Raw genomic sequence first — 48,798 nt, forward strand, 5'->3', positions numbered from 1 at the left:
ACCCATTTTCAGGTGGTCAACTACCTAATTTTCAGAGAAAAAGTAACTGAATTTTTCCCCGATCACTCCAATGGTCGGCACTTTTTGGGGGGAAAAAAGTCTAAAAACCTTATTCAACAAGGTTTTTAGATTTATTCAGCAGAACCTAAATAGGTAGGCCAATGATAATTATTAAGTTTTATCAATATTTTGGGCAGTAGTGAGCAAGGGAATCAGACAAGTTGGCGAGCCGATTAGGGAAATAGGGAGTAGAATAGAAAGGTTGTGAGTCTATAACTATCGTTAAAATACTATGGCTTGTCCCAAGAAGAAAACCTCAAATGCCAAGCGCGACCAACGGAGAGCGCATTGGAGAAAGCAAGCGGCTCGGGAAGCGCAAAAAGCCTTATCTTTGGGTAAATCTGTCCTTTCTGGTCGTTCTAACAGCTTTGTCTATCCCACTAAAGAGGAAGAAGAAGGGGGAGACAAGGAATAACTTGATGGTGGGGAGTGAGGTAGAGAAAACCTTTTCGCTCCCTAATATTTTAAGATTTGTTTAGGGTTTTCGTTGTGAGTCTCAACTAATGTTAGGCAAATTCTTTAAAAAACCAGAATCTCCCGATCAAGACCGAGTTCCTCCGGGCCAATATCTCGCTAGTGGTTTTCCTGTGCTTACCTACGGAGATACTCCCCAAATCAAGACCGAGGAATGGTTATTCAAGGTTTGGGGAAAGGTGGCCACGACTAAAATTTTTAACTGGTCGGATTTTATGGCCCTACCGCAGTCGGAATTTACTAAGGATTTTCACTGTGTCACCCGTTGGTCAAAATTAGATGTGACTTGGACGGGAATTAAGGTATCGGATTTTATGGCCTTAATTGACCTGTTGCCGGAAGCTACCCACGTCATGCAACACTGTTATGGTGGTTATACCACTAACCTCACCCTAGAGGAATTCCTGCACGAGGATAATTTTTTCGCTTTTCAACTGTTTGGTCAACCTTTAACCCCCGACCACGGTGGTCCGCTGCGCTTAGTTGTCCCCCATCTCTACGCTTGGAAAAGTTCTAAATGGATTAATGGCTTAGAATTTCTCGATCGAGAGCAATTGGGTTTCTGGGAACTTAATGGCTACCATCGACGAGGTGATCCCTGGTTAGAGGAACGTTATGGCGGTTTTTGACGAGCTTTGTCTTAAAATCGGGTAATATCAGCAAACAGAAGTTACCCCCCCACAAAAGATCATTCGGGTTTCCTTTTCTTGTACCCATGTAATTGAAGTTTTCTTAAGGTTTATGGGGATAGAAAGAGTCCCTTATAAAAATTCCCCCGAAGACTGGTTGTAGTCATTGATCACTGATAACTGAAATAACCGACTAATGAAAAAGATGATATTGACTTTACTAGCTTTGCTTTTAGTTGCTAACATGAATAGCCAAGGGGTTTTAGCAGTGACGATCGATTTTCAATGGTTGGGAAATCAGGGTTATATAGCTAAAGGTTCTTTTAGTTATGATGAAAAAACGGCCCCGACTATCTTTTCAGAAAAAGGTTCGGGAAAGATGCAAGTTTTAGAAGATTTTCAGGTATCTTTTTATGATAAGAGTGGTCAGGAGATCGCTAGATACGATAATGTCAGAGAGGGAATTTCCTCAGCTAATTATTTTCAGTTTAATTTTAATACAAAAACCGGTCAAGTTTTTGGCTCGATCGATCTAGGGGGTGAAGGGATGGGGGAAATCTATCTTCAAGGGGTGGTTAAGGATAATTTGGCACTCTTGCGGGTGGAGTCGGTAGATATGGTCATGGATGAGGATGATTCACCGGAAATTATTGTTCAATCTTGGCATTGATTAGGATACATAATTGATACTTTTGGTAAAATTTACTAACTATAAAACCAATCATGTAAGAAACTATCAGTATAGACCTCGTTTCCACACAGAAACCAGAAGAGCCAATAAATTTCCGCAGTAACAAATATTGTCTAATGATCTGACCAGCTTATTGAAAAGTAATTTAATATCTTATAATTGTATCTAGGGATTTTTTAGAAGATGAAGCAATGGGAATTTTAAAAAAAATTTCAATTTCATCTGGTCGTAAATAGCGACAGCTTTGTGGAACTCTAAAATTTACAATTTGTGATCTTAACTCTTCAAGCTTTATAGGTGCCGAGAAGGTTATAATTTCCTTCAATACCAAGCAATGTCCTGATGAAATACCGTCATAATAGTTCATAAATTCCTCATAAGATATACATCCTTCTTTCCCTTTTAATTTCCATAAATTTTCTACTGTATCATTAATGATCTCATCAATAATAAATTTTCCTACTAAGGCTTTTTGTGGAGATGAAGAATATATAAAAACTTGATCTCCCTTTTTGATAGATGAGTACATTGATCGGCGAAATTCTGCCGTTTTTTCTCCTTTTAATATTTTCTCAACGTATTTGGGTTTAATCGACATTAGAATAGTTTTATGTAACATAGAATGTTCTCTTAATTTAAAATTTGCATACCCTTATTATACAATGTTTCAAATTCTGATCTAGAAATTTTATAAGGAGAGGGAAATGTGACTTTGTTATTGAGTATTTGCTGAATACTCTGTAGAGGGATTGGTGATTTAAGCAATTCTGTATAGCTAAAACGAATGGCCATGATTGTATTATCAGTATTATTTTTGGCAATTTTTAAAATTTGCTCAAAATCGTAGACTCCTAACCGCCTAAATTGACGATATAATTCTTTGGGGGTTCCAATAATAATTTCATCGATTTTGGAACAAGCTCTTAAACTTTGAGTACCTATATACTTTGGATCATCACTAATATACCAGAGAACACGACTAGGAGCAGATAATCCACCAGAGTTACGAACAGAACGATAGTAAACGGCTTCACAATTAAACGCTAAATCTTTTCTTGCTCCAAATATTGTTTGATTAGCTAATTCCGAATCAAATAAGTCTACCGCCCATTTAGCTTGAATTGGAATAATAAAACTAGGAATCTCTGCATCAACGATTTTACAAGGATGAAACAATCGTTCAATATAAGTTGCCGTATTCCTATCATTTATAGAACTATCTTGTAAAATCTCTATAGGTTTGGATAAAATATTTGTATTAAAAATTGATTCTGAGTTTAACCCATTTAACTTTTTAGTTAATTGTAGAGTTGTTCCTGAAAAAACTAAGTGATGTTTTATCCATTCTTCCCCATCTTGAACAAATAGAGTATCTTGAATAGATTGAATAATATCTTTGTCAAGGTACTGATCAGTAATTCTTGTTGATAATCTTTCTTTGTTGGATGCTTCTAAAATAAATATTGAGAGCAAATGTAATATAATTGCTTTTCTCATTTTACCAATATTATTATTGACACGAAGCAAAGGAATTGTTAATTGATTTTTTTCTGACCAATCATACACAAATAGTGCTATATAATTATAATTACTACTTAATTGTTTGTTATTAGCATGATCTAAGACAACAAAACAATTAAACTCATTTGGACTGGCCAGAAATCCTTGTAAATAATTTTTAAACTCATTTTTTTTCTCCCTTTGTCCTGACATTAGAAATTGTTCCAATAACTGCTTTTGTTCTCCTTCTTTTATCAGTCGTTTTTCTATAGTAGTTCCTGCGAGGCGTACAGGTTGATATTCAGATGTTCTCAATAAGTTATCTAGTTTTATAATTAAGTCTGTAGGACATAAAATTTGAATTGAAAACTTATCATAAAGTATAGATTCTAGCTCAAGTAACTTTGTATCTCGTGTAACGAAAATCTCTGACTCAGAAGCAATAGCTCTTGCCAATTGTCTTAAATCAGATTTATCCTGATCTGTTTGTGGTGTAGAACAGATTTTAAGAAGTTCTAAATGCACTGGGTCAAATTCTGAATGAGAGCAAGAAACTTTGCAAAATTTACTGGCGTATTCTTGAGCTTTACGTCTACAATTATCATCTTTCTTGCGATTGATTTCATTATTAATTTCTTCAGTTAAAAATATTTCAATTTCTTCCTGTAGCCAATCTGAAAGCAAATAATTAGATTCTTGACATTCGCTATCATAATAGGGATCTGTCATGAAGTCAAAGAAAATATTGGCATCAATAACAACTTGAATCTTAGACTTGTTTTTTTCCTCGATTAGCTCTTTGATTAATGGAGGGATTGTATGCTCTAAATCCCAAGTTGTCAATAAATGTCCTTCTGCACTTTTTCCGGGTTTTTCCGATTTGGCAATAAATCCAAAACTTGACCACATTGAACTCAAGTTATAATCCATGCGACAATCAAAAACAATTCCATAAAGTTGCTGTTTTTGGGTTTTGTCAATCAGGTGTTCAACTAATTGTCTGGCAACACCTTTTCTTCTAAAATTTTCATCAGTACATAAATGTATTATATGTGCTTTGTTAGTCTTTTGCTTAATTCTATACATTAAATATCCAACACATTTTTGGTCTAGACTAATGGCCGCTAAGATATGTCCTTTATCTGCATGATCTATAAATCCACCTTCAGGCATAAAACCCAAAGTCTTAGAGTTTTTACGACCCAACTCTTGTATTTTTTTTAAATATGTTGATCCATTTTCAATTGCAATAATTTCAACTTTCATAAAGAAATATAAAATTAAAATGTTGATTATTTATGAGTTGACTAAATTACTATATAAACATAGTAATTTAGCCTAATTTTTCTGCTAATTCTAACCAGCGATCGGTTAAAGTATCAATTTTTTGACTCAATTGAGCTAATTCTTCGGTCAGCGCGGTTATTTTGGTAAAATCTTCTAGGGGTTCTCCATAAAGTACCTGTTCAATTTCGGCTTTTTTTGCTTCTAAAATTGGTATTTGTTTTTCGATGTCTTCGTATTCTTTTTTCTCTTTAAAAGAGATTTTCTTATTGACGGGTGACGGAGAAGCTTTAACAGTTTTTGGGGTGACTTTTTTTTCTTTTGGTTCCTCCTCCTCTTTTTTCTGATCGAGATAAAGGGAATAATTACCCGGATATTGACGGATATTACCCCCGGTTTCAAAGGAAAAAATAGTATCAACTACTCGATCGAGAAAATAGCGATCATGGGAAACAACAATCACACAACCGTTAAAGTCCTCTAAATATTCTTCTAAAATTGCTAAAGTCTGCACATCGAGATCATTGGTGGGTTCATCTAGGATTAAAACATTAGGCGCACTCATCAAAACTCGTAGTAAAAATAAGCGTCTTCTTTCCCCTCCAGAAAGTTTATAAATTGGTGCATACTGTTGATCGGGAGGAAAGAGAAATTTTTCTAACATCTGGGAAGCGGTAATCACGCTGCCGTCTAGGATTTTGACTAATTCGGCCACACTTTTCAGATATTCGATTACTCTTTGATTTTCGTTGATATTGAGATCATCGGATTGTTGATCGAAGTAACCAATATGAATAGTGGAACCGATGTCAACTGTGCCTGAATCGGGGAGAATTTTCCCGGTAATAATATCCATGAGAGTAGATTTTCCTACCCCATTACTGCCAATAATACCGATGCGATCTTCGGGGGTAAAAATATAGGTAAAATCTTTAATTAAAGTGCGATCTCCGTAAGCTTTCGAGATTTTTTCTACTTCAATAACTTTTTTGCCGATGCGTCTTCCTGCGGTGGCAATATCGACTTTTCCCTCCACCTGTTTAAATTCCTTATTACCCATTGCTTGAATGCGATCGATCCGCGCTTTTTGTTTGGTACTGCGTGCTTTTGGTCCCCGGGATAACCATTCTAATTCCCGTCGCAAAACTCCCGCGTGTTTGCGTTGACTACTGGCGATCGATTCTTCCGCTAAGGCTTTTTTTTCTAGATAATAGGCATAATTACCGGCATAAGTAGATAAATCTCCCCGATCGATTTCAATGATGCGATTAGTCACTCGATCGAGAAAATAGCGATCGTGAGTAATTAATAATAATCCTCCCCGAAAACGGGACAAATAACTCTGTAACCACTCCACGGAAAGCGCGTCTAAATGGTTTGTGGGTTCATCCATCAATAAACAGTCAGGATCGGCTAAAAGTGCGGTAGCGATGGCGATTCTTTTGCGATATCCCCCCGATAAATCTCCCACGCGAGCATTAAAATTATCGATACCCAGTTTACTTAAAATAACTTTAGCATTGGTTTCTAAATCCCAGGCGGCAAGTTTATCAATTTGTTGCGAAACCCTTGACAAACGTTCCATAATAGTATCCAGATTTTCTGGCTCATGGACAAGGCGATCGGACAATTCCTCGTATTCCTTGATTAAAGTCATGCTTTCGCCACTATCGGCGAAAACCTGCTCTAAAACCGTTTTATCATTGTCTAGATCGGGTTGCTGGGGTAAATAGACGATTTTCATCCCCGAATTGATTTGAATTTCGCCACCATCGATCGCTTCTAAACCGGCGATCATTTTCAATAGGGTCGATTTTCCCGATCCATTCGTACCGATCAGGCCGACTTTATCGCGATCATCGAGGCTAAAACTGGCATCTTTGAGAATTTCCTTGATACCGAAGTCTTTTTTGAGCGATCGAACCGTCAGCAGTGTCATGATTTCTGGGAATAATCCTTCTTTTCTAGTGTAGTGTCTGGACTAATGCAAAGGATAGATTAAGCAGGTTCTGCTGAAAAAGTTTTTCCCGAGGAAAAAAAACCTGTCCCTAATGCCGACGATAACCAGAAAAGGGACAGATTGGCTCAATTGCATGAGATTATTTTCAAGGGCCAGACGGCATCAGGAATTACATCATACCCATGCCGCCCATGCCACCCATGCCACCCATGCCGCCCATGCCGCCCATGCCGCCCATATCGGGGGCTGCGGCTTCTTTAACGGGTTTTTCGACCACGAGGGCTTCGGTCGTTAGGACCATACCGGCGATGGAAGCGGCGTTTTGAACGGCTGACCGTACCACTTTAGCCGGATCGATAATTCCGGCGGCGATTAAGTCTTCGTACTTGCCGGTGAGGACATTGTAACCGACGCTAAAAGCGGTTTCGCGCACACCTTCCACGATCACATCCCCTTCCACACCGGCGTTATTAGCTAACTGACGCAGGGGTGCTTCTAGGGCTTTGGCGACGATATCGGCGGCGACTTTTTCCTCATCGTTAGTCAAAGAAGCTTTGAAAGCCTTCACCTTAGAAGCCAGATGAATCAAGGTTGTACCACCGCCCGGGACGATACCTTCTTCCACGGCGGCTTTGGTGGCATTGAGGGCATCTTCGATGCGGAGTTTGCGATCCTTGAGTTCGGTTTCTGTGGCTGCCCCGACCTTAATGACGGCCACACCGCCGGCTAATTTAGCGATGCGTTCCTGTAATTTTTCCTTATCGAATTCAGAATCGGTTTCTTCTAACTGTTTTTTCAGTTGGGCGAGACGTTTCTGCACATCGGCCTTATTGCGGCTGTCTCCGGAGGCGACAATAATTGTATTGTCTTTCTCTAGGGTGATTTTTGCCGCTTGCCCTAGCAGATCGAGGCTAACGGTGTCAAGACTTAAGCCCACTTCTTCGGAAATCAGACGACCGCCGGTGAGGATGGCGATATCTTGTAAAACCGCCTTGCGACGTTCCCCAAAACTGGGGGCCTTGATGGCGACGACATTTAAGACTCCCCGGGCCTTGTTGACCACTAGAGTGGCTAAGGCTTCGCCGTCCACATCTTCGGCGATAATTAATAGGGGACGACCTTGACGGGCAACGGCTTCGAGGACGGGGACTAATTCAGCGATCGCACTGATTTTTTTATCGGTAATCAGGATCAGAGGGTTGTCGTACTCGACGATCTGTCTTTCTTGATCGGTGATGAAATAGGGAGAGATATAACCGCGATCGATCTGCATCCCTTCCACTACTTCTAATTCCGTGGTTAGGGATTTCGATTCTTCCACGGTGATTACGCCATCGGTGGTGACTTTTTCCATGGCGGTGGCGATCATTTGTCCCACTTCTTCATCGTTGCCGGAAGAAACGGTGGCCACTTGAGCGATCGCATCTCCCGCGATCGGTTTAGCGACGGCGGCGATTTCTTCCACCAGATAGGCGATGGTTTTGTCCAGTCCGCGTCTTAAAGCGACGGGATTGGCCCCGGCGGTAACGTTTTTCAGACCTTCTTTAATTAAAGCCTGGGCGATGATGGTGGCGGTAGTGGTGCCATCTCCCGCTAAATCTTTGGTTTTTGCCGCTACTTCCTGAATTAATCTCGCCCCGGTGTTTTCGAGGGGATCGGACAATTCGATTTCTTTGGCCACGGTGATGCCGTCATTAACGATCTGGGGGGCGCCGTATTTCTTTTCTAACAAGACATTGCGTCCTTTCGGACCGAGGGTGATTTTTACCGCATCGGCCAAGGCGTTGACACCTCTTTCTAGGGCGCGACGGGATTCATCTTTAAAGGCAATGATTTTGGACATGGTATCGCTGTTGTGATAGGACTCCTTATAGTTAATTTAGCACTCTTAGGGCTTGAGTGCTAATCCAGGCGATCGACTCCCCTCCGATCCCTGAACCGAAAAGCGCGATCGTTTTCGTTGCCCTAGCTGGAGAGATGAGTTAGTCCCGATCTATTTTTGTCCTTAAAAATGGGGTCTGGGAAAGTGAGCGATGTTAACTTGCATAATTTAAGATGAAGATGCCGACAGCCTAACCAGATCGATGATAACCAAGCTAACCCTGAGAAATTTCAAGAGTATCAAGGAACAAACCTACGAGTTTGCTCTCTTCGATCTCTTAGTTGGACGGAATAACAGTGGTAAAAGCACCATTTTACAGGCTTTAGCGATCTGGCAGTTCTGTATTGAGGAGTTCCGGCGGGCGGTGAAACGGAGCGGAACGACCGGCAAACAAGTTGTCCTTCCCAACTTTACAGCCCTTCCCGTTCCAGAATTTAATCTTTTGTGGCGAGAGAAGACCGAGCGCCACTATCCAAAAGTAGATGGTTCCAAAAAGCAAGAGTTTATTCTCATTGAAATTGATGTTACTTGGATAGCGGAATCTTCCGGGCCAGAACCATGCTCTTTGGGGGTTAAACTACGATATGGTTCTCCTCAAACTATCTACGCAATTCCTTCGGAAGGATGGGAACATTTCCGTGAATTAGAAGGAGAGTCAAATCACTCCCCTTCTCTTTTACCTATTATTGCTTACGTTCCGCCCTTTTCGGGATTAGAACCCAATGAAGAATGGCGTGATGACGGACCGCTGCGAAAACAAGTGGGAAAAGCGCAGCCCGGAAGTATATTAAGAAATTTACTGCTGCGAGTTTGGCAAGAAAATCGAAAGGATTGGAGTGAAATTCAAAAGGTTGTCAAAAACTGGTTTAACGTTGATTTAAAAGACCCTCAATACGAACGAGGAGTGGACACCCAAATAATCTGCGAATATAAACAGGGGGGCAAATCCTATGACATTATATCTGCTGGCAGCGGTTTCCATCAAACTTTAACCTTGTTGGCATTTTTTTATGGTTATAAACCTACTACTATCTTACTGGATGAACCCGATGCTCATCTTCATGTTAACTTGCAAAGAGAGATTCTAGATTATTTTAAGAATCAAAAGGCGATCGAGAGAAATACTCAATTTCTTATTGCCACCCACGCAGAAGAGTTTATTAGAGGGGTTGACGTTCGGCAAATTATCTCATTACTTGATAGAATTCCTAAAAGAGTGGAAGCTACACCAGCGATTTTAACAGCGATGGCCGATGTTTCTAACTTAGAGATAACACAGCTTTCGGAATTTAATTATCCCGTTATTTTGTATGTTGAAGGAGAAACAGATGAGCGTCTTTTACGAGGTTTTGCCACTTCTTTAGGAAGGCAGGATAAATTGAATCAGGTTTGTTGTCGGGTTATGGGAGGCGGCAATAAGAAGAAAATGAAAGAAGATTCTGATCGTCATTTTAACGGGATTAAACAAATAATTCCATCGGCGAAAAGGTTGGTCTTGTTTGATTATGATGATGACGATCAGGCCTTCCACCCAGAAGCAAATGATCCGAAGCAATCATTATATGAATGGCGACGAAAAAATATTGAGAATTATTTATTAGTTCCCGATGCTTGGATTAGAGCAGCTCAACAAACCGGCGGTTTTAACGACCAAGATATTTTTTTCTCTCCAGTTCAAAAAATAATTAGGGAGTTTTTTGATAACGAAAATCTTACCCTGCCTCGAAATCAATCTTGGAGAGATGTCAAGGCAAATATTTTTCAAGTTGTGGATGGGAAAAAGCTATTGTTTGAAAATAAGGACTCTCTTTTTCAAAGGCTTAAATCTCATCAACCTGTTTTAGAATCTGTTCCATCTTTAGAATTGACCCGCGAAATCGTCGCCACTAACATGAAATCTGATGAAATTCATGAAGATGTTCATCAATTCTTCGCTAAGTTGGATCAACTTCTGAGTTAAGCAAAATTGTTATTTTTGACCTGTAATTGGAATGGCCAAGGCTTGAACTTGAATTTTTTTCAACTCGGAAACTAATCGAATTGCCTGCTGTTCGTAGAGGGGAGCGCCCAGGGTTGCCGGCAAATTTTCCATGAGATCGCTGGCGGTTTTCAGGGGACAATTAGAAAAACGACTGATCACGGTGGGCGCTTCCGCGGCAATATTGCGGTTAAAGGCTTTTTCCACCCGCACGCGCCAAGTTTTGGGAGTGCGACGACCCTGTTCCACCCGTCGCAGTCCGTTGATGGTGGCCAGCACCACAATGCGATCGCCGATGCGTAAATTGAGATAATCTTCGGGCATTAATTTCGGGGTTTCCCGTTCTCGTTGGTGTAGGATCGGCACGACTCGATAACCGTAGGCAATATCCCCGATCGAGCTACCATTGAGAGTATCTTCAGCTTCGATCTCGTATTCCGTCACCAGAATCGTTTTTTGCGCCCAACGGAACAGATAGATGATATTTTCTCCGAAAGCGGCCCCCGTAAAGGCTTCTGCCGCTACGGTGTTGGTTCCTAAAATGTGAGAGCGGGGCAGAATTTGACTTAATTGTTGACTAAGGTTGTCGTCGGTGGTGCGGATGACTAAGTAGCTTTGGGGATTGAGTTTGCGGGTGGTTAGGGCTACTTCTAAATTGAGGATTTCGTCATCGGTAACAATCGCTATACTTTTAGCCCTATCTAAATTGACATTTTTTAAAGATTCTTCGATATTTCCCGTCATCAGGGGCATTTTTGGCAGGATAGTCGCATCAAAATCCCTATTTAAGCTGACCCCGACGATCGCCTGTTGCATTTCTAGTAATAAATTAGCCACTTCTTTGCCGACTCGACCTAAGCCCACAATAACGATATGATTCTGTTGGGGAACTGGGGGACGGTTAGGGATAAATTGAAATCTTGATGATAATAAAGTTTCTGTCAAAATGGCGTAGAGAACCCCGATAAAAGCGGTTCCAGCTAAGGTTAAAAAGAGACTAAATAGCTGCATCCACCAGGGAACCGCATTTAAATCTTCGGGGTTAGAGGCACCGAAAACATCACCGTAACCACCTAATAAAAGAATCGCTGTTCCTGAAAGAGAGGAAATAAAGGAAGCTCTCGGGGCGTAGAGATGGAAAAGAAAAGTCCCGATAATTACTAGGAGGATAATGATAAATACTGACAGGAAAGCCACCCGGTGAATTTGCTGCTGAAAACTCAATTGCCAGAATTGTTGTATTTCTTTGAGCAATTTTTGCCAAAAATCCCGCAACTTCTGGCGAGAATTTGACGGTTTCTGGCGGACAGCATCGATGTTTTGGTAGGTAGTTTCGATGGTGGTAATGGTATCACCTGCCCCGATAGTGGTGGTGGGGGACCATTGATAAAATCCGGCCCTTAAAGGTTCATCGGGGGCTGTGTGTGCTAACAGACGACGGGTGGGGGTATTTAAATCACCTAAAAAGCGATCGAGTAAACCATCTTCGGGGCTAATTTGTCTCTGGATAATCCGCAATTTCTGACCGTCGAGATGCAAAAAACCGAGGGTTTCTGTGCCTAATGTGGCTAAAGCAAAGGCATTGGCGGGTAGTTGGGTGGGTTCATAGGCGATAAAATTGCCTAAACGTTCCTTGAGTAGCTGATTGAGATTATCTTTAGAAGAACGCACCACTAAGCGAGTAAGGGGATTTAATTGCCGAATAATTAGGGCAGTGGTGGCATTAATTCGCTCATCACTGGTGACAATTAAAGCGGCCCGACAGCGATCGATTCCCGCTCTTGCTAAAATGTTTTTTTGACGACAATCACCGATAATTATTTCCTCTAATAAATCGGGAAAATCATTAATTTCCCAACTGGGAGGCTGTATTAGTTCGATACCGACGACGCTAACCCCAAACTCTTTTAAAGACTTGACGCAGTGTTGTCCGAGACTACCCAATCCACAAACTAAAAAGCGATCGGCTAACTTGACATTCCCAGGGACAAAGCTGAGAGATTCTTGGTTCATAGATTCTGCTTGTCTTAAAAAATAGAATGCTTTTTCAGACTTCTGATCCCCCCTGCCCCCCTTGATAAGGGGGGTGCCGATTTCCCCTTAATCTAGCCTTAATTTTTTCTTAATAAGAAGGGTGTCTGACAATTTTTAACACCCACCTAATTATAACATACCAGCATTTTTATTGCGTACTCGTTGATACATTTCTTCCATATTTAATTGGAAAGCAACGAAGTAATAAACTCCAGCAATATATTTACAGGGATTTTGTCAATCGGGACAGGAATAATTAGTTCAGCTTTTTTCTGAGGGAAAAACCTAAATAGTGATTTCAGCTTTCATCGACCTGACTTTTAAACTAACTTCGGGATGAGCTTGTTTTAATCTCGCTTGATAAACCTGAACATTGGTTCCAGCTTTTGGTACTCTAGAAGCGACAATATAGCATTCTTTTTTAGATTTTTTATGTCTTTCTTGTAAGTAAGAATGATTTAGAGTTGACAATAATTGATCATAAGCTTGTTCAATATTTTTACCCTTGAGTTCAATATAAAGAGCCAAGCTACAGGGATCATCAATTTCTAAAAGCCAGTCGCATCTTTTCCCCTCGATGATTAAACAATTATCTATTTTTATCTTAGTAACTAATTTCTGACTATTATTGTTGACGATGAATTCTTTCCCATTTTCTTTAACTTTGACTATTTTATTATTATTGCATTCAGAACAGTGACTAATATCCATTATTGTTGAGCCTTTCTTTCTAAAATTTCTTCAAACTCTTGACTAAGTTCATCGGAGACAGCATCGAGGTTATTGATACCAATCAAGTTCACCTCTGTATCTAAGATACTTTGAGTTTGTCCGTTGCTAATTGTGTAGGCTGACACATCTTGAAATTGAATAGTATTTTTATAACCTAAAGATTTTTGTGCTTTGACAGGCTCAACGTTAGCTGCCATGATTTTATTATTCAAAGCTGTGAGAATGTAGGGACTATGGGTAGTGAGAAAGAAACGACAATTTTTATTAGCATAAAGCAAGGTAAATAGTTCTACCATATCTCTTTGAGCGGAGGGAAAAAGATGGGTTTCAGGTTCCTCAATAAAAAATTGGTTGGATTCGGAATCAGGAAAAAACGAGAAAACTAAGAGAATTAATAACATTGGTAAAGCTTCTTGCTGTCCGCTTGAAGCATCAATTAAGTTAATCTTTCTCCCATCGGCATGAAAAAGCCAATCTTGATCTTTCACGCGCGCATAGCTGCCTGATAGAATCTTTTCGCTAATTAATTTAATTTGATTATAAAGTTTTTTATCATCTTTTTTATCTTGGAATAAACTTTCTGATTCATTAATTATTCTGTATAGGCGTTGAGCATTTTCATAATTAGAGCCAAAGTTGATAATCAGAGGATCAAGATCAAAATTATTGGCCAAAAAGGCAAAAATATTATTGGTAAAGTATTTAACAAACAGAGTGCGACTAGCTGGTACAAATAAAATCTTTGTAGAAAAATTTTTTTCATTGCCTTGAAAAAAATCAGCAATATTTTTGACCACACAATCATTCATATCTGAATAAATATCTTGAGTGACTATATTGTTATTGCTTTTGGCAATTTTACTCACTTGTCTAATTGTTGTATTGTAAAACTTTTTAAAATCATCTGAATAGGTAAATTGTAGTTTAAAATAGCCAGATTTGTCCTTATATCTTTCAATCAAAAAGTTCATGTCATCCAAACGATAAACTATTTTAAATACTTGTTCTTTCCATGCGTATTTAGGAAATAATTCCTCAAATCGCTTCTGTAGGTGCCTTTTGAGTCCTTGCTGATCTTGAAGATTAGTGACTAATAATTTAACTTGATAAAACAAAAATGTCTGAAATAAAAAAACTAATTTAGCAATAATACTTTTACCAGTGGACTGTTCACCGATGATAACATTAATTTTTTTTATCTCTATTTCCGCATACTTAATAATCAGAAAATTTTCAATAATTAAGGATTCCATTGTATCTCTCTTATGTCCAGTCTCATAACAATACTAACAGGTTAGGGGTAGATTTTCAATTACTGTCAGTTGTTGACCTGTTTATTCTAATCTACCCTCCTATGGATAGATACCTAAGTCAAAAAGTCAGCAATTTAGCTACAGCGTTTCTGATCCAGATAAAGTGTAACCTAATTTGACATCGGGACTGACTGCTGACTCCCCAAAAGGAAAACTTATATTTTTTTAAAGTATCCCTGCATTTTTATTGCGTACCCGTTGATACATTTCTTCCATTACCTCGATAAAGGAGGTATCCTTATCCCAAAATGCAGGATAATCACCAGCTTTTTTAATGACAATTGCGGGAATAGTTGCGGATTTAACTAACTGAGGATTTTCTGGTAAACGGTGATGAGAGTGCCAAAATTCTTTGAGATCAATTGTTTCTGATGCCGGTATGGTTTCGGGTTTAGTGTGATAGGAAGTCCCGGGGTTAAGAGGAATTTTTTCCTCTTGGATGGAGGAGGAAAGCAACTTACCGAGAGGAGTTTTTGCTAACTCTTGCAGTAATTTTTGACGAGAGATACCCCGTAATTCAAATAAGAGGAAAGGATCCTGATCTAATTGGGAGGCAACGAGGTAATAAACTCCGGCAATATGTTTACAGGGATTTTCCCAATCGGGACAGGAACAATTGGTGATAAAATCCTTTTGATTGTGGGGTAATAAGTGGAGATTCAGATCGCTAAATGCTTCATCAATATTATCGGGAACTTCTTTGAGCAGCAGTTTAGAGATCATACTCGCTCTTGAACCAAGATTATATAAAGCTTGTGACCACTCTGCTTTAGTAATTGGTTTAATCTCGATACTCACCTTATACAAAGGTTCTTTGTAAACCCCAAAGTAGGGATTAATGGAACCTCGCACCTGAGCAGTAATTAAATTACCGTCAATTTTGTAATTCTTGACTTTATCATTTTTAGCGTAGGAACGTCCTCGACTCAAGCGTGCTGAGTCGGTAAATTCTTCTAATGCTTCTATAAAGCGTTGTCCCCACCAAGTTTTACTGAATTTATTCATAGGTTTGCCTCGATTAAATAATAGTCTGTTTATTCAATGCGATTAACTGACGAAAACTTTCGTTATCTAATTCCGTTAACCAGGATTCATCATTACTAACAATAGCATTTGCTACCTTTTTCTTTTCCTCGATCATTTCATCAATTCTTTCCTCTAAGGTTCCCAAAGTGACAAATTTATGCACGAAAACATTTTTTTGTTGACCAATTCTAAAAGCGCGATCGGTTGCTTGATTTTCCACCGCAGGATTCCACCAACGATCAAAATGAAAAACATGATTTGCTTTGGTTAAAGTAATCCCCACTCCCCCAGCTTTTAGGGATAAAATAAATACGGAAGGTTCTGTTTCGGGATGTTGAAATTCTTCGATCATTTGTTCTCGTTTTGGTTGAGAAGTCCCCCCGTGAAGATAATAGGTATTATAGCGAAAAGTTTGTTTGAGGTACTTTTGTAAGGAGTCACCGATTTCAGTAAATTGAGTGAAAATTAGCAGACTATCTCCCTCTAAAATTACTTCTTCTAGCATTTCTCCCAAACGCTCTAACTTATGCGATCGCTCAGGAGTAAAAGCACTGTTATCCTGTAAAAATTGACGCGGGTGATTACAAATTTGTTTCAAGCGCATCAGGGTAGATAAAATTAATCCTTTGCGTTTTATTCCCTCCGCTTCTTCTAATTGTTTTTCCACTTCTTTGATGACAACTTCGTAGAGAGAAGCTTGTTCTTTAGTTAAATTACAATACTGTTTGTGTTCCACTTTATCCGGTAAATCTTTAATTATCTGCTTATCGGTTTTTACCCGACGCAGAATAAAAGGTTCCACTAATTTTTTGAGAACCGTGGACTGGAGACGATCATTTTGTTTTTGGATTGGCACTTCAAAAGCTTTACGAAATTGAGTTTCTTTACCTAAATAACCGGGGTTAAGGAAGTTAAAAATTGACCATAAATCAAGCAGTCTATTTTCTACTGGAGTTCCCGTTAATGCGAGACGATGTTGTGCAGATAAACTCAAGATTGCTTTAGTTTGTGCCGATTTAGGATTTTTGATATTTTGTGCTTCATCAATTACCAAACGTTGCCAAGATTGCGAGTTAAATAATTTCAAATCCTTGCGAACTAAGGTAAAAGAAGTAATGACGATATCCTTGTGACTAGCTACTGTCTGAAATTCGCTCTCATCTTGATAGCGCTTACTACCATGGTGAATTAAAACCTGAAGATGGGGGGCAAATTTTTCAATTTCTTTTGCCCAATTTCCCACCACAGAAGTGGGTGCAACTAGCAGAGTTGGCAAAACCTTATTATCTCCCTCTCTTTCCCCAATCAATCTAGCAATTACCTGTAGGGTTTTTCCTAATCCCATATCGTCAGCAAGACAACCATTTAAACCCAATTGTTCCAGGTATTGAATCCAGGCAACTCCGCGCTTTTGGTACTCCCGCAGCGTTCCTTGTAATTGGGGAGGATTTTCGATCGGTTCTAATTGACTAGGATTTTGTAATTTCTCTAGCATAGAACTTAAAAAATCATCGGTTTCAACAATAATTTCCTCTGGGTATTCGGCAGCTTTTTTCATTAATTCAATCAGATTCATCTCAGGATTTTCCTGCTGATATTTCTGCCAAAAATCCAGCATTTGCTGCATTTTATTTTGTTCTAATTCTACCCATTGACCTCGAAATTTAACTAAGGGTGTTTTGGTGTTAATTAATTGTTGCCATTCCTCTTGGGTAATAGTTTCTTCACCGATGGCTAATTCATATTGGTATTCAATGATGTTTTCGAGGCTAAAAATCCCTTTACTAACGGGGGTAGATTTCCCAGATTTAGAAGTAGTTTTTAGCCGAACTTTGGCCCGTTGACGACCTTGGGGAGTCCACCAAGCGGGAATAATTACCTTATATCCCGCATCTTCTAAAATCCAAGCAGTTTCTTTTAAGAAAGTAAAAGCTTCTGTAAGGTTGAGATAAAATCCCGTCGGTTTATCCGTTTCTAATCCTTGCCAAATGGGGGGATAAATACGGGCAGCATAACCCAAACTTAGTAAAATATTTTTATCTAAATCTTGACCAAAATGCGCTTGTATGCTTGTTATAATTTCGGGGACTGCATACCAATATTCGTCTAATTCTAATCGCAGGGAGGGGTCTTGTTTAGAGATAAGGATAAAGGTAATTTGCCACTGTTCAATATTATCTTCTGGTGCTTCCGTTAGTTTAAAACCAAGGCTAAAACTAGATATATTTTGGTCTCCTAGTAATTGCTGTCTCCAAGTTTGCCACTGTTGATATTTTTCTAAGGCAGCGGCAGTTTGCAGAAATCCAGCAGCTTTAGTCACAGAGAGGCAGTCACCTATAATTGTCTCGCCAATTTTTTTGTCAAAACTGGCAGGAATTGCCGTATTAGTGACAATTTCATTGAGGAGACATTCGGAGAAGTGCCGCAGTAGGGTTTTGGGATCGTATAATTGTGGTGAAGCATGGGGATTTTCAGCACCAGCAAGACAAATGCGGGGAAGATATTCGAGATAGCGATCGAGATTGGGTTCGTAGGTTGCTGATATAATTTCCCAAAGAGGATAGATGGCAAAGTTAGCGTTTTTCTTGTTCTTTGTGGCTAATTCTCGATATTTAAAAGCAGGAATATAGTTATCTTTGAGAATTATTTCTTTAAAAGTTTGACTGTAGTGATACCAAAAAAGTATATCTGCACCTAACTGAATCTCTGAGGAGTTGTAAAGACAGATAAAGTGCAGATCATTGAGCAGTTTAAGTACAGGATTAAGGGGATAACAATCAATGTGCCAAGATTGCCATTGGCTATTTTCTGGGGGTTCTTTTTCTAGATAACGCAGTAATTCTAAGGAGGGTAAAGGTTGATTGTCGTGACTAGGTAAAAGAAAGTAGCGGGGGGCAAATTGCCGACTAAGAGGATTATAATTCGATTGAACTATTCCTAACTCTCCGGTGAGAAAGCTAGTTAATTCTTCTTTGCTTAACTGAAAAGGATGATAATTATCAGCAGTGGTGCGACTCTTTTTCGGGGTGCTAGTTTCTCCCCAAAGATAAAAGCTACCCTTCTGAATAAATTCATCCGTTGATTGAGGAATCCAAGTACCGTGAAGAATTTTCATCGTTTTTAATCAGTACAAAAGAACTTAAATGAGGGCAATACTTAGCCTCTAGAAAAATTGTAGCGATTATGGGAGAGTTCTCCACACTTTTTTGTCCCTTTGCGAACCCAGAAGTCCTCTGGACAAGAGAAAAAGGTTAATAGAGCTTCTAGGATAAAAAACCATTGAGAAGACGTGATCAATGGGTTTTTTGAGCTTAAAGCTTATCCCTATATGGGTTTAAAGCTATTTTTGTTCTAGGTTTTGTTGAGGTTCCACTAAGAGGGATGTCTAATTATATCAATTCTCCAAAATCCGGCTACAAGAGTTTGATCTCCCTACCTTCGTCTCCCTTAAAAAGGGGAACTTAAATTCGATAATTCGATCTGTAGTTTTTATGGGTGAGAATTGGTATTAATTAACTTTTACCCAAATACTGCGGAAATATTTTTCGGAATTATTTTTATCGGGAATCTTTTTACAGGGAGTATTACCAACTCGCTCGATTGTACCATCATCGCTTAAAATCTGAAAGCGATCTTGGAAATGGGGATAAAACAACAAAGCTTCTGGACGAAACCCGTCAGGGAATTGCAGTGATTCTATCTTTTCTGGTGCATCTTCTTTTTTTCCTGACCAAGTATAGAAAACAAATTGATCGCCTCCATGAAATTTTCCGGCAATAATTAAATATACTTCTAAAGCTGGCCAAAATTCAATGCTACGAATTCCTAATCCTCCCAAATCTAGCAGGATAGGATCACCAAATTCAGCTTTAGCTGTGGTTGAATTAGTAACTAAACTCTTGGGATTTTTTAGGGGTAATAAAAGAGCTTTACTGTTGGGGACAGGATTACGAAAACCGATTAAGATATTTCCGTCTGGAGTTGCCGTTAAACCTTCAATATTTAATCCTCCTTCAGCTTTGGGAGCTTTGGTTTCTGCTGTTTTGAAATCAAATATTTTAGCCAATTGAGAGTCTTCGATAATATCGCGCAAGACTAACTGAGTATAAGACTCACCCTCTTGAACTATACTAGAGCCGTCATCGGTAATTTTACTAGCAAAAAATTGATGACGAGGGAGTTCTCGTTCAGCATCTTTATTGCGTCCATGGGAAGTAATCCAATAGATTATGTCATTTAGTACAGTTACCCCCTCCAAGTCGATTTCTTTATTTTCAGGATTGTTTTTCAGCCAACTATTAATGTCAATTGTTTCCAGTGCTTTTCCCGACTCTTGAGAGGAATAAATCCAGAGAAAATTACCTAATTTTGGATCGGCCTCATCATTACCAACAACAAATTTATTTTCTCCTAAAGCAGTGGCGGCAGAAGCATCACAAATTCCTTGATGTTTGATTTCTTGGATAATAGAAAATTTGAGAGATTGCATGATTGTATTCTCCTTGTTAACTGGAAAAGTGAGGACTAAGAAAATTATAGGCGATAGAGGAGAAAAAGACAAGAAATGACTAGAAATAATCTGAGAAAGGACTGGTTTGAGGATTGATTGAAAATCTTTAAGGTGACAAACATAGTTATTTATTTCTGAGTATTAGGTAATATGGGTTTACCAGTATTACGCACATTGATAAACTTCCCTAAAATATCAAACCAAAAAGGTGCGCCCATCGCCACGGCTACTCCTGTCATTAGCCAGCCAAAGATAGCTTGTAACAAGCCATTTTGTTCTTTTATTTGTTCACCATTAAACCATCCTTTTTCATTCCAACCAATTGGCAAAGGTTGATTAATTTTTTCTAAATCCTTGACACTAACTTGTAATTTTTCTTTACATTTAGCTACTTTGGTGGGATCAGCTTGAGCATCTTTAAAACAAGGTTCATTATTTTTAATAACTTCTGTCGCTACCTGATTAATTCCCTGTCTTAAATTGGGATTTTTGGATAGTTGCTCAATGACATAAAAGCTGTCAATATTGAGCAAGGCAGCCGCTAAAAAACCAAAAGCAAAAGATACCCCCTTGGCATTTCTTTTATATACTCCCGATGTTCGCTCCATAATTTGAGTAAAAGTGTTGGCTATTTCATCAATAAAATTCTCCAGAGTTGGATTGTCATGTTTGAGTTTGGTACTATAACCTATTTCTATCAATCTGTCAATCGCTAATTTGTCTATTTTAGAGAAATCGGAAATACTAGCTAATTTCTTAAAGATTCCTGTTTTTTCTTCAACAAGATTTTTTCCTAAAAAATCCGCTTTTAATAATTTTTCATTATCTGAAAGTTGACTATTAACTAGACTAATTAGGGACGCTGCCAAAACCTTTGGTTCAACATAGGAAGGACCAGCTGACTTCCCCAAATTAGTGTATTGATTTAAACTTGATAATAACGATCCATTATTGTACAAAGATTTGACCGTCTCTTTCCCCAAGAATATTTCTAGGGCTTGTTTTAAATTTTTAGCCCGAAATTCTAGCAAGGCGGCTAATTGTTCCTGTAATTCGGAGATAATAAGGCTGGAAGTTAAGTAGATAAAAATTAGAGCAACAATAATTTCGAGAAGGGTTCCTAGGTTCATTTTTAAGACCTCACTATTGATTTTACAAGTTTTTGTTTTTAGTTATGACCAAAGCAAATTAAGCCAATTCTTCAGTTAAAATACGTCGAACTATTTCAGTAACAGCGGCGGCTAAATTGGTATCTCTCCCATCAAAATCAGCAGAAACTGGACTCGGACAACGTAAAGATAAGGCGAAAGTTCTTAATTTTGCAGGAGTAAAACGTCGATCAACAAATTTAACAAATACGGTATAAGTCATTGACCCAGAAGTGGCAGATACGTTTCCCCAACCTACTTTTGAAATAATCACTGGTTCACTGATAATATTCATAACTCCCAAGGTTTCAAAAGCTACATCTACATATCGTGCTGTATCATGACCCATTGCCCGAACTATGCTTTCTAAACTTTTCCATTGGGCTGAGGGAAGTTTGGCATTATTGGGTAAATGTAAATGCCAACCTAGCATGGAAATTAGGCGTACCAGATCATATGCTGACAGGGAATTTGTTGAAGTAGCTGCACCAACAGACCCAGAAGATAAGACAATATTTCCAGTCGTTGTGTCTTTAATTCTTGCAGGAGAAATTAAGGGGTCTTCTCGATAGGAACCAGTAAAATTTAGATTACTACTTCCTGTTTGTGTTTCAATCCATTTACTTAAAACTTCTCTTTTACTAAAGCTTTTAAATAAAGCACCAATACGATTGGAAGATAGTCCCTGATAACTCACCATATCTCTTACTAAATCATTAAATCGGTTTTCAGGGGACTCAATCACACAATCATCAATATCTGTATTAATTGAGTTTTGATTAATTTGACAAACTGTATTCAAAACGCCAATAAATTTAGTGGTACTCCACCATAAAGCAACAGGTGTTAGGGCATCTTTTCCTAACCATCGGGCTTTAATCGTGCTACTACTATCTTTAAAACTTCCGATACAAAGACAAGCATGAGAGATATTACTAGGAAGAAAACTTAAACCTGTACTGTCAATATTAGGCTGTTTTCCTTGATTGGGATAGTCATTAAAATTAACGGTTCTACCATCAGAAAGAGTGAAACTATCACCATAAGAAATTAGGGAGGTTCCGTCGGGTTTTTGGGTTAAAAAATTTGGATAATTAACGATAAATGGTTTGAAAGGAGATTGCTCAATACTTCGAGATACAAAAGCAGAAGGAGGGGTGTTTTTATTAATAATGGGTGATCTGGTTTGAATTTGTTGAAGACGGGTAAGAATTGAATTTTGAGTAGCTGTTTGAAGAACAGATTCAACTTGCTTTATCGTTAATAACTTTTGGGCAATCTCTTGATTGATAGCTAGGGTATCGGAGGGAATGGGAAGACTCCCAATTTTTTTACAGAAATCAATTAATCCAGTCCAAGAAAAACTACTTGATTCTCCCAAATCTCCATCAATCCAACCGCCGCCAGGGTAAAATCCTAGGTTAGCGAGTTTAGTTTGAATTTCTATTACTAACCCTTTGTCCGTTTTTAGTTTGGAACGGTTTAGGGTTTTGTTATCGTTGATAATGTCTTGTAATGTAGCCATAATTTTGTCCTTGAAAGTTAGAGAAATTAGGAAGGGATGGGAAAAGCATTAGAGCAGATTTTTAATAACAACAAATCTTAGATAAATTCCTGCAATAGTTAGTAGTAATTATCTCAAATATTTGTTTATAATTAACTCCTAAGAACGAATTTCAGTTAAAATGTCATTAAGTTGTTTTGACCACTGGTCTAGGTTAAAATTCTGGGGGTCATCATGTCCACCCTGTACGATTTGATCAAGAACAACATGAAAAGCAGGAATTAACCATTTTCCGCGCCGTACACTGGCCGCAACATAAACAACTGCTAGGCGATCTAATTGGGCTTTGGTAAACCCGGGATCGGGCGATTTAGCATCATTTTTTGTCGGTGGAGAACACTGTATTTGACCAGCATTTGGTTGACATTTTCTAGGTTGAACTAATTCAACTGCTAAGAATAAACCCTTACATTTATTCACCCCACAAAATTGATCCGATTCTCGTTTTGTAGAACGCCAAGGAATATTAAAATCCTTACGAGTGACGGAATCTCCCACTCGATTAATAATGATATGGGCGGGAGAATTGTCGCCACTACCATATTGATTGAAGTTGTTAAACCTCCAACTAGCTTCATTAATATTATTGGGAAAGGGATCATTTACAAAATTAGGGGTACTGGTATCATGAATAATAAAATAACGAGCCAATTCTGCGCTGGGATTATTATTATTGGTTCGTGAGACAGGGTTATCTAATGAACCGCCAATGTCTGCTTCGTTAATTCCTTGAGCTTGTAGATATCGTCTTAATTGCTCTTTACTGATATCGATGGTGGGTCTAGTTAAGAGTTGATCGAACGGAGCAGGTAAACTGGTTAAAGTTGGTCCTACATTCCCAAAAATCTTGGGTTGACGCAATAAACATTTAGCCTGATCGATAGAAGAAATCTGAGAAGTCGGTACTATTTGACAAACGGTTTGAGCTTGGATTTTTGCTTGAAAAAATAAGATTATTACTAAAGTAAATCCAAAGATCATGAATCGCTGAAAAATCTTGAATAACACAGCTTTACCACTCCTTGAAATCTTGAAATAAATAGAAAGACAAATTTCTTCTAACTAGATAACTGGACATGACTGACTAAAATTGATTCTTGAGGGCTGCAAACTGAATTGATGATCAGAACCCCAAGAAAGCCAAGGAAATCAAGCTAGATAAAATTGTTGATAGCCGACGCTAACAGGTGTGGTGGTTCCTTGCAAAACAAAGACTGCATCGTTAAAGAATTTAATAAAGCGATCGCAATGTGCGGAAGTACCAATGGGAAATTGACGCATTCGCCAACGATTATTGGAATTTTTGTTTTCAAATAGAGAACCAGCATTATAAGCACAGGCAACTTTGGGCGGATCTAACAAAGTTTTCAAGCGTTGATCGGCAATAAATGACGTTCCTGCTTTAATAGAAATACTGGCATTTTTTAAGTCATCTCGATCGATGGTTGAATTATGTAATGTACCTCTGGCCGTAGAAATTAATGTTTGCATTAAGCCAACACTGATCAAATGAGGGGTGATAGAATCAGATACATAACCCGGTTCTTTGCGGATAGCGTCTGCTTTTCCGTTCGATTCTGTGGCAATGGTGGCAATAATAATTACTGCTGGCACATTAAAATGTTTTGACCATTGATTAATTTCATCAGAAAAATTATTCCAAATTTTAGTAGCAGTCGCCGGTTGACCACTGGTTCGCTCAATGCCGCTACCTTCAATTTCCACTCCATCTTCTGCCAATCGCCAGCGTACACTATTAGGAAAAGCCCGATGAAAATCTTTTAGGGGATTATTGTCATTGTCATCGGCAAGCTCGGGAATTTCTAAAACTTGTCCCACGGAAATTTGATTAGGATTGGCAATATCATTGGCTTCTTGAATTACCACAAATTTTGAAGCATCACCATAAAATTTTAAAGCAATTCCTCTGAGGGTATCTCCCGATTTAATCGTGTAGGTTTGCATAAAATCATCTCCTGATGTTATCGATCTTTACTCAATTGTTACTGTCCGAGTTGTGCCATCCCAAGTTACAGAAAGATTTAGTGCTTGTGCCAAATCTACTATTTTCACAAAGCCGAATTGTTCAATTTTCTTGATGATTTCTTGTTGGCTAGTTCCATCGGTAATATCCATCGGTTTATTGCTGTGTTCAATCAGCAAAAATCCTAAGGATTTTGCTTCTTCTCCATCAGCAAATTTTAATTCCATCACTTCTTGATCATTGGCAGTAATAATTTGCCAATTAAAAGTATCTAGCAAAGGACGAATCTTGACGATACTTTTTTCATTAAATATCTGCGCTTCTCGGAAGGGTTTTCCTTGAACAACTGCTGTGATACTAGCCGGAGTTTCCACTAAACCAGAAACGCCCGTTAATTTGGTTTTGACTAGGGTTCTAAATTGATCTCCCACCTGTCTTTTACTTAAAGATGTATCCCAGGGTAAAACCATTGGATCCCATTTTCCGCGTTGGGGTTTATTAGGAAACTCACGTTCTACTTCTCCATGACCTAAAACGGTTTTAGCTGTTACTTCAATATCGTAAAAATCACATAGTTCTGCTACTACCTGCGCCATGGTTTTCCATTGGGTTTGTGTCATCGGAAAACTTCCTTCTTTAAATGGTTTTTCCACCGCACCACTCATACAACAGACGCTAACTCCGATTGAACCCGTACCAAACAGTGCCGTATGAGCCGCATAAACATTATCTGCGGTAGAAACATTATCTTTAATTGAGTGAGTTCCTCGCACTAACTTACCATCATCTTCGATTAAAATATGATAATGAGATTTATCGTTGCTAGATGCTTTATGTCCCCCTGCTGTCCAGTGAATAATGATTCTTTTCATCGAACAGTTAGGCATCCATGCTGTCGGTACAATTCCCATAGTTTTTACCTCTCAATTATTGAATTATCTGGTTATTTAATCAATTAAACTAAGCTCTCACGGGAGGGCGAATAGCAAAGTGAATGTGGTTATCATGACCAGGAGCAAAATTGCATAGTTTTTGTCCCAAAAAAGTTTCATCTTTCAGGGTCGCATCATTAAAAAACACTTGACTAACCAGTTTTTGTCGTCGCATGGCTTTAATCAGAGCGCGTGCTGCGGTTCGGTCAAAATTGTCACTTTCCCAAGTCATTCCGCCATGTTGTCCATCCGTGCGCGGAAGCCTTACATCACACATTAAACCCGTTTCATGGCCTGCGTGTTGGGGGGTGTCTCCTCCTGTGGGTTTACTAACATCATTAATAGAAAAAGCGGCACTACTAGGATTAGAAACTCGGAATGTATTATGATAGTCAGCAGCAATTTCTAAGATGGCATCTGCTAACCAACTTGTTCCAAAATCATGATCATCATTGGTTTGATTTTTCTCATGATTAATTAAGCTAATAGAAGGATTACTATCGGGCATGGTTTGCCAACGAGGTGCATTGGCCGCTTCTAACCATTTCTGAGTGGTATTGTCCACATCTATTCGTCCATCTCCACCTAGAGTTTCTCTCCCTGCAATAATCGATTGAAATAATTTAATAGCAAGAATGAAACCTGTATTCAAGGCTGCACTATTAGGATCACCGACAAAAGTATAGCCGAGGGAATGTAATCGCTGTTTAACCGCAATCTTATCGGCTGTTCGGTTGATTCCTCCTAATCCGACACTTCCCGTTAAATTCAGGGTAACTGCACCTGTTGCCTTCGGTGGAGAAGCCTTGATTTTGATTTCTACACTTTGATTATCAATGGCTATTTTAACAATGCGATCGCCTGCTTGTAAGAAGACAAATTCGGCTTTCCATTCTCCTCCTTCTTCTATTTTAATATCATCTAGGGGGAATTGATTATCAATTAAAACGGTGAGTTTTTTGCCTTTGTCGGCAGCGGCGGCGGTTCCTTCAATCCGAAAACTTTGTCCCACTTCCACTTCCTTGGGAAAACTGGTTACTTGTAAGGTATCAGGGAGTGGTGGAATAACAATTCCGTTGGCTTTTGCTAGTAAAGTCCTCGCTTCGGGAACAAGTTTTAACACTTTGCTTACATAACTTATATCTGCAGCAAAGCCTTTACTTTGAATAAAACCGATAAAGTTTTCAGGAGTTTGAGTATTTTCTTCTAATCCTTTATAGGGTTCACGGGTTAAAAATTTCCAATAACCTCGCAGAAAATTGTCAATATCCGTGAATAAACAAAAGTCCATCGCTTCCGATTCAGAAGGTACTTTAATCGATTTAGGAGTAGCAAAGGGAGTCATTTCGTTGCGCCATTTTAAACCGGCGAAGTTTTTCTGTTCCTCGGCTAGTTTACTGGTGGCTCTGGCGGACTCTAATAGCCATTGAGCGAGAGAAACTTCTTTTAAATGACTAAAATGATCGGGAGGAATTGCAGTTAAGTTAACTTGCCGATTATTGGTAGCGTCAACTTCTCGAAAAATTATGGACAAATCAGCTTGAGCATATCGTTGAACTAAGTCATCTAGTAAAGCCATTGCTTTCTCCTGTGAGCGGTAGAGAATTAATTATTTCCCTGATATATTTCCCTTTATTTTGAGAAATATATCGAGAAATTTCTGTCTATTGCACGAACTTGGCAAATTCCTCAAAAATGAAATGTTCATCTCGATTAGCCTGACTTTTATCAGGCCATTTCACCCAAAAATGTCTTTCTTCCAAGCGCACATCGAACACGGCATAATCTCCCGGTTCAATCTCAACTAAAGTACTTGCCTCTAATTCAGAGGATTGTTCTGTGGAGGGTTTAAGAACAGTTTTTTGAGTAATTCTTAGGGTAGCTGGCTCTGGTGTGGAGTTGTCATCAGCATCCCCAATTAAACCAACTTTAATCGCTTCTGCCATCTTTTCTGCATCAAAAAGATCCATGTCTGCTTGGGAATCCACAAAGCAACATTCAATTAAAATTGCTGGCATTGAAGTATTTACCAACACAGAAAAACGGGTATTTTTTACTCCTCTATTTTTAAATCCTAGCTTGACAATTTCCGTCAAAACTGATTTAGCGATCGCTTGAGAAGTTTGACTAATACCATAAACCTCCGATCCCATTGCCTTGGTGGTGAGTTGAAAGGCATTAAAGTGAATAGAAACAAAAATATCAACGTTATTACTATTGGCTTTATTGGCTCTTTTTCGCAAAGAATCATTAAGACTAACGGCACTGGTCGGGGTGCAGTTAATTACTGAATGACCCGCTGCGGCTAATTTAGCAATTAGCCGAGTACCCACCTCTTTAATGACAACATCTTCCTGTCTAACTCCCGATGCGCCAATGTCATGAGGTGGGCAATTATGACCCATATCAATCCCAAATTTCATCTGTATACCTCCAGTTTCTTTAATGTTTATTTATTGATCAATTTCTCTGAATATACTCTACCTCAATTGAACTAATAAAAATCATATTTTTACAAAAATTTACTATTGTTTTATAGCAATTTTTACTAGAAAGTTTGGCAGCAATAATGCTATTCTAAATTAAGCTTTAGAATAGCAATACAATCAATTATTTTTCTTAACCATTAACTTGACTCCTTGTAGCTTTTAGCGTATCAGAGACTAAAGCGGGCAAGCCATGAAATAGCTTAGTTCCTGTGGCAATACCCAAGGCTGAAAAAACTGCATTTCAAGGATCATTCATCCAACTTTTTAGTTTTTGAAAGAGAAGATTGAGTCATGAATTTAGCTCCTTTTATGGATAATTTTGAATCTCAAAGAATAAATTAAACAAATTGATCGGTAGCAAGAATTTGAGCCAATTTCTTCTCCCTGTCAGCCACGGTTTCTGTGGTGGGAATATGGTCTAATAAACTGCTATAGAAAAAATAGGCAAAACCAGCAAAATCTCGCTCACGAGTCTCCTGAGTTTGTGCTTGAATTAATTGGAAATTTACTCGTCTATCACTGGGTTTTAAACCTGTGAGAATACCGATGACGGTGGGAATATGTTCTCGCGCTGCTTTTACCTCTGATTTATCGATTTCTCTCTCAAAACTCTGGACATCTCCACGATAAGTTTGCAATGCCAGTTCTTCAATTAATCCTTCCTTTTCCCATGCTTCCCAATCAGCTAAAGCATGATCAACAGAAAATCCTAAAGGATTGGGAGAAATGGAGAGAATACAATCGTCTTTTTCCTCTTTAATGGTTTTAAAAATCAATCGCACTAACTGAGTTAACTTCTCCTTACGCCAATCTTTAAATTTCGCTAATTGGGGATTACTTAAGGGACTAACTGAACCAGTTTCCTCTTGAAAAAGTTTGATAGTAAAGGATTCAAACCCCATGCTAAAATCAAAATTTTTAGTACCATTAGGCAAGAATTTTGCGTGATGAATAGCGAAGTGATCATCTAATTGAATACCATCAATTTCATAGTTTTTAACTACTTCACGAATAAGACTAACCCAAAAATCTTTAACTTCAGGATGAGCGGGATTTAAGCGGCAATTTCCATCACCATCAACGGTATTTTTCTGTTGATGAGTAAGCATAAACCAATCTGGTTTTTGGGCAAATAAGGGAGCAGCTGGGGGAACCATTAAACCATATTCAAACCAGGCAATAATCCGAAAGTTATACTTTTCTGTCTGATTAATCTCAATGATTTCTGCTAGTAGATCTCTACCGACTAACTCTTTTTCAAGGTTGACTTTTTTGAGTTTTTCCTTATCGGCAGTGAAAACATTATCAGCAATTTGTGATTGAAAAAACACATAGCCTTTGTTCCAAACTACTAGATAAAGAGTATTAAATCCTAAATTTTTAAGTTTTTCCAACCCAGCTTTTAGGTTATCTTTAGACTTGAGAATATCACTGTCAACATTGGTGAGCCAAACGCCCCGTATTTCTTCTACTTGTACATGATCATCAAAGAAAAATCCCGCTTTCCCCACTGAACCTTGTTCTGCGGCTAACTTGACAGAATAATGATTATTTTGGCGAAAATAAGATTTAATTGGCAGTTTAGTTCCCGCTTTGATTAAGGATTTTTGCCCACTATTGAGGGTTTCAGAAAAAGCTGTGGAAGACTTGAAAAACGTATCCTGAAGAATATGAATGTGCAGCATATTTTTTACTCTCTCTCAGACAAAGGATAAATGAACCTCAAATCCGCAGCATCGACGGGTTCGGAAGACAGACAAGCGCACTTAGTTCTGATTAATTCTCAGAATTTGCTCACGGCGAAATATAGTCAATAACCAAACCCAACTATTGCTCGAAAGTTACCACTACTCAACTGTTTACCTAGCTTGAAAGCAACACTTAAACAGGCAAACCAAGAGCCGATGGTTCCTCCTATTGACGTAATGTCAAGGACAAAGGGTTTGGGAGCAAAGATCGGTTAGTTAGGGAAATCATTTGGGAACAATTTAACTCGCTCTACTATGATAACCATAGATAAACAAAAAAAATACTTAAATGTAACAAAAAAACACATAAGTCGGGAGGTGTAGTTAAATATTAGACTTATCGAGGTTGAATTGAGCTACTAAACCCACAACCAGCATAGGTAATCAACTGGACTAACCTATATTACAAATCATTAAGCCGATTGACAGCCTTTCCGATCAAGACGAAGTGTAACCTAATGGCTCTTCTCGACTTTGTGTGATAATTTTTGCTTATGGAATCGTGAAATACTTATCGGGTAACACTTTTAGGACTATTTTGTCGAAGAGACTATCAGTATAGACCTCGTTTCCACACAGAAACCAGAAGAGCCACCTAATTTGCTATCGACGACCGACTCCCCAAAAGCAAAACTTTGTACCTCACCATTAAGATAACTGTTATCAAAACGCGGATATCACTGCCAATAGAGTTCGGTTTTACCGTTATGGGATGGGCATTAACGGGGGTAATATTCTAGGTAAGGAATTTGTATCTAGTCAGTGATGAAGACGATGTTAAAGGGGTCTTTACCGAAATTAAGCGATATTTTCCCGCCGACTGACCATCAGGACCGGGAAACTTTCACCCCCAATGCTTTTTATCCTAATTTATCGGAATGGCTCAAGCGCTCGCAACTGAAAGCGGAAAGTGAATGGTTCGCAGCGATCGCATCTTTAGAAAATATCTTATTACAAAACCCAAATAATGCCGCCAGTCGGGGTTTAATTCTCTCCGGTCCGACGGCTTTAGTCAGAGAAAGCAAGGCTTTAACGGGTTTTAAATTCGGTGTTTTTACCGTTAAAGCTTTAAAACATTTACAATGGCTGGGTTTGCAATTGCCTTCTCAGGAAAAATCCGCCGCCGATATTTCCCCGACAGAGATTCATGAATTGCCTCTCTTGCCAACGGATCCGATTGCTAATGAAAGATTTTGTCTGGTTTTTAGCGAAAGTTTCGCTCTTTTGCTGGTTTTAGGCGAGGATCAGTGGGGTTTGTCCTCTTTTCAATTTTCCTTTGATCCCGTCCTCACTCAGCAAGCTTGGCAGCAGTTGCGGCAACGATTAGTTAATCTGCGTTATCCGCAAATCGAGACTTTAGAGGCAATTATCGAGGCTAATGGCAGTCCCTCGCCGGATTATCGTCTAGTTAGCCAATTTAGTCGCCAATTACTGCAAAATTTACCCAACCAGCCTAATTTAGACCTGAAAAAAACGAAATCGCCTATCAATGCCGAAATCACTCCGCCAAAGGAAGATAATTCTAATTTAGAATCGGGTTGTGATTTGGAATTATTGCGCGCTTTAACCCACGAAATTCGCACCCCTTTAACCACCATTCGCACCATTACCAGATTATTGTTAAAACGGGCCAAAGTAACGGAAGATGTAGAAAAATATTTAGAAACAATCGATTTAGAATGTAGTGAACAAATTCAGCGCATGGAATTAATTTTCCGAGCCGCAGAATTGGGTATTAATCCTCTGGGAGATAAACCAATTCAATTAATTCCAATTGCTCTAGAAAAAGTCTTTCAAGATAGTATTCCTCGGTGGCAAAAACAGGCTAAACGGCGCAATGTCAATTTAGAAGTTAATGTACCGAAAAAATTGCCTTCGGTAATTAGCGACCCGAATTTATTGGATCAAATGTTAAATGGAGTCGTGGAAAAATGTACTCGCAGTATGGCTAGTGGTGGACTGTTGCAAGTACATATATCAACGGCAGGAAATCAATTAAAAATGCAGTTTCAAACTCAAATAAAATCACCTAATCTTACCCTCAAAGCTTTGGGAAAAGTCCTAATGTTTCAACCAGAAACCGGTAGTTTAAGTCTGAATATGAAGGTGACTAAAAACCTTTTTCAAGCTTTGGGAGGTAAATTGATTGTGCGTGAAAAACCCGAAGAAGGTGAGATTTTAACTATTTTCTTGCCCCTCGGACGCATTAAATAAGTTGGGATTATTCTCAATTTTTCATCTTGTAAAATAGGCAAAATTGCCAAGAGGATGCTATACTAGGGCAACAAATATTATTGATAGTTGCCATGGAAAAAACTGTTTTAATTTTAGGTGGCACCGGTCGCATTGGTCAAAGTGTCGCCCTAGATATTATTAATCATACTTCAGCTAAAGTTATTATCACAGGACGCAAGGAAAAAGCGATTAAATTACTGCCAAGAATGCAGTTTTTGGCTTTGGATTTAGAAGAAATAGACAAGCTTAGACAGGCAATTAAAAAGAGTGATTTAGTTATTCATTGTGCCGGTCCCTTTCATTATCGCGATGGCAGGGTAGTAAAAATTTGCATCGAAGAAAAAGTCAATTATATTGATGTTAGTGATCATCGTTCTTTTTATCAAAAGTTAATTCCCTATCGAGAATTAGCGATAAAAGCGGGAATAACTGCCGTGGTTAATACGGGAATTTTTCCTGGTATTTCTAATAGTATAGTGCGGGAGGGAGTGGAACACTTAGATAGGGTAGAAACGATCCGTTTAAATTATGCCGTAGCCGGTTCAGGAGGTGCGGGATTAACTGTGATGCGGACAACTTTTCTCGGTTTAAAAAAGCCTTTTTTAGCTTGGATTGAGGGAAAATGGCAAGAGATTAAACCCTATACTGCCAGGGAAGTAATTGACTTTCCCGCTCCTTTGGGTAAAACTGGTGTTTATTGGTTTGATATGCCAGAAACCTATACTTTTGCCGAATCTTTTCCAGTGCAAAATGTGATTACAAAATTTGGTTCTATTCCCGATTTTTATAATCATTTAACTTGGATTACTGCCCATATTTTTCCCGATGCTTGGGTAGAAAGTTATCGGGGAATTGAGTTTTTTTCCCAAGTTAGTTATCGCATGACAGAAGTAACCGATAAATTTTCGGGAATTGGGGTGGCAATGTTGGCAAAAGTGGCCGGATGGCAAGGGCAGCAAAAAGCAGTTTATCAAGCAACTATGGTTCACGAGAATACTGCTCAAGCAGCCGGCTGGGGAACTGGCAGCGTGGCAGAATTAATCTTAGCGGCAAAACTCCAAAAAGCTGGGATTTATCCCGTGGAACAGGTGTTATCCACAGAACTATTCCATGCTACGATGAAAAAAAGAGGTATTAAACTCGATCGCTCCTGTACAATTGTGGCTTAGAAGATGAAAAAAATCTGGCGTTACCTAGGACTGTTTAGTTTAGTTTTGTTACTGACTTTATCCCCTATCTTCATGATAGCAGCCCAGAATAATCCTGCTAAACAGGGACAGGAAACACCCCTGGAAACTTTGGGAGAAGTTTTTCCCGTCATGCTTGATAATCAAGAACTTTTTACGATTCGGCAGGGAATAGGTTCTTTTTCAGCGCAAGAAAGAGCGAAATCGATTACAGACAGAATTGAAAAAATTGCCGATGACGATGCTCTTTCTCCTGAAGATTTAACTATAAAAATTGATCCTGAAGACAAAAACCCTTCGATTATTTTGGGAGATACGGTTATTGCTACTATTACTTCTAAAGATGCCAAATTACAGGCGGTCAGTCAAGAAGTATTGGCCGAACGAGCTTTAGCAAAGATTAAAGCGGCCATTGTCCGTTATCGTCAAGAACGTCAACCGGATAACCTCTTAAAAGATGCAGTTTTGACGGTAAGTGCTACCTTGGCCACGGTCTTAATTTTCTGGGTAATAATTTTTATATCTTCGCGGGTTTTTCCCCAGATTCAGAGGTTAATCACCTCCCTAGTTCCTGGGGTCGTATTCCAAAATTTTGAGATTATTAGTTCCCAGACAATAGGAATTTTTTCCCTAAGAGTTTTGCAATTTATCCGCACTCTAATTATTTTAACTATTCTCTATTTTTATTTAACTTTTGTCCTTCGTCTTTTTCCCTGGACTAGAAAATTTGGTGATGGTTTTCTGCAATACTTTTTTAGTGCTTTAGAAGTTGTTTCCCAAGAGATAGCAAAATATTTACCCAGTATTTTTATCATACTGCTAATTATTTTTATAACTCACTATCTGTTGAGAGCAATTAAACCATTTTTCACTGGATTGGAAAGAGAAAATTTAGTAATTAATGGTTTCTATCCCGATTGGGCAAAACCAACCTATAATTTACTGTCACTGCTGATAATTGCCTTAGCTATAGTCATCGCTTTTCCCTATCTACCCGGATTTAATTCTCCTGCTTTTCAGGGGGTGTCGGTATTTTTAGGGGTACTATTTTCCTTGGGTTCCACCTCTGCTATTGCTAACGTGGTGGGGGGAATTATCCTCATCTATACCCGCTCTTTTCAACTAGGAGATAAAATTTCTATTGGTGATGTTATTGGAGATGTGATTGAAAAAGGATTATTAGTCACCCGTATTCGCACACCAGCTAATAGAATTATCACGATTCCTAATTCATCGCTGTTAAACACTAATGTGATTAACTTTAGTGTCTCTCAAAGGGAATTCAAACAGCCTTTAATTTTGCAAACCACAGTCACTCTCGGTTATGATTTACCTTGGCGTAAGGTTCACGCAACCCTGAAAGAAGCAGCCTTAGCCACCCAATTTATTGTCTCAGAACCTGCTCCTTTTGTCTTGCAAACCAGTCTCGATGATTTTTATGTCAGCTATCAGCTAAATGCCTACACCGATCATCCTAACAAAATGGTGTATATTTATTCTGAATTACACCAAAATATTCAGGATAAATGTAACGAAGTCGGTATCGAAATTATGTCTCCTCACTACAAGGCTCTCCGGGATGGCAATCACAGCACTATTCCTGAAAATTATCTGCCGGAAGATTATCAAAGTCCTGCTTTTGGTATTCAGTCAAATCCTCAGAAGTAATAATTTTACTAATAGCTTTAATCGCATTTGTCAAGCCCTTTTGAGTTATTGTTGATAATTCTTCACCAAATTCACAATTAATAGCAGGAATAAATATTCCCCAGGCCCTGGGAGTTTGTTGATAAATTGCTTGAGTTAATGCTAATAAAGAAGCGGGACTTTCTGCATGACCTAAATTATTCCATTCGGTAACTGCCGCTAATTTTTCTATCCAGATACCGGTTTGATTAGATAATACTGCATCAACAAAAATAACTAGGGAAGCATCAGCTATATCCGCCGCTAACTCAGGAGTCAATTGATGGGTAGCGATGACTTGCACATTAGGCAAATTCTCCTGGGCGATAATTTCGGCTATTCTCACTCCCACTCCGTCATCATTTCTTAAAGTATTACCGTAACCGATGAGCAGTATTTTAAAATTATTCATGGTTAAATAGAGGGAACAGGAGTTGGAAACTTAAGTAGCTGGTTATAATTAAATTAAAAATAGATTTTAGGTTTGATCCCCCCTGCCCCCCTTGATAAGGGGGGTGCCGATAGGCGGGGGGATCTGAAAGTTTTTAATACCTACCTACTTAAGTATAGGATATCTGGGATGCTCTCGATACAGAGCTTAACCTAATCGATTTATCTACTTCGATGCTCCGCTACTTCCCTAAACCTTTTAAACAGGATTTAGTATTAGAAGTATGTTGTCTTGGCATTTTGTGTGTTAATTTAGCATAAAGAGTAAGGAAGGGCCATGAAGACTATCTCTTTTCTCTCACCCAGAAATCATCTCTAGGCGAACCAGAAAATGCTGATATTCAATTAAGTCTAGAATTTAGTCTAGCTATGGGGAGAATTGCCTATTTAAGCGACTTTTTTCCCTAAAATGACTACATCAGCCAGAAAATCGTCTAGAGCGGCAATTTGGGGTAAATAACCCCATCGTTGAAAGCCGAATTTTTCAAAGAGACGAATACTGGCCTGATTGTGGGCAAAAATAATACAGATAAGATTAGATATACCCAATTTCGGACAGCAATTCAGGGCATATTCTACTAATAATTTACCGATTCCACGACCTTGATAATCGGGGGAAATATATAAACTAACCTCTGCCGTTTTTTGGTAAGCGACACGACCATAAAACATCTGTAAACTTAGCCAACCCACCACCCGACCTTCGATCGCTATTACCCAAATGGGATACTGTTCAGGATCGTGCTTTTTAAACCATTCTCGCCGACTTTCGAGGGAAATAGGCTTTAAATCTGCGGTTGCCTTGCGAGTGGGAACAGCAGCATTATAAATCTCGATAATTGTTGGTAAATCTGTTTCTTTAGCCTCGCGAATAATCATAGAATATCAAGTAAGATGAAGTATAACCTAATTTTGCCTTGTCTCCTAACTTCTGAACTCTCCTATATCTCTCAATCTTACCTTAAAATTGAGTTTGATAGCGGACGGTAAACTCATTCAAATTGTAATCGTAGGAGAAGCGGATAAAAGACTGGGAATTAACTCGATAGACGGTTTCCAAATTGGGAAGAATATTAAAATCGGTTGCTCCAATCGCATTACTAACCGCATTCTCCACATCATACACGACTCCTTGAGCTAAGAGGGGAATCGCCAACTGAACCACTCCAAACTGAATTAATTGTTCTGTGTTTTTCCCCTGTAAACCATTAAAAACCGACAGCAATTGTTCCCCCAACAGTCGAACGATTTCCCCTTGGCTGCGGGGGGGAGTGCTAGTTAATTTAACTAGGGGAGTATTAAGCAATCCCTCATCTTCACCTCTAGCAAAAGCCACTGCTTGTAAACAATTAGCAGCTTTTTGTAATTCTGCATTTGTATAGTTTTCCTCTAGGGGAAAAGGGGGACTATTGGGACGAATTTGGCACACTTCATTAATATTACGGCCTAAATTTGGTAGCAAGCGGTTTAATTCCCCTTCAACGCTGAGGGTGACATCGATCCTTTGAATGCGATTCAGACTATCATCGGGAATTTCATTACTAGGAAAATCCCCCCCCGGACGGGAGATGGCAAAATCGCGAGATTGAGAAAATTCGCTGAGAATTGTTCGCAGTTGAATATCAACAAAGGGATTAAAAAGTCCCAACCCGCGACTAGAATCAAAAACAATAACATTTTGATTGCGTCGGTTAAGAAGAAAACGAGTATCGATGTAGCTAACCCGTCCCCGATCGAGATTAATCACTCCATTGGTTTGTAATTTCTCCAGTGAAGTGAGCGAACCGTTCAAGGTTAAAGCACCACTAAAATCAAATTGATACAAAGGTTCTTGTTCGATGGATAATCCCGCTAAAGACACTTGGAAATTATTTAAAACTGGAGTAATATTGGTCGTCTGAGGAATGTTGAGAGGCTGCAGCCAGCGACTTACTGATTTATCCGTTTCTTGATTAATTTCTGGGGTGCGAGGAAGAAAAACTTTACCCCTAGAAAGACGCACATTCCCTCCGATAATTGGTTGCTGAATTGTTCCAGTTACCAGGGCATTCCCAGCAATTAATCCCCGATAAAGACCATTAATTGCTATATCTCCCTCTTGAATATTAACTGTTAAGGGATTAGGATTATTTTTGATGGCTTGAAAGAAAGGTAAAACTCCCACCACAGAAATTTGTCTATCAGCGATCGAGCCTTGTAATTCCTCTACTGTTAAGCTTTCAGGGGTTAGACCAATGCGGCCATTTACGGTTAAAATCTCTGGAAAAGCAACACTGCGGATAGCAGCATTATCGAGAGTAACTATACCATTTGCTTCTAAATCTTTGATTTTTAAACCCTCTTTTATATCTAATCTTCCCGTCGCTGAAAGAACTACCTCTCCCTCACCGTTAACCCATTCAATGGTGTTTTGACTGATAGCTTCAATTAATTTAATTGCATCGGTTCCCAATTTTGCTTGGATTTTTAATTGATCATTACCCGGTAAGGGAGGATAGGGAATGCTGGCATAGAGTTGGATTGATTCCGAGGAGGTTGTCCGCAAATCAAAACGATACTGATTATAGGTAAATAAACCAATTATATCTTGATTAATATTTTGGGCATTAATTGCACCATCAATAAAGGCAAAGTTACCCTGAATACGAGGATTTAATAAGGTTCCTGTAATTTGTCCTTGAGTTTTTAGACTACCGGATACATCCAAGGGAAACTGCACAAAATTTCTCAAGAGATCGAGAGAAAGATTTTCCACGGCAAAAGTTCCCTCTACTTTTTTTAGGGAAAAATCACCCGCTAAAAATACGGAAGAATCTCGTGATTTTAATCTAATCGGTTCTATCCTGAGCAACTGACGATTTAAGTTAAGATTAATTGTTACTTCATCAATCGGAATTAATTGGGTATCGGTGGTGACAATTCCCAGAGGGTTAACAATATTTACCGTCGGTCTTTGGGGGCGCCATTCCCATCTATTGCCCTGAAATTTTACGCTAAGATCGGGATTTTTTAAAGTCCCAGTTAAGGCTATATTTGCTTGATAACTGCCGCGAAAATCTAGTTCAGAAGGTATCCCGACTACCCCTCTTTCCCTTGCTAATTGCTGGATTATTTCTTCAATTTTTGCCCGCAAATTTACCTGTTGTGCTAGGGAAGCTTCGGGATTACCTACTTCTAGGGGACTAAGTTGAATAGCTGGGTTATTCTCTGAGGAGAAAAAGTTGATTAAACTGGTTAAATCATAGATACTAGCAACTGATAATAAATCTTGAATATAACCTTGATCTACCCTCAGTTTAGCTTCTATTGCTTGGGTTTGCCAATTAAATAAACCTTGCAGATTATATTGACTTGCACCCGCTTGTAAACTACCTTCTTGCAGTTGAACTATGGAATCCCGATAAACCAAATTTGCCGTTAATTTTTCCCCGATTAAGTTACCTAAACTAGGTCGATTAATCTCTAGTTGTCCCTCACCCTGTAAGTTAAATAAATTGATGTCTAGATTAGCATTCACTTGTCCAGCAATAATCCCCGGAATATTGTAGGCTGCCGTGGGAGATATTTTCAGCATTTCTAGGGGAAAATCGGCAATCTGAACATTTAAATTTTCTCCGCTTCGTTTAGCTGTTGCTAAAAAAGGAGTTTTATTTCCAAAAGCTTGGCGAATATTTATCCCTAAGGGAAGATAGGGCAGCAGGCAATTATTTTGTTGACAAGGATCGAAAGTTAGGTCAATAATGTCCTGATTTCCCCGCAGATTTAAACTAATATTTTGACCGATTCCTGCTTGCATACTTCCTTTTAAGATAGGTTCAAAGGGTCGATCATTAATGCTAAAGTTAGCTAAATTTATATCTCCTTTGATTTGTATATTTCCCACTTTTTGCCACGCAGTTAAGAGATTTTTTCCTGTGATTTTTCCTTGAAATTCTCCGAACCCTGTCAGTGTCGATTCTCTGGGTTTCAAACGAGGATCGATCGGTAAAAGCGATATAATCTGATCTAAGGGTATAGTAGAAAAGTCAGTTTTTGCCTGTAGATTTAAGTTAACCTCAGCGATATCAGGTTGACTGGTAAGATTAGCTAAAAGAATATTTCCGCGCACATCAAAGCTATTTTCTCCCCACTGTGCCGAAAGATTGTTAACCTGAATCGGTGTTACTCCCTGCCAAATTTCTTGAATGTTTCCCGCTAAATTGGCCTTAAAATCTAAGTGAGGAATCGAGATTGATTTTATTCCTGGTAATTGTTCTAGTACGGCAGCGGGATTAAGATTAGCGGCAATAATATCACTTTGCCATAAATTATTATTCAGTTGTCCCTTAGCTTTAATTTCTCCTTTAGCCACATTAATACGAGAGTTAAAAACTGCTTTAATACTGCTTAAGTTGAGTCGTTTTTCTAGCAGGGAGTCGAAAATAGTTTGGGCATTTCCTGTTGCTTGAAAACTGGTTTGGTAAATATTCAAAGGTATGGAAATATTAGTCTGAAAATTCTCTAAACTACTGAGAATATTAAAAATCCCGTTGTTTAACTGAATATCAGTATTAATCGGATTATTATCCACTAACAACCGAGTATTTACCCTAGCATTGACGGTGGACAAATTAGGGATTTTTCCCGCTAGTAAATTATTGATTGCACCAGTGAAATTGACTTGGGTTTTTCCTAGACTAACAGGAATATTTATATTGGGTAAAAACGGATTTAAGTTAATGCCAGCCGTATTAACTATACCACTTAAAATCCCTTGTTCTAGTTGTGCTGTCGTTCTTAGAGATTGACTATTGACAAATAACTGTATATCTCCTTGTCCGCGCCAAGTTTTTAAATCCGTTAAAGTACCGCTAATCAGAGAATTTATTCTACCAGCAAAGTTAATTTTTGCCCTGCCTAAACTGACGGGAACTGTTAAATTTTCCACCAGAGGATTAAGACTAATCCCACTGGTATTAACTGTTCCTGTCAGGAAACCTTGATTCAGTTTGGCTGTGGCAATTAAAGGATTATTATCCACTAATAACTGCATATTACCTTGACCTTGCCAACTGCTGAAAATATTATTTTTATTATTTAGTAATTCCCCTAAATAACCTTGTAAATTAATCTGTGATCGCATTAATTTAACCTGGGTTGATAAGTTAGGCAATAGGGAATTAATCGGCAATCCCGCTAAGACAGCTTTAGCCTGAATATTTCCTTGCAATACTTGACTATTGACGAAAATTGTGCCTTGTTTACCGCTAATTCCTAAGTTAGCAATTCCGTTTAAAGTATTAATATTAAGTTGGTCAATTTTGCCACTAAATTGAATATTAGCTGTCTCTAAATTTAAGGGTTCTAAGGTTTCTAGGTAGGGGCAAATACTATCTAAATATTGACAAACAAGAGGCACAAAAGGAGTCAATAAAAAGTTATTGCCCGTGATTTTTGCCCGGACTAATTTGCTGGTAAAATCACCATTACCATTAACCTGTAGTTTGCCGCCATTTGTTTTAATGACCGTATCGGTTAAATTTATTTTGTTGCCCCCTAAAAATACTTTACCCTCCCCGGCAACATTGAGTAATCCTGACTGATTAACCGTGGGTATTTGCCAATTAATTAATAATTGTGGCAGTCCTAAACTACCCCTAGCTTTAATATTAGCTTGCAGATCATTTATATTAATTTTAGCGGGAATTGTCGCGAATTGAGATAAGATTTTTCTCGTGGGAAAATGCGCTTGTAAATTCAAATTAATCGGCATTTTTGTCCCGTCAAGAGGTTGATTTTTTTGCAGGGATTGCAGAATATTTAACTGCAATTTTCCTTCCCCTTTAATTTCTCCACCTGCGACGGGTTTAATTTTAATTTTATCTAAATTAAGACTATTGAGATTTGTTTGAAAATTACTGGTTATTGATTTAATAGGAATTTGCTCAAAAATAATCGGTTTGCTGCTGCTAACGGTTCCTTTAATTAGAGGTTGATCTAATTTTCCCGTCACTTGAAAAGTAGAGCGTGCTTCTCCCCGTAAATCTAGAGGTGATTGCAGATAAATAATTCTTAAAAGCTGTTGTAAATCCACCGATTCTAGAGCGACATTGAGATGATAACCAGTTTGCCAATTTACTTCTCCTCTCACCTCAGTTTTAATCTTGCCAATAGTTGCGCTCGCCTGTTCAACTAATACTTTGTCTCCCTGTAAATTTAACTTAGTAGTTAGCTTAATTGGATACTGGAAGGGTTGGAATTTTCCCGCTACTTCCGTCACCTGAAAATTGCCATTACCTTGACTTTGATTTAGCTTTGCCCAACTGGGAATATTGAGAGCAATATTAGCATTTACTTGTCCTTGATTTAATTGAAAATTGCGATTAGGAATTAAAGTTAATAGTTGACTTAAGTTTAAACGGTCGATCTGAAGATTAGTTAGGCTTTCACCCGTTTTTAACGCCGTTTCTCCTTGAATTTTTACTTGACTTTTGAGGATTTCTGCGCTAAAATCGTAGGTGAGAGGCTGCCTTTGATTATCAATAAATCTTCCTTGACCATCGGCCTTAATTTCTATCGGTTTTTTCAGGGCATAGGGTTGGATAGTAATAGCTCCCTTCTCCACCTGAAAACCCAGATTTAACCTAATGGGTGCCTCCCGATCAAAGTTACTAGCTATTTTTTCTAAATTATCGAGCCATTGACCATTTTTATCCTGATCGAGATAAATACTGGGATTAATTAACTTGACATCAACCGGCAGCGGCAGACCTAAAAGTAAGGGCAGCGGATTTAATCCCAATTCGATCGCATCAATAGATAAACTATCAGCAGAATTGGCCGTAGCTGGAATTGCCGATTTACCGATACGAATGCGATTAAAATAAAAGCCCTCTATCTTACCTACCCTGACAGGTCTGTGAAGCATTTCACTGAAGATATTGTCTAAAATTGGGGTTAGACGTTCATAAACTAAATAACGAGTCGTAAAATAGCCAAGGGAGGTAATTCCTAGGAGAGTAATTCCCCCGACAATTAAAGTAGAAGGCCGGCGGACAAATCGACCGATACTCAGAAAAAGATTAGGACGAGGAGAAGGATCACCGGGGGAGTTACTCATAATTGTCTACCTCACACACACCAAAGAAAGGGCAATGGCTCACCAGAGCTAATGAACTATGATAATTCACCGCGGCACTGATAGCCCTCAATCGATTAATTGCAATTTTTTAGGCAATTATTGGGCTTAAATCCTGTGAGGAAGTCAAGGGCTGCGGCCAATTAAAAGCCTCTCTACCCATCTTAGCCTAAGACTCGAATGGCTGGCTAAAATTTTCGACAATCCGCCAAAATCTCCCCAGTTTCAACAGCCAACCGAATGAATATTGATCCCCCCACCAGTTTAATCAGAATATTGCCAGGATAAATAGGGTCGGAAATTGAAGATTGAGAGAAAAGTTGTGCGGACAGACAACAATCCGGCGCAGTCTGGAACAACGACCGGAAGCATTCAGTCATAGAATGTTGGGATTAGCACGTCTATTTTTACTGCAAAAATCGTCTTATAGATTAAAGATTATGAAAGCCAGATTATCGATCGCCCTAACCGCCCTAATGACCTTGGGCATAACTGCCACACCAGCGGCCAACTTTGACGAACAGGACATCGAGCAGACCCAGGTAGTAGCGATCGCTCGTCCCTACGGAGGTAATAAATTTGACCTGCTAGTCTTGGAACAAATCCAGGGAAAACAGAAGTGTTGGAACGAAAGCGGCTCAAATCCCGTCATGATCGACCCTCTACTCCTCAACTTTGACTTTACCGGCATTTGTCGCCGCGCCACCGATAGTAATGGTTATTCTATCCGTCTCGATGGCCGGGATTTTGGGCTAGATTACATCCTGCGTATTGTGGAACGCAATGGCGAATTATACTTAGTGGGAACTCCCCGGGATGCCCGCAGACCGGAATTAGTGGTGGGAAGAACCCGAGGAATGCAAACAGGATTTATGAAAATTATCCTCGAACCGGGTTGGAGATTTAGCCGTCGTACTTTCCAAGGCAAAAGTTTAGGCCACTTCTACTTTAGCGGCAAAGAAGCGGAAGTTCTCGCAGCCACCGGCAGACCTCCCGTCAGCGAAACCACTCCTCCCCCCACTTCTGGGGCCAGTTTTCAGGATATTAGCGGCGATATCTATAAAACTGAGATCGAAAAAGCGATCGCGCTTGGGGTAGTGGCTGGTTTTAAAGAAGATAACACCTTCCGCCCCGAAAATCCCGTCACCAGGGAACAATTCGTCTCGATGATTATTGAGGGGATGGGAACTGTCACCAAAATTAACCTAGAAGATATTCCCCCCGGCAGCGGCAGTTTTAACGACGTAGAAGCGACGCGCTGGAGTGCCAAAAAAATCCAATGGGCCCGGGCTAATGGTATTGTTGCCGGCAAAGCTAACGGCGAATTCCGCCCCACCGACCCCATCACCCGGGCCGAATTGATGGCGATTCTCAAACAGGCCGCCACCTACCTGAAAACTCAGCAAAAACAAGCCCCCGATTTAGCCCAAACTAAAACTCCCGTCAATTTTTCCGATACTTCCGGTCATTGGGCCGCCAGTTTAATTACCCAGATGTCGGGATTTTGCGGTGTGGCCTCTCCCTTGAACGAACAGGGTAGTTCTTTTGTACCAAATGATCCCGCCCGTCGTAACTACGCGGCAGCTGCCATCGTCCGTACCCTCGATTGTGTTAAAACCGCCAAAAAATAAGTAGGGTTTGCGGCAAAAAGTTTTTCCTAGGAGTAGGTTGTCGGGTTTCAGCCATTTTTGGGTGGTCAATTACCTAAAATTCAGGGACTTTTTCCCTGAATTTTCCCCCCGCTCACTCCCAGTCCCGGAACTTTTTGATCTCAAAAAGGCCTAAAGATATTATCCAATTACTGATGACTGATGACCGATGACCGATGACTGATTACTGATTACTGGTCACTGATTACTGATTACTGATTACTGATTGTGGTTATTAATTTTTACTTTAGGTATGCCGTCGAGTATTCCCGCTAGACTGGAAAATAATGCACCTCGGCTAGACAAAATCCTATGGTAAAGCTGCTCGAAAATCCTCTCCGAGTGGGATTGCGACAAGAAAGAACCCCAGAACCCTTAATCTTAGTCATTTTTGGGGCATCAGGAGACTTAACCCAAAGAAAACTGGTTCCTGCCCTCTATCAACTGAAACGGGAAAGACGACTGCCGGCCGAATTAACCATCGTCGGTACAGCGCGCCGAGAGTGGAGTCATGATTATTTTCGCCAACAGATGCGCCAAGGCATCGAAGAATTTTCCGACGGGATTGGCAGTGAGGAATATTGGCAAGACTTCGCCCAAGGGTTGTACTATTTCCCCGGCAACATGGACGACCCAGAAAGTTACGCCAAAATGAAAGTCTTTCTGGAAGAACTAGACGGAATCCGGGGAACTCGCGGCAATCGAGTCTTTTATCTAGCCGTCTCTCCTAATTTCTTTCCCCCCGGTCTTAAAAACCTCGGCGCGGCCGGAATGCTGAAAGACCCGATTAAACACCGCTTAGTGATCGAAAAACCCTTTGGCAAAGACCTCAGTTCTGCCCAAGTTCTCAATCGAGTCGTACAAGAGGTTTGTCAGGAGAACCAAGTTTATCGCATTGACCACTATTTAGGCAAGGAAACCGTCCAAAACTTGCTGGTGTTCCGATTTGCTAACGCTATCTTTGAACCCCTCTGGAATCGTCAATTTATCGATCACGTCCAGATTACCGTGGCCGAAACCGTGGGAGTGGAGGAGCGGGCCGGATATTACGAAAAATCGGGAGCTTTGCGCGATATGGTGCAAAATCACCTGATGCAGTTATTCTGCTTGACGGCGATGGAAGCACCCAACGCTATTAACGCTGATAGTGTCCGCGGCGAAAAAGTCAAAGTCCTGCAAGCGACTCACTTGGCCGATATTAATAACCTAGAAAAATCCGCCATCCGCGGCCAGTATAAAGCCGGTTGGATGAAAGGAAAACCCATTCCGGGCTATCGGGAAGAACCGGGGGTTAATCCGGAATCGACCACCCCCACCTACGTGGCCATGAAATTAATGGTAGATAACTGGCGTTGGCAGGGTGTCCCTTTCTATCTGCGTACCGGTAAACGTCTGCCGAAAAAAGTTTCCGAGATTGCCATCCAATTCCGCCATGTGCCGTTATTAATCTTCCAATCGGCGGCTCAACAAACTAATGCAAATGTACTGAGTATGCGAATCCAGCCTAACGAAGGTATTGCCCTCCGTTTTGAGGCGAAAATGCCGGGGTCAGAATTACGCACACGCACGGTAGAAATGGACTTTAGTTATGGTTCCTCCTTCGGTGTTGCCAGCGCTGATGCCTATAATCGGCTACTTTTAGACGCTATGCTGGGAGATCAAACCCTATTTACCCGTTCTGACGAGGTAGAAGAAGCATGGCGCATCGTTACTCCCGCTCTCGCCGCTTGGGACGCTCCCGCCGATCCCGCATCCGTACCCCAATACGAAGCGGGTACCTGGGAACCCACAGAAGCAGAATTTCTCCTTAACCGCGATGGCCGTCGTTGGCGACGACTCTAAAACAGTGAACAGTAATCAGTAATCAGTAAACAGTAAACAGTGAGCAGTAATCAGTGAGCAGTAAACAGTAATCAGTAAACTAAAAACTCACATCTGATAACTGATAACTGATAACTGATAACTGATAACTCACACCTGATAACTGATAACTGGTAACTGATAACTGATAACTGATAACTGATAACTGATAACTGATAACTGACATGACTACCCAAAGCCCCCCCATTGTCTCCCTGCAAGCACCGAAAGATGTTTCCATCGATGTGATCGAGCAGGAACTGCGCGATATCTGGCAATCCTATAATAATAATGAGGATGGTATGGCCGCCACCCGGGCCACCACCTTTAGCTTTATTGTCTATGAACCCGATGCGGTACAGGAATTGTTAACCCTTCTCGGCTATTACACCGGCCCGATTGATGGTATTGCCGGTCCGCGAACCCACGCCGCCATCAAAGTCGCCCAGAAGGACCTAGAACTAGAAGTAACCGGACATTCTAGCGATGAATTTGTCGCCAGGTTAAGGGCGGCCTGGGAAGCGGAAAAAAACGCCGAGGATGGGGCTAATCATCGTCAATACGCCGCCGATTTGGATGCGATTGGAGTGGCAGATGCGATCGCTGCCTCCAATCCCTGTCGCATTATTACCCTCTGTCCCACTGCCGAGGCCGATGAAGGGGTAAAAGCCTCTGTTTCTGCCTATTGTCCCGTTAACAAACGTAGTCAGAACACTTTAGTTTGCTGTGAATACGTTACTTTAAGCGGTACAGCGGAAGCCTTGGAACGAATTGGCGGCATTATTTCCGAGTTAACTATTCCCAGTTTGCCCAAATTTCTCTGGTGGAAAGCCAGTCCGGATGCGGAATATGGACTATTTAAGCGTCTGGCCAGTCAATGTGATACGATTATCGTCGATTCCAGCACTTTTCGGGAACCGGAAACGGAACTGCTGCAAGTGGGGGATTTATTAGCCACAGATGTACCATTAGCTGACCTGAACTGGAGTCGTCTCGCTCCTTGGCAAGAACTAACCGCCGAGGCTTTTGATCCACCGGAGCGCCGGGATGCTATTCTGGAAGTCGATCGCATCACTATTGATTACGAAAAGGGCAATCCTTGCCAAGCTTTTATGTTCCTCGGTTGGATGGCCAGCCGGTTACAATGGCGACCGGTGGGATATAGTCACCGGTCGGGAGATTACGCTATTCATCGGATTAGCTTCCTCGGTCAGGACCAGCGTTTAATTGAGGCGGAATTAGCCGGTGTTCCCGTGGCCGATTGGGGTGAAGTACAAGGAGATCTGATTAGTATTAAACTCACTTCTACTAATCTTCAGGCTGATTGTTGCACTGTAATTTGTTCGGGAACTACCGGCTGTATGCGGATGGAAGCTTCGGGAGGGGCCCAATCTTGCCGGGTTGAACAAGTGTCCCATCTGGAAGACCAAAAAACAGAAACTCTGCTAGGTAAACAGTTACAGCGTTGGGGCCAGGACGTGCTTTATCAAGAAAGCATGAAAGTCACTAGCTCTATCCTCAAATTATCCCAACCGGATTAGGAAATTAGCAACAATAATCCCGCCAACTTTCGAGAGACCTTGTTAACAAGGTCTCTCGATATTTATACAGCAGTCAGCACCTGATTAAAACCGATAATTGTAAGTAGGTAGGCGTTAACAATTATCAGACACCCCCCTTATCAAGGGGGGATTAAAGGCAAAATCCATTTTTAATTTAATTATAACCAGCTACTTACCTTTTCAGAAAACAGGTTATCATAAAGACAGAGCTTTGCTTTCAAGGGGGCAATATGGTCGCAACCACTGAGAAACGCTACACAGTCGCAGAATACTTTCAACTAGAGGAAACCGCCACCGACAGACACGAGTATCGAGATGGAGAAATTATTATTATGACTGGGGGAACTCCTAACCATAATCGCATTGCCTTGAATTTCTGTAGAAAATTTCCCTTAACTATCCAGAATCAAGCCTATGATATATTTATCACCGATCTACGCTTGGCAATACCCGCCTATAATGTGTACACCTATCCCGATATTATGATCGTTAAAGGGGAACCAATTCTTGAAAGAGGACGCACCGATACGATTACCAATCCACAGGTGATTATCGAGGTTTTATCAAAATCTACTCAAGACTATAATCGGGGTGATAAGTTTAAATTTTATCGCTCTCTTGATAGTTTTGAAGAATATATTTTAATTGATCAATATGGTTATTATATAGAACAGTTTCATAAAAGAGGCGATCATTGGGCATTCCGGGATTATCACCATCAAGAAGCGATTTTAACTTTGTTTTCTCTAGATTTTCAAATATCCCTGACAGATTTATATCAGCGAGTGGATTTTACTGCGATTGAAGTATCCTAATGATACTAAATCCGTTGAGTATAGGCTACATATCAGGAGAGGCACTCATGCAAAACGGAAAATAAATAATCAGTTTTTAATAACCAGATTTAGTATAAAAACCCACTTCCTAATTCCTAATTCCCACTCCCTAATTCATAATTTATAGTCATTTCAGATAAGTCTGATACACTCTAGACCAGTTAAACCCTTAAGTAGTCGTGCAAAATTAATTTCCTAGTGAAGATAGGCAAGAGGCAAGGGGCAAGAGGCAAGAGGTGGTTAGATATGTGTAATTAATTTTGCTTAGGTACTTATTA

Annotated in this window: 32 protein-coding genes; 11 read left to right on the forward strand and 21 right to left on the reverse strand. The window is 39.6% G+C overall.

Annotated features, from left to right (window positions below):
* The first annotated feature begins 292 nt into the window (after positions 1-292).
* The 3 genes from rpmF to IM450_RS12365 all read left to right on the forward strand — a co-directional run bounded on the left by rpmF (position 293) and on the right by IM450_RS12365 (position 1,833).
* A complete protein-coding gene (gene rpmF / locus IM450_RS12355; RefSeq protein WP_287670115.1) occupies positions 293-475 on the forward strand; it encodes a 50S ribosomal protein L32 in 183 nt (60 codons plus the stop codon).
* An 88-nt stretch (positions 476-563) separates the two neighbouring features.
* Positions 564-1,163 carry a sulfite oxidase-like oxidoreductase gene (locus IM450_RS12360; RefSeq protein ID WP_046661054.1) on the forward strand — a complete coding sequence of 200 codons (600 nt, stop codon included), beginning with the start codon at positions 564-566 and terminating at the stop codon, positions 1,161-1,163.
* A 196-nt stretch (positions 1,164-1,359) separates the two neighbouring features.
* Complete coding sequence (locus tag IM450_RS12365; RefSeq protein ID WP_287670136.1) at positions 1,360-1,833, forward strand: hypothetical protein; 474 nt, start codon at positions 1,360-1,362, stop codon at positions 1,831-1,833.
* A gap of 166 nt (positions 1,834-1,999) precedes the next feature.
* Here IM450_RS12365 and IM450_RS12370 read toward each other — a convergent pair whose 3' ends face one another.
* The 4 genes from IM450_RS12370 to groL all read right to left on the reverse strand — a co-directional run bounded on the left by IM450_RS12370 (position 2,000) and on the right by groL (position 8,441).
* A complete protein-coding gene (locus IM450_RS12370) occupies positions 2,000-2,473 on the reverse strand; it encodes an ASCH domain-containing protein (protein ID WP_002750544.1) in 474 nt (157 codons plus the stop codon).
* 11 nt (positions 2,474-2,484) lie between these two features.
* Entirely contained in the window at positions 2,485-4,620 is a 2,136-nt protein-coding gene (locus IM450_RS12375) for a GNAT family N-acetyltransferase (RefSeq protein WP_287670139.1), read from the reverse strand.
* Between the two features lie 67 nt (positions 4,621-4,687).
* Positions 4,688-6,577 carry an ABC-F family ATP-binding cassette domain-containing protein gene (locus IM450_RS12380; protein ID WP_287670141.1) on the reverse strand — a complete coding sequence of 630 codons (1,890 nt, stop codon included), beginning with the start codon at positions 6,575-6,577 and terminating at the stop codon, positions 4,688-4,690.
* A 190-nt stretch (positions 6,578-6,767) separates the two neighbouring features.
* A complete protein-coding gene (gene groL, locus IM450_RS12385) occupies positions 6,768-8,441 on the reverse strand; it encodes a chaperonin GroEL (protein WP_002759846.1) in 1,674 nt (557 codons plus the stop codon).
* Positions 8,442-8,682: 241 nt separating this feature from the next.
* On the opposite strand from groL, the gene IM450_RS12390 reads away from it, so the two are divergent.
* Positions 8,683-10,440: an ATP-dependent nuclease gene (locus IM450_RS12390; RefSeq protein WP_287670143.1), complete on the forward strand. Its 1,758-nt coding sequence runs from the start codon at positions 8,683-8,685 to the stop codon at positions 10,438-10,440.
* 9 nt (positions 10,441-10,449) lie between these two features.
* Here the strand turns inward: IM450_RS12390 and IM450_RS12395 are convergent, their stop codons facing one another.
* The 14 genes from IM450_RS12395 to IM450_RS12460 form a co-directional block, all read right to left on the reverse strand.
* On the reverse strand, positions 10,450-12,471 hold the full coding sequence (locus IM450_RS12395; protein WP_287670145.1) for a potassium channel family protein: 2,022 nt from the start codon (positions 12,469-12,471) through the stop codon (positions 10,450-10,452).
* Positions 12,472-12,777: 306 nt separating this feature from the next.
* On the reverse strand, positions 12,778-13,203 hold the full coding sequence (locus tag IM450_RS12400; protein WP_287670147.1) for a hypothetical protein: 426 nt from the start codon (positions 13,201-13,203) through the stop codon (positions 12,778-12,780).
* A complete protein-coding gene (locus IM450_RS12405) occupies positions 13,203-14,477 on the reverse strand; it encodes an AAA family ATPase (protein ID WP_287670149.1) in 1,275 nt (424 codons plus the stop codon). Before IM450_RS12405 ends, IM450_RS12400 begins: the two co-directional genes overlap by 1 nt.
* 225 nt (positions 14,478-14,702) lie before the next feature.
* Positions 14,703-15,542, reverse strand: coding sequence for an SWIM zinc finger family protein (locus IM450_RS12410; RefSeq protein WP_002802709.1), 840 nt, complete (start codon positions 15,540-15,542; stop codon positions 14,703-14,705).
* 13 nt (positions 15,543-15,555) lie between these two features.
* On the reverse strand, positions 15,556-18,678 hold the full coding sequence (locus IM450_RS12415) for a DEAD/DEAH box helicase (RefSeq protein ID WP_287670152.1): 3,123 nt from the start codon (positions 18,676-18,678) through the stop codon (positions 15,556-15,558).
* A 393-nt stretch (positions 18,679-19,071) separates the two neighbouring features.
* Positions 19,072-20,052: a DUF3616 domain-containing protein gene (locus tag IM450_RS12420; protein ID WP_287670154.1), complete on the reverse strand. Its 981-nt coding sequence runs from the start codon at positions 20,050-20,052 to the stop codon at positions 19,072-19,074.
* Between the two features lie 149 nt (positions 20,053-20,201).
* On the reverse strand, positions 20,202-21,104 hold the full coding sequence (locus tag IM450_RS12425; RefSeq protein WP_287670156.1) for a hypothetical protein: 903 nt from the start codon (positions 21,102-21,104) through the stop codon (positions 20,202-20,204).
* Between the two features lie 157 nt (positions 21,105-21,261).
* Positions 21,262-22,746, reverse strand: a complete 1,485-nt coding sequence (locus IM450_RS12430; protein WP_287670158.1) for a hypothetical protein — start codon at positions 22,744-22,746, stop codon at positions 21,262-21,264.
* A gap of 138 nt (positions 22,747-22,884) precedes the next feature.
* Positions 22,885-23,793 carry a hypothetical protein gene (locus IM450_RS12435; RefSeq protein WP_287670160.1) on the reverse strand — a complete coding sequence of 303 codons (909 nt, stop codon included), beginning with the start codon at positions 23,791-23,793 and terminating at the stop codon, positions 22,885-22,887.
* Between the two features lie 141 nt (positions 23,794-23,934).
* Positions 23,935-24,750 (reverse strand): LysM peptidoglycan-binding domain-containing protein, encoded by an 816-nt coding sequence (locus IM450_RS12440; protein ID WP_002776147.1) that lies wholly within the window; start codon positions 24,748-24,750, stop codon positions 23,935-23,937.
* Between the two features lie 27 nt (positions 24,751-24,777).
* Positions 24,778-25,680 (reverse strand): N-acetylmuramoyl-L-alanine amidase, encoded by a 903-nt coding sequence (locus IM450_RS12445; RefSeq protein WP_002750573.1) that lies wholly within the window; start codon positions 25,678-25,680, stop codon positions 24,778-24,780.
* Positions 25,681-25,729: 49 nt separating this feature from the next.
* Positions 25,730-27,280, reverse strand: a complete 1,551-nt coding sequence (locus IM450_RS12450; protein WP_002776145.1) for a glucosaminidase domain-containing protein — start codon at positions 27,278-27,280, stop codon at positions 25,730-25,732.
* 85 nt (positions 27,281-27,365) lie between these two features.
* Entirely contained in the window at positions 27,366-28,124 is a 759-nt protein-coding gene (locus IM450_RS12455; RefSeq protein WP_287670169.1) for an N-acetylmuramoyl-L-alanine amidase, read from the reverse strand.
* Positions 28,125-28,528: 404 nt separating this feature from the next.
* Positions 28,529-29,875: a glycoside hydrolase family 10 protein gene (locus tag IM450_RS12460; RefSeq protein ID WP_287670171.1), complete on the reverse strand. Its 1,347-nt coding sequence runs from the start codon at positions 29,873-29,875 to the stop codon at positions 28,529-28,531.
* A gap of 837 nt (positions 29,876-30,712) precedes the next feature.
* On the opposite strand from IM450_RS12460, the gene IM450_RS12465 reads away from it, so the two are divergent.
* The 3 genes from IM450_RS12465 (at position 30,713) to IM450_RS12475 (ending at position 35,028) form a co-directional block, all read left to right on the forward strand.
* Positions 30,713-32,152, forward strand: coding sequence for a sensor histidine kinase (locus tag IM450_RS12465; RefSeq protein ID WP_002736280.1), 1,440 nt, complete (start codon positions 30,713-30,715; stop codon positions 32,150-32,152).
* 92 nt (positions 32,153-32,244) lie between these two features.
* Positions 32,245-33,342: a saccharopine dehydrogenase family protein gene (locus IM450_RS12470; RefSeq protein ID WP_002776142.1), complete on the forward strand. Its 1,098-nt coding sequence runs from the start codon at positions 32,245-32,247 to the stop codon at positions 33,340-33,342.
* 3 nt (positions 33,343-33,345) lie between these two features.
* Positions 33,346-35,028, forward strand: coding sequence for a mechanosensitive ion channel family protein (locus tag IM450_RS12475; protein WP_002776141.1), 1,683 nt, complete (start codon positions 33,346-33,348; stop codon positions 35,026-35,028).
* On the opposite strand, the gene IM450_RS12480 is transcribed toward IM450_RS12475, so the two are convergent.
* The 3 genes from IM450_RS12480 to IM450_RS12490 form a co-directional block, all read right to left on the reverse strand.
* A complete protein-coding gene (locus tag IM450_RS12480; RefSeq protein ID WP_287670175.1) occupies positions 34,955-35,458 on the reverse strand; it encodes a hydrogenase maturation protease in 504 nt (167 codons plus the stop codon). The genes IM450_RS12475 and IM450_RS12480 overlap by 74 nt on opposite strands.
* A gap of 425 nt (positions 35,459-35,883) precedes the next feature.
* Positions 35,884-36,375, reverse strand: coding sequence for a GNAT family N-acetyltransferase (locus IM450_RS12485; RefSeq protein WP_002735254.1), 492 nt, complete (start codon positions 36,373-36,375; stop codon positions 35,884-35,886).
* Between the two features lie 82 nt (positions 36,376-36,457).
* Positions 36,458-42,595, reverse strand: coding sequence for a translocation/assembly module TamB domain-containing protein (locus IM450_RS12490; protein WP_287670178.1), 6,138 nt, complete (start codon positions 42,593-42,595; stop codon positions 36,458-36,460).
* A 458-nt stretch (positions 42,596-43,053) separates the two neighbouring features.
* Here IM450_RS12490 and IM450_RS12495 point away from each other — a divergent pair, with 458 nt between their 5' ends.
* The 4 genes from IM450_RS12495 to IM450_RS12510 all read left to right on the forward strand — a co-directional run bounded on the left by IM450_RS12495 (position 43,054) and on the right by IM450_RS12510 (position 48,499).
* Positions 43,054-44,244 (forward strand): DUF3747 domain-containing protein, encoded by a 1,191-nt coding sequence (locus IM450_RS12495; RefSeq protein WP_287670180.1) that lies wholly within the window; start codon positions 43,054-43,056, stop codon positions 44,242-44,244.
* Positions 44,245-44,574: 330 nt separating this feature from the next.
* A complete protein-coding gene (zwf, locus tag IM450_RS12500; RefSeq protein ID WP_002802729.1) occupies positions 44,575-46,104 on the forward strand; it encodes a glucose-6-phosphate dehydrogenase in 1,530 nt (509 codons plus the stop codon).
* A 203-nt stretch (positions 46,105-46,307) separates the two neighbouring features.
* A complete protein-coding gene (opcA, locus tag IM450_RS12505; RefSeq protein WP_002802730.1) occupies positions 46,308-47,663 on the forward strand; it encodes a glucose-6-phosphate dehydrogenase assembly protein OpcA in 1,356 nt (451 codons plus the stop codon).
* Positions 47,664-47,914: 251 nt separating this feature from the next.
* On the forward strand, positions 47,915-48,499 hold the full coding sequence (locus tag IM450_RS12510) for a Uma2 family endonuclease (protein WP_287670183.1): 585 nt from the start codon (positions 47,915-47,917) through the stop codon (positions 48,497-48,499).
* Positions 48,500-48,798 lie beyond the last annotated feature (299 nt).

Origin of the sequence: Microcystis sp. M083S1 (assembly GCF_020246405.1) — a bacterium.
GTDB lineage: Bacteria > Cyanobacteriota > Cyanobacteriia > Cyanobacteriales > Microcystaceae > Microcystis > Microcystis aeruginosa_C.

Coding starts and splice junctions, on each gene's coding strand:
- rpmF (WP_287670115.1), top strand. CDS start 293: ATGGCTTGTCCCAAGAAGAAAACCTCAAATGCCAAGCGCGACCAACGG.
- IM450_RS12360 (WP_046661054.1), top strand. CDS start 564: ATGTTAGGCAAATTCTTTAAAAAACCAGAATCTCCCGATCAAGACCGA.
- IM450_RS12365 (WP_287670136.1), top strand. CDS start 1,360: ATGAAAAAGATGATATTGACTTTACTAGCTTTGCTTTTAGTTGCTAAC.
- IM450_RS12370 (WP_002750544.1), bottom strand. CDS start 2,473: ATGTTACATAAAACTATTCTAATGTCGATTAAACCCAAATACGTTGAG.
- IM450_RS12375 (WP_287670139.1), bottom strand. CDS start 4,620: ATGAAAGTTGAAATTATTGCAATTGAAAATGGATCAACATATTTAAAA.
- IM450_RS12380 (WP_287670141.1), bottom strand. CDS start 6,577: ATGACACTGCTGACGGTTCGATCGCTCAAAAAAGACTTCGGTATCAAG.
- groL (WP_002759846.1), bottom strand. CDS start 8,441: ATGTCCAAAATCATTGCCTTTAAAGATGAATCCCGTCGCGCCCTAGAA.
- IM450_RS12390 (WP_287670143.1), top strand. CDS start 8,683: ATGATAACCAAGCTAACCCTGAGAAATTTCAAGAGTATCAAGGAACAA.
- IM450_RS12395 (WP_287670145.1), bottom strand. CDS start 12,471: ATGAACCAAGAATCTCTCAGCTTTGTCCCTGGGAATGTCAAGTTAGCC.
- IM450_RS12400 (WP_287670147.1), bottom strand. CDS start 13,203: ATGGATATTAGTCACTGTTCTGAATGCAATAATAATAAAATAGTCAAA.
- IM450_RS12405 (WP_287670149.1), bottom strand. CDS start 14,477: ATGGAATCCTTAATTATTGAAAATTTTCTGATTATTAAGTATGCGGAA.
- IM450_RS12410 (WP_002802709.1), bottom strand. CDS start 15,542: ATGAATAAATTCAGTAAAACTTGGTGGGGACAACGCTTTATAGAAGCA.
- IM450_RS12415 (WP_287670152.1), bottom strand. CDS start 18,678: ATGAAAATTCTTCACGGTACTTGGATTCCTCAATCAACGGATGAATTT.
- IM450_RS12420 (WP_287670154.1), bottom strand. CDS start 20,052: ATGCAATCTCTCAAATTTTCTATTATCCAAGAAATCAAACATCAAGGA.
- IM450_RS12430 (WP_287670158.1), bottom strand. CDS start 22,746: ATGGCTACATTACAAGACATTATCAACGATAACAAAACCCTAAACCGT.
- IM450_RS12440 (WP_002776147.1), bottom strand. CDS start 24,750: ATGCAAACCTACACGATTAAATCGGGAGATACCCTCAGAGGAATTGCT.
- IM450_RS12445 (WP_002750573.1), bottom strand. CDS start 25,680: ATGGGAATTGTACCGACAGCATGGATGCCTAACTGTTCGATGAAAAGA.
- IM450_RS12450 (WP_002776145.1), bottom strand. CDS start 27,280: ATGGCTTTACTAGATGACTTAGTTCAACGATATGCTCAAGCTGATTTG.
- IM450_RS12455 (WP_287670169.1), bottom strand. CDS start 28,124: ATGAAATTTGGGATTGATATGGGTCATAATTGCCCACCTCATGACATT.
- IM450_RS12460 (WP_287670171.1), bottom strand. CDS start 29,875: ATGCTGCACATTCATATTCTTCAGGATACGTTTTTCAAGTCTTCCACA.
- IM450_RS12465 (WP_002736280.1), top strand. CDS start 30,713: ATGTTAAAGGGGTCTTTACCGAAATTAAGCGATATTTTCCCGCCGACT.
- IM450_RS12470 (WP_002776142.1), top strand. CDS start 32,245: ATGGAAAAAACTGTTTTAATTTTAGGTGGCACCGGTCGCATTGGTCAA.
- IM450_RS12475 (WP_002776141.1), top strand. CDS start 33,346: ATGAAAAAAATCTGGCGTTACCTAGGACTGTTTAGTTTAGTTTTGTTA.
- IM450_RS12480 (WP_287670175.1), bottom strand. CDS start 35,458: ATGAATAATTTTAAAATACTGCTCATCGGTTACGGTAATACTTTAAGA.
- IM450_RS12485 (WP_002735254.1), bottom strand. CDS start 36,375: ATGATTATTCGCGAGGCTAAAGAAACAGATTTACCAACAATTATCGAG.
- IM450_RS12490 (WP_287670178.1), bottom strand. CDS start 42,595: ATGAGTAACTCCCCCGGTGATCCTTCTCCTCGTCCTAATCTTTTTCTG.
- IM450_RS12495 (WP_287670180.1), top strand. CDS start 43,054: ATGAAAGCCAGATTATCGATCGCCCTAACCGCCCTAATGACCTTGGGC.
- zwf (WP_002802729.1), top strand. CDS start 44,575: ATGGTAAAGCTGCTCGAAAATCCTCTCCGAGTGGGATTGCGACAAGAA.
- opcA (WP_002802730.1), top strand. CDS start 46,308: ATGACTACCCAAAGCCCCCCCATTGTCTCCCTGCAAGCACCGAAAGAT.
- IM450_RS12510 (WP_287670183.1), top strand. CDS start 47,915: ATGGTCGCAACCACTGAGAAACGCTACACAGTCGCAGAATACTTTCAA.